Consider the following 57,671-nt stretch of genomic DNA (forward strand, 5'->3'; position numbering starts at 1 on the left):
CACGCGCCAGCGCGCCGATCGCCGCGATCTCACCGGGCGTGTAGAGGGTGCCGAGTTCGGTGCTCTGGGTGATGGAGACGACCTTGGGCTGGGCATGGTGCTGATCGCCGAAGCCCCATGCGTACCGGTCGAGCAACTCCGGCGTCAGCTTGCCGTCCGGAGTGGGCACCGGAATCACTTTCAGCCCGGCCACCTTCTCGGGTGCGCCGCACTCGTCCAGGTGGATGTGCGCGGACTCCGGGCAGATCACGGCGCTCCACCGGTCGCACATCGCCTGCAACCCGACCACATTCGCGCCGCTGCCGTTGAAGACCGGATAGACCTCGGCACGCTCGCCGAAATGCCCTTTGATCAGCTCGCGTAGCCGGGCGGTGTGGACGTCCGCGCCGTAGGCCGGCTGGTGGCCCTCGTTGGCAGCGGCGAGCGCCGCCATGATCTCCGGGTGCACGGAGGCGTTGTTGTCGCTGGCGAATCCGCGGAGCGGCTCGCCCTCGTGGTCGGGCTCGGGAGAGCTGTCGCTCACCGGTCCTCCTCGGTCGACACGGGTAGGCCTGTAGTTCGCTCGAAATGCCGGACGGGACGACACTACGCGTGCCGTCCCGTCCGGTGTTCCGTGTTATCGGGCTGTCGAGCGGAAGCCACGCAACCGCAGGCTGTTGCTGACCACGAAGACCGAGGAGAACGCCATCGCGGCGCCCGCGAGCATCGGGTTCAGCAATCCCGCCATGGCCAGCGGGATCGCGGCCACGTTGTAGGCGAAGGCCCAGAACAGGTTGCCTTTGATCGTCGTGAGGGTGCGGCGGGACAGGCGGATCGCGTCCGCCGCCGCCCGCAGGTCGCCGCGGACCAAGGTCAGATCGCCCGCCTCGATGGCCACGTCGGTGCCGGTGCCCATGGCCAGGCCCAGGTCGGCCTGGGCCAGTGCCGCGGCGTCGTTCACACCGTCGCCGACCATCGCGACCACTTTGCCCTCGGCCTGCAACCGCTTGACGGTGTCGACCTTGTCCTGCGGCAGCACCTCCGCGATCACCTCATCGATGCCGACTTGCGCGGCGATCGCGTCGGCGGCGGCCCGGTTGTCGCCGGTCAGCATGATCGGGGTGAGCCCGAGGGCGCGCAGCTGGGAAATCGCCTCGGCCGAGGTGGGTTTCACCGCGTCGGCCACCACGAGCACGCCGCGCGCCTCGCCGTCCCAGCCGACCGCGACGGCGGTCTTTCCTTCGGCTTCGGCCGCGCGCATCGCCCGGGTCAGGTCGTCGTCGAGATGCTGTGACCAGTCGGCGAGCAGCCGCGCGCGGCCGACGACCACCGCGTGCCCGTCTATCGTGCCCTGCACGCCCAGGCCCTCGACGTTCGCGAAATCCTCGACCGGCTTCAGCTCACCCACCCGCTCGCGGGCGCCCTTGGCGATGGCCTGGGCGATCGGGTGCTCGGAGGAATCCTCCAGCGCCCCGGCCAGTTCCAGAATCCGTTCGACCTGCTCACCCTCGGCCGCGACGACATCGAGCAGCGTCATCTTGCCCGCGGTGACGGTGCCGGTCTTGTCCAGCACGATCGTGTCCACCCGCCGGGTCGACTCCAGCACCTCGGGACCCTTGATCAGGATGCCCAGCTGCGCGCCGCGTCCCGTGCCGACCATCAGCGCGGTCGGCGTGGCCAGTCCGAGCGCGCACGGGCAGGCGATGATCAGCACCGCCACCGCGGCGGTGAACGCCGCGGCCACCGAACCGCCGGTGCCGAGCCAGAATCCGAGCGTCGCGACCGACAGCGCGATGACGATCGGCACGAAGATCCCGGAGATCCGGTCGGCCAGCCGTTGCGCCTGCGCCTTACCGGTCTGCGCGTCCTCGACGAGCTTCGCCATCTGCGCCAGCTGAGTGTCGGAACCGATCCTGGTGGCGCGCACCACGATCCGGCCGCCCACGTTGACGGTCGCGCCGACCACGGCGTCGTCCGTGCCGACCTCCACCGGCACCGACTCACCGGTGAGCATCGAGGCGTCGACGGCCGAGGAACCTTCCACCACGACGCCGTCGGTGGCGATCTTCTCGCCCGGCCGCACCACGAACCGGTCGCCGACCGTCAGCTGCTCCACCGGAATGCGCAGCTCGGTTCCGTTGCGCAGAACCGAGACCTCCTTGGCCCCCAGCTCGAGCAGGGCACGCAGCGCCGCACCCGCCCGCCGTTTGGCGCGCGCCTCGAAGAAGCGTCCGGCCAGGATGAACGTGGTGACACCCGCCGCGGCCTCCAGGTAGATGCTGCCGGTGCCGTCCATCCGGGAGATCGTGAACTCGAACGGGTGCGTCATGCCCGGCCTGCCCGCGGTGCCCCAGAACAAGGCGTACAGCGACCAGCCCAGTGCGGCCAGCGTTCCCATCGAGATCAGGGTGTCCATGGTCGCGGCGCCGTGGCGCAGATTGGTCCACGCCGCGCGGTGGAACGGCAGCGCGCCCCACACCACGACCGGCGCGGCCAAGGTCAGTGACAGCCACTGCCAGTTGGTGAACTGCAAGGCCGGGATCATCGCCATGGCGATCACCGGCACCGACAGCGCCACGGAGATCAGCAGTCGGGTGCGCAGGCTCGCCGCGGGATCTTCCTCGGCGGCGATTTCTTGTGGCTTCGGGGGCGCGGGCAGGGCGGCGGTGTAGCCCGCTTGTTCGACGGTGGCGATCAGGTCGTCGGGCGAGACGTCACCGGTGACGTCCACCCGGGCCTTCTCTGTGGCGTAGTTCACGGTCGCGGTGACGCCGTCGAGCTTGTTGAGCTTCTTCTCGATCCGGGCGGCGCAGGACGCGCAGGTCATTCCACCGATCACGAGTTCGACCTGCCCGGAGGGCTGCGGTTGTGTCGCGGTGGTCATCGTGGGTGCTCCGTTCTGTGCGGCGGTCGGCGGGTCAGTGCACGTGGCCGTCCGGCGCCTGCTGCTGACCAGTGTGTTCGTTGTGGCTCGAGGCGTCTACGGCGGGGGTACCCGGCGCGACGGCCAAGGTGAATTCGGCGGTGCGGACCACGCCCTCGTGCTGGAAGTCGAGGAACAGGCGGTAGTCGCCCGCGCTCGGCGCCGTGACGGCGAAGGTGATGCCGGGTCCGGCCGCGGTCACGCCGTCGCCGGGGTGGCCTTCCGGATGGACGTGCAGATAGCCCAGGTCGGCGGCGCGCAGGGCCACCAGATGCCCGTAAGCGCCGAGGTAGGGCTGTAGGTCGGTCACCGGCTTGCCCGCGCGGCTCACCGACAGCGTCACCTTGGAAGCCCGGCCGGGAACTACGGTGCCGTCCAGCGTGACGGTGTAGTCGCCGACGTTGGTGGTGGAGATCGCAGCGGGCAGCTGCTGTGGGTCGTAGATGCCCGCCACCAGCAGGTCCGCGCCGAGTGTCAGGTTCTCGCCGCCCTGCGGAGTGAAGTCGGCGAACACGCGATAGTCACCGGCGCGGCTGAGGTCGAGTGGGACGCTCCAGGTCCCGTCGGCGCCGAGCACCGGGTGGACGTGCTGGAAGGCGGCCATATCGCGGCGCACGACGATCAGGTGCAGATCCTTCTCGTGGCTGCGCACGTAGCGGGTGACGGGCTTTCCGGCCCGGTCGAGGATGGTGAAGCGCAGCGGTACGTTCGCCGCGGCGGTGGCTCGGGTGGTGTCCAGCCGCAAGGTGTAGCCGCGGTCGGTCGCCATCATTCCTCCAGGTAGTGCGTGGTCCTCGCCTTGGGCGGCGCCGTGTGCGTTCGAGTCGTGGGCGGCGGGTTCGGTGGGCTCCGGCCCGATGGTCGCACCGGCCGCGAGTGCGATCCCGAAGACCGCGGCGAGGCCGAGGGTGAAACCGCCGAATTTGATGGTCGCGTTCATCGGAGTGCTCCGTCCGTCAGCCTGCGACCGCGTAGCCGGCGCGAACCACCGCCGCGGCGAGTTCGGCGCGTTCGATCGGGGTCGCGCTATCGACGGTCACCAGCCCGTCGGCGAGGTCGACGGCCACCGACTCGACGCCGGAGATGCGGCCGATCTCGGTGCGGACCGATGCGGCGCAGCCGCCGCAGGTCATGCCGGTGACGGTCACGGTGGTGGTGCTCATGGTCGGTGTCCTCCTGCTGGTTCGTCTGCTTCTCGAGTTCTACCCTACCCCCCTAGGGTATCTACATGTCAAGTCCGGAGCAGACGAAAGCCCGGCCCGCGACGAGTCGCGGACCGGGCTGTGTGGGTCGGGATCAGCGGTAGGTCACCAGCGCGACGGCGGGTGCCGAGACCACTTGCACATCGGCCGAGTCCGACACCTTGACGTGCAGGAATCCGCCCTCGATCGCGATGTGGACGTCATCGACGGTGCGTGCGGCCCGGCCCTCACGGTCCACCAGGGAGTAACCCTCGACCAGGACAACCTTGCTCGCGGGCCGCCATTTCGCTTCCATTGCCGTGCCTTTCGTCGGTGCCGCGGGCGGGAAGTCGAGTTCCGGCTCGGCGACATGGTTGAAGTAGTTGGACAAGACGTTCAGTGCGACATGGCCGACGATCTCGCTCAGTTCGGCGTCGCTGACGCCACGGGCGCGCGCCGAGGCGAGCGCGGCGTCGTCGAGCCGGCCGCGGGAGCGGAGGACGTCACGGGCGACGCGCAGGATCGCGTCGGCGTGCGGGTCGTCGGCGCGCGCCGCGCGGGTGTCGACGATCGCCTGCTCGGTGAAACCCATCCGGTCGGCGCGCATGGTGTGCGCGGCGGTGCAGTAGTCGCAGCCGTTCTCGCTGGCGACCAGAAGGGCGAGTTGCTCGCGCACCCGGGCGGAGAGCTTTCCCTTGGTCAGCGCGTCGCGCAGGTTCAGGTATCCGCGCAGGGTGGCGGGGCTGTTCGCCATGGCGGCGTAGAGATTCGGGACCCGGCCCAACTGGCGCTGTACCTCGGCGAGCAGATCGGCCTGCTCGGCGTCGGCGGAGTCGGTGGACACAAGGGGCAGGCGGGACATCGAAGCCTCCAGCTCGTACAAGATGGTACCGATCGGTGCCGAATCGAGACGGTACCGGTTGTTTCCGTATTGGTCAAGTCGGATGGTACTGATCAGTTCCGTTCTGCTACCGTGGCGTTATGCCAACCCAGGCCAAGCAACGTTTGCTCACCACGGCGGAAGAACTGTTCTATGCCGAAGGCATTCGTGCCGTAGGCATCGATCGCCTGCTCCAGGAGTCCGGCGTCGGCCGGGCTTCCTTCTATCGCCACTTCGCGAGCAAGGACGACTTGGTCGTCGCTGTGCTGGAGGATCGCGACCGCCGGTGGCTGGACTGGCTGCGCGAATCGGTCGAACAGACCGTCGACCCCGACGCCCGCCCGCTCGCGGTCTTCGACGCTCTGGCCGAACGGTTCGCCCGCAACGACTTTCGCGGCTGCGCGTTCATCAACACCATGGTCGAGGTGGCCGATCGCGAGAGTGCTGCCCATCAGGTCGCCGATCGGCACAAGCGCCGCGTGATCGAGTACCTGAACGAACTGCTCACCGAAGCGGGGCGATCCGACGCTGAGGTGCTGGCCGCCGAACTCGCGCTGCTGGTCGACGGAGCGATCGTCACCGCGGTCCGTGAGGGAACTCCGGAGGCGGCCCATCGTGCGCGCACGATCGCGGAGCGTTTGCTCGCGACGCGGTGAGAGTTAACGTACTACCGCCGATTTGCATGCGGGGTCTACTCGCTCGCGGTGATCGGGCCCGTGGCGTGTAGCCGCTTCTTGGCTACGGACCTGTTTGCTTCATGAACTCGTCGCGAGACGGTCGGCGTTGTGACGAAGCGCCACCCGGATCGCTGAGCGGCGCCCGGGGTAGTCATCGCGGACCCGTCGCTGTCGGCGTCGTGGCGACTGCGGCCGTTGGGCGAGCTCACCGGCGTGCCACCCGGTGGAGTCGTCGCCGGACCGCCTTGGTCGCAGCGGTCCGAATGCCCGGTGCGGGTAGTGCGGTCGTGGGTATGCGCGCCGGGTGCCGCCCCGGCTGACTTATCGCGGGGCGGCACCTGCTTGGATCAGGCGGAGTGCAGATTACGTGCCGTGGGTGAGGTCTCGGTCGTGGCCGGGTCGGGGTAGGTGCCGAAGAGGCGGTCGGCGGTACCGGAACTGGTGACCGTGAACCAGTAGTGCTCGTTCTTGTAGTGGTGGTGGCGATGGTTGCGCCAAACCGCCCGGTAGAGCGAACCTTTCGGCTTGTAATCGGTGTGGATCAGGTAGTGCGTCCACTCGTAGCCCAGGCCGAGCAGGGTGATGGTGATCAGAAAGGTCAGGCCGAGGCCCCAACCGGGGAAGGCGAAGGCCGCCAGCGCGATCAACACCACGACCAGCACCGCCAGCGTTTTCGTCGGGATGAAGATCAGCGGGATGTCGCGCGGATCCACGTGATGCTCCCGGTGCTTGCGGGCCAGTTCGCTATCGAGTGCGATCGGGCCGAGCCGCCGTGGCCGCCAATGCAACACCGTGACGTGCACAATCCACTCGAACACCGGGAACACCGCCAGCATCACGGCGGGGACCAGCAGATCGGTGAGCTGCCAATCGCCGACGACGACGCGAGCGATCAGCGCGCCCACCAGCGTGGTCCCGATCATCCACGGCGAGGGGTGCCGGAGGAATTCTTCGAATGCCTGGCCGAGGGTGAGTCCGCGCCGCAGCGCCCGCTCATCCCTGCGTACCCGCGCCCGTGCGTCCGTGTCGATCGAAGCGTGTTCGGATGCTTTCGGTTCGGTCATGATCGTTCCTAGCTGTGCGTGACCGGCGGTCCGCCGAGGACCTCGATCAGGGCGGTGGTCGCCGGCTCGAGCAGCGCCCGAGCAGTGCCGGCGGCCTTCTGCGGCCGGCCCGCGGCGATGGCGGCGGCCAGTTCGCGGTATGCCTCGACGTTGCCCACCTCGGCGGACATGATCGGGGCCAGCGCCGCGAGCGCCGGTTCATATGCGGCGCGCAACATGTTGAACATCAGCCGGAACACGATCGAGTCGGCCGCGTCCACGACGTGATCCCAGAACTCCATCGCATGCCGTTGCTGTGCGATCGGATCCTGTTCGGCGGCAAGCGCTTCGAGGGAAGACTCCAGCAGGGGACGAACCTCGCCCGCGCCGATCGCGCCGACCCGGCGCGCGGCCAGCTCCGCCACCTTCGGCCCGTTGTGCAGGCGGACCTCCAGAATGCTGCGTGCGACCGCGGGGTCCAGTTCCCCGGCCTGCACCAGCAGCCTGGGCAGAACCTCGAGCCCCGCGCCGCGCCGATAGTCCAGCACGGTCGTCGCGTCTCCCTGGCGCACCGACACCAGCCCGGCCGCGGCCAGCCGCTGCAAGGCTTCCCGCACCGCGGGCCGGGACACCCCGAGCGCCTCCGCCAACTGCCGCTCACTGGGCAAGGTCGCCCCGGGCGCCAGCTCACCGCTGAGCACGTCCGCGGCGATCTGCTCGAACACGTCCGCCGACACCGATCGCTTGACCACAGGTTGCAACGCCATGCGTCTACTGTGCGCCTAAGTGGTCAGGAGGTCAAGTGGTCAGACCAATTTCGCCTGGAGGGGCTGGCGTTGGCCGATGAATGGGCGGTGCGCAAGTGTTGGACGGCGGTCGGTTCGCCGTCTGATCCGTGGCCGCGTGACCATGACAGTGCGAAACCCCTGACCTCTTGTGGGCTCAGGGGTTTCGCACGAGCGTGGTCGCGGGAGTCTGTTGTCACCGATGGGTCGGCGGGGCGGTGAGGGTGGGGCGGACCTTGGTGAGCATCAGGTCGAGGAACTGGTCGGGGTGGCGGAAGGAGGCGAAGTGGCTGGCGCCTTCGATCAGCGCGAAGTGCTTGACCGGCGCGGTGACATCGTCGAAGAACCGCTTGGCCGGTTCGGGCGGGGTGAGGGCGTCTTGGTCGCCCTGGAAGATGAACAGTGGGATATCGAATGCGGTGCCCTCGGTCCATTCGTCGATCGTCACGGCCTCGGGTGCAAATCGCTCGGAGAAGGTCATGCCTTTGAAGTAGGTGCGCAGTTCGCCGAGCGTGTGCAGCGGTGAGAACCACAGCGAGCGGATCACCACGGTCTTTATGGTGTCGTAGGTGAGCGGATCGGTGGTGACGACGAGCCTGTTGTACTCCGCCAACTGCTCGGCGGACCACGCTGACTTGTCGGCACCCATGTCGGTGACCGTGGCCAGCTCTTTACGTTTTCCGGCCTGCTGCAGCCGGCTCACCAATGCGTTGTATGCCGAATGGTTGTGCCCGCCGGCGTTGATGTTCTGGTCGGCGCCGACGTAACCGCTGTACAGCTGAGGGTGGTTGCGGGCCAGGCGCAGCCCGACAACGGTGCCGAAGGAGTTTGCGACCAGCAGGACCTTCTCGACGCCGAGCCGGGCCCGGACATGCTCGGTGACCTCGAGGGCGTCGCGGTACCACCGCTCCAGGCTCATCTCACCCTGTCCGTCCGGGGCGGTGCGGCCGAAAGTCTTGCCTGCGCCGCGCATATCCCACCGCACGATGGTGAAGTGTTTCTCCCAGCCGCGGGTGCGTGGGGCGAAGACGAGGTTGGAAGCGCCGGGGCCGCCGTGGACTTCGACGATAACCGGATTGCGCAGGTCGTCGCCGCGGATCGAGATCCACTGGTCGATACCGCCGATGCGGATGAAGCCGGACTCGTCGATGCCGTTCGTCGTGGTGATGCGCAGCCGCTTGGCGTTGGCCGCACGCCTGAGCTGCCGGTGGCCGAGCAGCCCGGCAACGGGCGCGGCAGCGGCAGCGACGATGGCGGCGAGGACGATGGTCGTAAGCATTGTTATCTCCCTAAACTGTTTATGCCGTCAGCAGCTGGGTTTAAGGTATATACAATTGGACGTGGGTGTCAACCCATCCGCCGGTAACCACCAGAAAGGACTGTCATGGCCAGGACAGACGCTGCCCGAGAAGGTAAGGAAAAGGCACGTGACCTGCGGGCGAGCGTGGCATTGCTGTGGGGGGAGCAGGAGCGGCGCACCCGTGGGCCCAAGCCCAAGCTCTCGCCCCGCGGCATCGCGGAGGTCGCGGTGGCACTCGCCGATGCCGAGGGCTTGGACGCCGTGTCGATGAATAAGGTCGCCGCCGAGTTCGGCGTCTCGGCGATGGCGCTCTACCGCTATGTGCCCGGTAAAACCGAACTCGTTGAGCTGATGGTCGAAGCTGTACTGACCGATTGTCCCGATCTGTCGGTCGCCGGCAGCGGATGGCGGCTCCGGCTCTCGCAGTGGGCCCGCCGGTCATCGGAGGTGTACCAGAACCATCCCTGGTTACTCGCCGCGACCGCGATGCGTCGTCAGCGCATGGGGCCGGCCCAACTCGCTTGGCTGGACGCCGCACTGGCGGTTCTGGAGCCGACCGGCCTGACCGCCGCCCAGCGGCATCAGGTCTTTCTCCTGATCGTCGCTCTGGTACGCAACCACGCCCAGCAGATGGCCGACTTCGATGAGAGCCACGACGAGGAATGGAACCGCCTCACCGGCGAACTACTCGACCGCCACGCCGACCGTTTCCCCGCCCTGACCAAAGCCATCGCCGAGGGCGCGTTCGCGCCGGAGGCTGTTGCCGACCCGCTCGGATTCGGCCTCGAGCGCATACTCGACGGCGTCCAGATGCTCATCGACCACGGCGGGAAGTGACATCGCTCCTGCCGCCGCCCCGTCCGAGACAACGGTGTCGTGAATGGCCTCGCCGTCGGCGAGTCGGCCGATGTGGCGGTGTTCGAGTCCGACCCCGGTCTGTGCCGGGCCGAGATCCCTCAATTCGCAAGGTAGATCCGAACACTCCGGGCCGCAGGTCAGCCGCTGCGCAATCCGAAAAGTTCACGCGGAACGGACACTGATGGACGTCGATGCGCGCCTGGCGCATGGGCACTTTCGCGAGGTGGCGTGTGGTTTCACGGAGCGGACGGCCGCGCGCGAGTGCTCGGCGCTGCGGTGCTCTTGGCCGACGATTCAGGTGGGGTCGGAGCCCTGCACGGCGGAGAGCCAGATCGTGCAGGCGGCGGCAATGGTGGTGGCGGCCAGGAAGACCGAGAAGCCGCCACCGTCGAGGTAGACCCACAGGAGGGCGGCGATGGGGGCGGCGACGGTGGATTGGGAGTCGAGCAGGAGGCGGCGCCGCAGGCGGGTGGCCTTCGCGATGTGGGCGGGTGCGCCGGGGTCGGGGCGGCTGGGGTTATCGATGAGACGGCCGGGCGGTTCGACGTCGCGCATGCGGCCGGACGGGTAGAGGCGTCGTCCCGCGACGTGAATCGTGCGGTCGGTGAACTCCCCTTCGGTTTCGGTGAGAGTGACCAGCGCGGGATCGAAGTACACCGGAACCCACCGCGGGCGACCTGTGCCGCCCACCTCCAACCACGAGCGGCCGACCAAGCGATGCTGCTGACGGATGCGGGCAACCCGAACGGTCGGCGCGGTGGAGGGAGGACGGAATCGGAGTATGCCGAAGGCGAGGGCGAGCCGATATCCGGTGTACCCGCAGACGCCGAGCGCGACGGCCGCGATCGCCGCCACCTGATCCAGAGTGCCGAACGGCGCCCAAGCGGCACAGACCGCGAGGGCGCCGATCGTCACGGTGATCGGATAGGCCAGCGGATGGCCCCGTCCGGAACTCACTTCAGGAAACCGACCTTGGTGTAGTCGCGCGAGGCGAGGCCGAACGCACCGTAGTTCGCCAGGTCGGTCCGGGCGGCATAGGTGCCCGCCGCCTGGTGCAGCGGGACGGAGTAACCCTCTTCGAAGATCATCCGATCGCATTGGTTGGCCAGCTGAATGGCCTTGTCGGGGTCCAGTTCGGCGACGGTCTGGTCGATCAGCGCGTTGAGTTCAGGAGTGCCGATGCGCGCCTTGTTGCTCTGCAGGTTGGCGGGATCGTAGTAGTAGATCTGCCGCAAACCGCTGAGCGGCAGAACGCTACCGCCCCAGCTGAACTGGGCCAAGTCGAAATTGCCCGGGTCGATGACATTGGTGAACAGGCCGGTGCCCGGCACCGTCTGGATGATCAGCTTCACCCCGACTCTCGCGAGATTCTGCTGCACGATCTGCGCGGTCTGCACCCACTGGTCCTGCTGGTACATCACGTCGCGGAGTTCGAGCTTACGGCCGTCCTTCTCGCGGACATCGCCGTTGAGCTTCCAGCCGAGCGCGTCCAGCATCCGGGCGGCCTCGTCCGGGTCGTAGGTGATCGGCGCGGCATTGTCCTGGTAGCCCTTCTGCCCCGCCACGAAGACGTGATTGTTCAGTGGCTTGGGATCATCCACGACGCCGTGCTGGGAGGCGGTGACCACTCCCTGCCGATCGATCGCCTTCGAGATGGCGATCCGCAACTGTGGGTCCGCGAGCAGGGAACCGGGTGCCCCATTGAATGTGATGTGGGACCAGGTCGATTCCGGCGTGCGGCGGATGACCACGTTCGCGGCATTGCGCGCCGCGCTGACGTTCTCGATGCCGGACATGTAGGCGATGTCGAGTTCGTTGTTCTGGATCGCGGGCAGCCAGGCCGAGTGGTCCAGCACGCTGAAGGTGACGGAATCCAGCTTCGGCGTCTCGCCCCACCATCGGGGATTGCGCCCCAGCACGATGCGATTCTGGCTGCGATCGACGGAGGTGATCACGAAGGGCCCGGCGCTGAGCGGCAGCTCGTTCTTGGCCGCGTTGGTGAAGGTGTCGGGCGTCGCCGTGACCGACTTCGGGTACAGCGGGTTGAACAGCCCTTGCCATTCGCCGTACGGCTGGTCGAAGGTCACCACGGCCTGCCGGTCATCGGCGCCGCGCTCGACCTTGCCCACCCGTTCGAAACCGCCGGTGGCCGAGACGAGGAACGCGTTGTCCTTGCCGCTCAGTGCATTCGCCTGAGACCGGAGATCTTCCCAGGTGATCGGCGAGCCGTCGGACCACACGGCCTTCGGATTGATGGTGTACTCCACCTGCTGCGGATCGGTGCCGATCAACTTGATGTCGGTGAAGAAGTCGTGCGCGATGCTCAACTGTCCTGCCGCATCGCTGACGAAAGTGGTGGGCATCGTCGCTTCGACCAGGTAGAAGACGGTCTCCGTTCCGCCGTCCACATGCAAGTAGTTGAAGTTCTCCGGGAGGTTGGTGAGTGCCAGCCGCAGGTTCCCGCCGTCGCGCAGTTCGCTCGGGTCCCTCGGATTGATGTCGTTGGTGGTGCCGATCGTGCTGCTGCCCGCGGTGACACCATTGTCGCCGCCGCATCCCGTGAGCGTCAGCCCTACGACGACCAGCGACAAAGCCAGCCGGGCACACGCAGAGGTAATCCGCATGGTGATCCTTCCTGCTCGTTGCGTCCTACGGACCGGCTCACTTCACGAAGCCCACCCGGAGGTAATCCGTGGAAGCCAGCCCGAAAGCTCCGTAGTTGGCCAGGCCCTCCCGGACGGCCACGTTGCCGGGCGATTGCGCGATGGGCACCGAGTGGCCGAGGTCGAAGATCATCCGGTCGGCCTTGTTCGCCAGCTCGATCGCCCGCTCGGGGTCGAGTTCGGAGATGGTCTGCTCGATCAAATCGTTCAGTTCGGGCGACCCGATCCGGCCCTTGTTGCTGAGCGTGTTCGCCGGATCGTAGGCGTAGATCTGGGGCAGCGCGCCGAGCGGGAAAATGCTTCGTGACCAGCTGAACTGAGCGATGTCGAAGTTGCCGGGGTCGATGACATCGGTGAACAGGCCGTTGCCGGGGTAGGTCTGGATCAGCAGTTTCACCCCGATCCGCGCGAGATTCTGCTGCATGATCTGAGCCAATTGCACCGAGGTGTCCTGCTGGAACATCACGTCGCGGATCACCAGCTGGCGTCCGTCCTTCTCGCGGACGTCACCGTTGAGTTTCCAGCCCAGTTCGTCCAGCATCCGGGCCGCCTCGTCCGGGTTGTAGGCGATCGCCGCGGAGTTGTCCTGGTAGCCCTTTTGTCCGTCCAGGTAGATGTGGTTGTTCAGCGGCTTGGGGTTCTCCACGATCCCGTTCTGCAGCGCGGTGACGATGCCTTGACGATCGATGCCCTTCGCGATCGCCACGCGCAACTTCGGATCCGCGAGGATCGACCCAGGGGCGCCGTTGAACGTGATGTGCGAGTTGTACGGACGCGAGGCACGCCGCACGATGATGCCCGGTGAGTTGGTCGCGGACTTGACCTCCTCGATGCCCGAGACATCGATGGCGTCGAGTTCGTTGTTCTGCAAGGCGTTGAGGCGGGCCGAATAGTCGAGCACGCTGTAGGTGACAGTGTCGAGCTTCGGCGTCTCGCCCCACCATTTCGGATTGCGGCTGAGCACTATTCGTTGTCGTGCCCGGTCGACGGTGGTGATCACGAACGGTCCCGCCGACTTGGCGAGCCCGTTGCGGTCGCGCTCGTTGAACGCCTGCGGCGTAGCGGTCGATTCCTTCGGCATCAGCTGACTGAACAAGCCCCGCCACTCCGCGTAGTGCTGCGCGAAGGTGACGATTGCCTGACGGTCGTCGACGCCGCGCTCGACCTTGGCCAGCCGGCTGTAGCCCTGGGTCGCGGAGACCCGGTACTCCGTGTTGCGGCCGCTCAGCGCCTCTGCCTGGGACCGCAAATCTTCCCAGGTGATCGGGCTGCCGTCGGACCAGACCGCCTTGGGGTTGATGGTGTAGACCACCCGCTGCGGGTTGGTCTCGGTCAGCGTGATGTCGGTGAAGAAGTTGTGGTCGATCGACAACTCTCCGGCGGCATCGGACGTGATCGGCCCGGGCAACGTCCAGTCGACCACCTCGGCGACGTCACCGTCGGCGTCGACATGGTGCGAATTGAACGTCGGGGGGAAATTGGTGATGGCGAGACGCAGGTTGCCGCCGTCGCGCAATTCGCTCGGCTCGCGGGGATTGATGTCGTTGGTCGATCCGATCGCGTTGGAACCCGACTTCACTTCGCTGCCGCCCGCGCCACAGCCGACCAGCAGTGCGAGCGCCGTGCCGACAGTGAGCGCCCGAACCATCACGTTGCGTGCCTGCCTTCGGCGATTGCGGGTGGGCTGTGCTGGTCTCATTTCACAAATCCGATCTTGGTGTAGTCGTACGACGCCAGGCCCGGGGAGCCGATATTGGCGAGGTCCGCGCGGGCTCCGAAACTGCCGTCGGACTGGGTCAGCGGCAGGGAATGTCCTTCCTCGAATACCTTCCGGTCGACCTCGTTGGCCAGTTCGATCGCCTTCTTCGGGTCCAGTTCGGTCAGCGTGCGCTCGATCAGGGCATTGAGTTCGGGAGAACCGATGCGGCCGTAGTTGCCCTGCAGGTCGTTCGGGTCGTAGTAGTAGATCTGCCGGATCGAGCTCATCGCGAAGGCGTCACCGGAGAAGATGAACTGTGCGGCGTCGAAATCACCGGGAATGATGACGTCGGTGAAATAACCTGCCCCGGGCTTGGTGTCGATGGTGAGCCGCACGCCGATCCGGGCCAGATTTTGCTGGATGATCTGCGCGATCTGCACCCACAGTGGGTCGTTGTACATCACGTCGCGGATTTCCAGCTTGCGGCCGTCCTTTTCGCGGACGTCACCGTTGAGCTTCCAGCCGGCCGCGTCGAGTTCCCGTGCCGCCTGGTCGGGGTCGTAGGCCACCGGGGCCGAATTGTCCTGGTATCCGTCCTGTCCCTGCAGGAAGATATGGTTGTTCAAGGGCTTCGGACTCTCGACCAGACCGTTCTGGGTCGCCGTCGCGATGCCCTGCCGGTCGATGGCCTTCGCGATCGCCGCGCGCACGCGCGCGTCCGCGAGAATGGAGCCGGGCGCGCCGTTGAACGTGATGTGCCGCCAGCGATTACCGGGCGCACGGCGAATCACCAGCCCATTGGTATTGCGGACCGTCTTGACCTCGTCGATCGAGGTCAGCCGGACGAGATCCAGTTCGTTGTTCTGCAAGGCGGCCGCCCAGGCCGCCTGATCCAGCACGCTGTAGGTGATGGTGTCCAGCTTCGGTGCCTCGCCCCACCATTTCGGATTACGGCTGAGCACGATCCGGCCCTGGACGCGGTCGGTGGATCGGACGACGAACGGACCCGCGCTGAGGCCGAGCCGGTCCACGAGTCCCTTGTTGAACGATTCGGGATTCGCCGTCACCGACTTCGGGAAAAGCGAGGAGTTGCCCGCGAACTGTCCGCGCCATTCGCCGTAGGGATGGTTGAAGGTGAGGACCGCCTGCCGGTCGTCCACTCCGCGCTCGACCTTCTCGACGAACTCGAAGCCGTTGGTGATCGCGATCAAGAAGCGCTTGTCGCGGCCGCTGAGCGCGTGCGCTTCCGCGGCGATGTCCTCCCAGGTGATCGGCGTCCCGTCGGACCAGACCGCTGCGGGATTGATGGTGTAGGTGACCTGTTGTGGATTGGTGCCCGTCAGCGCGACATCGGTGAAGAAGTCCTTGTTCACGGTGAGGTTGCCCGCCGCGTCGACGTCGAAAGCGCGCGGCATGAGCGGGCGCTCGATATCGGCGATCTCGCCGTCGTTCCCGTCATTGGACAGGGTGTTCCAGTTCGCCGGGAAGCTGGTGACCGCCAGCCGTAGGTTGCCGCCTTCGCGCACTTCGTCGCGGTTCTTCGGGTTGATGTCGCTGGTGGTGCCGAGCGCGTCGGACAGGCCCGCGGCCGATTCGTCGGCGCCGGCCGCGCAGCCCGCGGCGATCAGTGCGATCGCCGCCAAGCCCGCGGTCCACCGCATTCGGTCGAAACGGATCCGCATCGCGCCCTCCTACCTATCTGCTGACTGCCGGCACCGGCACCGCGTCGATCAGCGCCCGCGTGTACTCGTGTTGCGGGGCGGCGAAAATCTGCTCCGCCGGGCCGTACTCCACGATCTTCCCGCGATACATGACCGCGATGTCGTGGGCCAGGTTTCGCACCACGGACAGATCGTGTGAGACGAACAGATAGGAGAGGCCGCGCTCGGTCTGCAGGTCGCGTAGCAGGTTCAGCACACCCGCTTGGATCGAGACGTCCAGCGAGGAGACCGGTTCGTCCAGCACCAGCAGCTCCGGGTCCAGCGCGAGTGCGCGGGCGATGCTGATGCGCTGTTTCTGGCCGCCGGAGAAGTCGCCGGGGTAACGGTCGGAGTGTTCCGGGCGCAGACCCACCTTTTCGAGCAGTTCCGGTACCCGGCGGGCGATCTCGGCGCGCGGCCGCCCGTCGATGCGCAACGGCTCGGCGAGGGCGTCGAAGATCGGCAGGCGGGGGTCGAGGGAGGCGGTGGGGTCCTGGAAGACGATCTGCATCTTGCGGCGGATCTCCCGTTTGCGCGCCTTGCTCAGGGATCCGACGTCGTTGCCCATGATCTCGATTGCGCCCGATTGCGGCGGGACCAGATCGAGGATCTGGGTGAGCGTGGTCGATTTGCCGGAGCCGGACTCACCGACCAGCGCCAAGGTGCGCCCGCCGCGGACCTCGAAGCTGATGCCGTCGACCGCCCTGATCTCCCCCTTGCGGCGGCGCAGCACCACACCGGAGGTGATCGGGAAGACCTTCACCAGGTCCGAAACCCGCAAAACGACGTCCGACTCCACCTGCGCTTCGGCCTCCGGCTCGGCGATCTCGCGCCGATAGGCGTCGAACAGCTCGTCGGTGCCGACCTCGGCGGTGCGGATGCAGGCGGCGGTATGACCCGGTTCGACTGCCTCCAGCGGCGGTTCCGCCGCCCGGCATTCGCCGATCGACACCGGGCAGCGCGGTGCGAACGAGCAGCCCGGCGGCAGCGCGTGCATGGCGGGCGGGGCGCCGACGATCGGGATCAGCGGTCGCCGCGGCGGACCGTCCATGCGCGGGATCGAGCCGAGCAGGCCAACGGTGTACGGCATCCGCGGCGCGTTGAACAGGGCGCTCGCGGTGGCGGTTTCGACGATCTTGCCCGCGTACATGACGGCGACCCGATCGGCCAGGGTCGCGGCGATGCCCATGTCGTGGGTGATCATGATGACGCCCGCGCCGGTGATGTCGCGCGCTTTGCGCAGCAGATTGAGGATCTGCTTCTGCACCGTCACGTCCAGCGCGGTGGTCGGCTCGTCGCAGATGATCAGCGCCGGATCGTTCGCGATCGCCATCGCGATGACGACGCGCTGGCGCTGGCCACCGGAGAACTCGTGCGGAAACGCCTTGGCCCGCACTTCCGGGTCCGGGATACCGACCAGGTCGAGCAGCTCCAAGGCGCGCTTCGCGGCATCGCCTCTGCTCGCCTTGCCGTGCGCCAGCAGGGCTTCGGCGATCTGATCGCCCACCCGGTAGACCGGCGTGAGCGCCGAGAGCGGGTCCTGGAACACCATGCTGATGGAACTGCCGCGCAGCTTGGACAGTTCGCGATCGCCCAGCCCGAGCAATTCGCGTCCGCGGAACCGGATGGAACCGGTGATCCGCGCCTGCTCCGGCAGCAACCCCATCACCGCCAGCGAGGACACCGACTTGCCCGAACCGGATTCACCGACGATGGCGAGCACTTCGCCGTCGGAGACCGTGTAGTCGACGCCGCGCACCGCGTCGATGCGGCCCTCCTCGCTGGGGAAGGACACCCGCAGATCGGTGATCTCCAGCAGTGGCGCGGTGGAGGTCGTCGTCGTCATGCCTTCGCCTTCTTCTTCGACCGAGCCCGCTTCGCGCCGGGATCGAACGCGTCGCGCAGTCCGTCACCGACGAGGTTGGCGCACAGCACGGTGATGATCAGCAGACCACCTGCGAACAGGAACAGCCAGGGATAAGTCAACGCTGATTTGGTCCCCGCGGCGATCAGCGAGCCGAGCGACACGTCCGGCGGCTGCACGCCGAAACCGAGGAAGCTCAGCCCCGTTTCGGCCATGATCGCCGAGCCGACGGTGAGGGTGGTGTCGATGATCAGGATCGAGGCGATGTTCGGGATGACGTGGCTGAGGATCACCGTGCGGGTGGGCGCGCCCATGTACCGCGCGGCCCGGACGAATTCGCGATCACGCAGGCTCAGCGTCAGGCCGCGCACGATCCGCGCCGAGATCATCCAGCCGAAGCAGGACAGCAGGAGGATCAGCAGCAGGATGGAACCGCTGCCCTTGGTGCGCGGCGCGAACAGCGCGATGATGATGAAGCTCGGGACCACCAGCAGCAGGTCGACCAGCCACATGATCGCCCGGTCGGTCCAGCCGCCGAGCAGTCCGGCCAGTGAACCGGCGGTGGCGGCGATCGTGGTGGACAACAGCGCCACGCACAGGCCGATGACCAGGGACTTCTGCAGTCCGCGCAGGGTCTGCGCGAGGACGTCCTGACCGATCTGGGTGGTGCCGAACGGATGTTCCGGGCTCGGCGGTTTGAGCAGGGCGGTGTAGTCCAGCTGCTGGTAGTCGTAGGGCAGGAAGGGCGGCAGCGCGAAACTGACGACGAACAGCGTGATGAGGACGATGCCGCCCGCGACGGCGGGTTTGTTGCGCAGGAAGCGCCGCAGGACCAGCTTGCGCCGCCCGGTCGCGGCGACCTCGGGCGCGCCTTGGACGATGATCTCGGCTTCGGTCATCCCACACGCACCCTTGGATCGAGAATCGCGTACACGATGTCGGACAGCAGACCCGACACCAGCACGACCAGGCCGGCGAACGCGGTGACCGTCACCACGACGTACAGATCCTGGGCGTTGATCGAGTCGACCAGCCACTCGCCGACGCCGTGCCAGCCGAAGATCTTCTCGGTGAACGTCGCGCCGGTGATCAGGGCGCCGAGACTGTAGGCGAACAGCGTGGCCATCGGGATCAGCGCCGTGCGCAGGCCGTGCTTGTACAGCGCCTTGCTTCGAGTGAGCCCCTTGGCGCGGGCGGTGCGGATGAAATCGCTCTGCAGCACGTCGAGCATCGCGTTGCGCTGGTAGCGGCTGTAGCCCGCCATCGCACCGAGGGCCAGCGCGGTGGTGGGAAGGATCAGGTGCTGGATGCGGTCGAGCAGTTGCGGCCCGAATCCTTCGATCTTGTTCGCCGACGTCTCGCCGGTGTAGAGGAAGATCTGCGATCCGGTGAGCGAGTTTACTTCCAGCGCACCGTATTTCAGCAGCGTCGCGAGCAGGAATACCGGCGTGCTCAAGATCAGTAGCGACACCACGGTGGTGAAGTAGTCGCTGAACTTGTATTGCCGGATCGCCCCCGCCGCGCCGATCAGCACGCCGAGCACCGTGCCGACCAGGGAGCCGACGATCAGCAGCCGCAGACTCACCGCGACCCGCCGCGGCAGCTCCTCGCTGACCGGTTGACCGGCCAGCGTCGTGCCGAAGTCACCGTGCGGAATGCCCTTCAGCCAGGTGATGTAGCGCTCCGGGATCGGGTCGTTGAGGTGCAGCTCCTCGGCCTTGGCGTCGATCACTGCCTGTGGCGGGCGCGGATTGCGTTGTTCGAGACTGTCCAGCGGCCGGAACGTCAGGGACGCCAAACTGAACGTCAGGAACGAAGCCAGCAGCAACAGCACGACATAGTTGAGCGCGCGTCGTAGCAGGAAGCCGGTCATCAGTCCTCTGGTCTTTCGGCTGGACGGGCCAGCGTCGGTATTAGCCCCCGATCATAAGGACGTGGTTCGCGGCGCGCGTGCCACACGACATCCGGGCATGTCCGGGGCACAGCCGAGCACGGTGGCCGGGCGCGGGCCGGAGGTTGTCCGGCAGGATGGAATGGGTGACGCCCCTGCACCTCCCCAAACCGAAGATGGTCGCCACCGATGTGGACGGCACGCTCATCGATCACGACGAGCGGGTGACCGCGCGGACGAAGGCGGCGGTGGGCGCCCTGATCGCCGACGGTGTGCCGTTCGTGCTGGCCACGGGCCGTCCACCACGCTGGATCGACCCGGTGGTGCAGGGGCTCGGGTACGCGCCGCTGTGCGTGTGCGGCAACGGCGCGGTGATCTACGACAGCGCCGCCGACCGGGTGCTGGTCAGCATGACGTTGGACGTGCCGACGCTCGCCTGGCTCGCCGACGTCGCCGAACGTGCCTTGCCGGGCTGCGGCCTCGCGGCCGAACGCGTCGGCGAGAGCGCGCACGACGCGGTGACGCCCCAGTTCGTCAGCTCGCCCCAGTACGAGCACGCCTGGCTCAATCCTGACGACACCTCGGTCGCCCGGGAGGAGGTCATCGACGCGCCCGCCATCAAGATGCTGATCCGGCTGCCGGGTGCGCGCAGCTCGGACATGCGCACGGTGCTCGCGCCGCTGATCGGCGAACGCGCCGACATCACCTACTCGACCGAGCACGGGCTCATCGAACTGTCCGCGCCCGGCATCACCAAGGCCGCGGGGCTGGCGGTGGTCGCCCAGCGGCTCGGCGTGGACGAATCGACCATCGTCGCGTTCGGCGACATGCCCAACGATGTCCCCATGCTGACCATGGCCGGCCACGGTGTCGCGATGCGCAACGCCCACCCCGAAGCCCTCGCCGCGGCCGACGAAATCGCCGAATCGAACACCGACGACGGAGTCGCGCGCGTCCTCGAGCGCTGGTGGGTGTGAGCTGTGTTTGTTTTTCCAGCGCCTGCGGCGCTGGGTGTTCGCGGCCCCTTATGGCTCGCGTCCGAACGACCGCCGCTTGCTCCTTCGTCGCCTACGCGGCGGCCGCTCGGACGCGAGCCGGGCCGCGAACGGCGGATGCTCGGTCTCGCTTCGCTCGGAAGACGTGGTTGAGGTTGGCTGGGCGCGCTGGTCTCCGACCTGGGGAAACGGTGCGCGCAGGGAACGCGGGGAAACGGTGCGCGCGGTTCGGGTCCGAGGGGGCCGACGGGGTGTTCGGGGCCATCTGGTGGCCGATTGGTTTGCCGGGGTCGAGTGACCGCGGCTTCGGCATGTCCGACCCACACGGCCATGGGTATGTGCCTGAAACGACTCGGAGCCCGCGCGGGGCGCGAGCTCCGAGAGGGGCAACTTGTCCGGGATCAATCCTCGGTGGTGGCGTCAGCCCTAAGGTGATTGCGGTGGAGCGGGGAACGCGGCTTCGGCTGGGGCCGGGCCGTGTGGCGGGTGTACGGCGGGGTGCTGTGGGGGTAGCTGTGGCGGACTGGTCGATGCCGGTGCGTCTGCCGGGGCCTGGGCGAGTGAGGTTCGTGCCGCGGGTGCCGGGCCGATCGACGGTGTGGGTGTAGCCAGGGCGGGGGTGCCGTTCTGGATCGGAGCGCTACCCGGAGCTGTGATGGCCGGAGCTCCGTTGGCCGGTGTGGGTGTAGCCGGGGCGGGGGTGCCGTTCTGGATCGGAGCGCTACCCGGAGCTGTGACGGCCGGAGCTCCGTTGGCCGGTGTGGGTGTAGCCGGGGCGGGGGTGCCGTTCTGGATCGGAGCGCTACCCGGAGCCGTGGTGGCCGGAGCTCCATTCGCCGGTGCGGCCGGAGCCGGGGGTTGGTGCGGGAGCGGGGCGCTCACCTGCGCCGCGACCGGGTTCCGGCTTACTTCCTCCTGGTAGGTGTCGTTGTAGGTCTTCCATATCGTCGTGACGATGCCGGTGAGCTGGTTGAGGATCAGCGAGCCGTGCTCGAAGTCGGCGCGCAGGCCGTCGGAGACCGGGTGAGCGTTGCGCAGGGGGAGTCCGAGCGCGCCCGTGTCGGCGCCGAGTTGCAGGAAGCGGTCCAGGATGGTGCCGAGCACCTCGACGACCTGTCCGTCCGCGGCGGTGTAGACGTAGCCGTTGGCGAACTTCGCGTACTGCCTGCCCTGCGCGGCGGGCAGCACGTCCGACCGCGCGGCGCCGAGCGGGCCGTTAGGTCCACCGGACTGCGACCAGTGCCTGGCGATGATGTTGTCCTGCACCATGTTCAGCAGCTTGGTGGTCAGCGCGGCGAGGCCCGCGACCTCGGATTCGCCGGGCGGAGCGCCCTGGCTGTCGTGCGTGCCGGAGGCGCCTGGCGTGCCTGCGGCGATGTCGCGGATCCGGTCCATCAGCGCGTACGCGGCGTCGCCGGGGCAGGTGGTGTTGCCGACGTCGCGATGTGCGAAGACGACCGGCAACCGCACCGCCTCACCCTCGGCGTACGAGGTGAAGGAGGTGCCCTCGGAGTACATCGTGGTGGAGCCTTTGGGATCGAGTCCGGCGATCTTGGTGCGCCAGCCGACGAAAGCGCCGATCGCCTGGATCGCCTCCTGTGTCGGTTGCTCGGACTCGTAGTTGCCCATCAGCGCGACGCCCGAGGTGTTCTCGTTGAACCCGCCCGCGTGCGCGCCCTGCACCGGGCGGTCGAGGCCGCCGAAGCGTCCCTCGAAGACCTGCCCGTACTTGTCGACGAGCGCGTTGTAGCCGATGTCGCACCAGCCCAACGTCTTCGCGTGATAGGTGTAGATCGCGCGGACGATGCCCGCCGACTCGGACTTGCTGTAGTCGTTGCGGCCCGCGGTGTGGTGCACCGTGACGCCGCCGAGGTGGTCGTCGTAGGTCGGCTGGTCGCAGCGGATGGATTCGTCGGCGCCCCATTGGGCGCGGGTGATCACGCTCGGTCCGCCGCCGGGCAGCGCGGCGGCGACGCTGTGCAGGTCGCCGTCGGCGGTGGCCCGACCGGGATCGATCAGCACGGCGGTCAGGTCCGCGGACTGCTGGGCCGGGTCGTCGGAACGCGCGGCGGGGTGCGGAGCCGGGTCGCCCGGTCGCGACTGGTCGTCCGCGATGGGTCCGGGCTGCGCCACCGGCTGGATCGTCGGAGCTGCTTGCTTACGGGTGACCAGGACCTGCACGGCGTTCGTGTTGCCGACGTAGATCGGTTCCGTGCCGTCGGTCGGGCCGGGACCGGAGTGATCGGTGCGGTAGGTGTCCACCGCCTCGGTGTCGTACCAGGGCCCCCAGGTGCCGTCGGGCTGGCGGGCACGGATCGTGGCCGTGGTGTCCGCCAGTCGGCGCGCGGTGAGTGCGACCATGCTGAACGGGGTGTCGCTGGAGAGTTCCTTCACCTGCGCCCCCACCTGGCTCATCAGTTCGGGGGTCACCGCACCGGGAGACAACGCGGGGGTGTCGGGAGTGGTGCCGGGCTGGAGCCGGGCGGGATCGGCGATGAAGCGCACACTGCTCGTTGGCGCCCCGGAAATCGGCTGACCAGGGGAATTCGCGCTTTCGGACGTTTGACTCGGAGTGAATTCCGAACCGGAGGTTTGAACGGAATTCGAGCTGGGTAGTCGCATTCCTTCCGGCGGCTGCGCGCCCGGTGGCAGCGGCCCGTCCGGAATCGGAATGCCCGCGGCGCTCGGCAGCATGCGCAGGTCGGAAAGATGCAGATCAGGCAGGCTCAATCCGGTGAGTTCGCGCAGCGGCAACACGATATCGGGCGCGCGCGTGAGTGCGACCTCGGCGAGTCCGGCCGCGACGGCGGGCGGCTCGCTGTTGGTGGCGGTGCGGTAGTCGTTCGAATCGCTGAGCATGAGCGTGCCGAGCGGGGCAGCTACCGCGAGGGTGGTGACAACCGGTAGCACGTAGGAGCGTTTCGGTTTGCGGTACCGCACGAGCGTCTCCAATCAGGTCGTACCAGTGATCATGTGTGATTAAGGGTCACTTCCTGATGTATCAATGGTCACAATAGCCACATTTGTCACATGGCTAAACCTCTGGTTGAGGATTATGTGATTGCCTGAATGTAGCTCGATGATTGCTGGCGCGTCTGGAAAACGTGCGGAAAAGGTGGGGATCTACCGGATCTGTTAACCGTGGGAGTGAGCGGATGCATCGTAATACGCGTATGCGGAGATCAGAAAAATGCAGGTAAAGGCGATATCGACGAGCCAGGAGCTGGCCAGGCGGCCGCATCGGCGCGTGATCGGCCTCCTGGTGCGCACTTCCCTGTTGCTCATCGGATCCGGAGTGATCGCTGGAGCCCTCGCCGCGCTTCCGGCCCGGCCGGTCGACGCGCTGTATCGCCCGCTGGCCGGACCCGGGCACGGCCGCGGCTTGAGCCAGGTCGGCGCGTTCGAAAGCGCCCGAGCGGGGTGGGGGGCCGACCGCATTCTCGCGCACTACTATCCCGGCGCGACGCTCGGCGCCGTCGCGCCTACCCCGGTCCGGGTCCGCCTCACGGCACAGGACGGCTCCTCGCTCGACGCCTTCGCCGCCACCGGCCTGCGAGTGGCGGGCCGAGAGTTGCCGCCAGGCCAGGCCGCGCACCTCACGCCGCTGCCCGATGGCGGCGCGAATGTGGTGGTGACGGTCGGCTGCGACGGTGAGGTGCTGTGGCGGGCGCCGACCGACGACCCCTGGATTCATCCCATCGACGCACGTCCGAATCGCCCTGTAGCGGAACATCTCACGGTGTGCGGTGGTCTGTCGTACCGCGGCGCCCTCGGCGTCGCCCTCGAGGATGGCGCGGCCCGCACCATCAACCAGGTGGATGTCGAGGACTATCTACTCGGCGTGGTCCCGGCCGAGGTGCCACCCGACTGGGCGGACAAGGGAGCGGCCGAGGCGCTGCGTGCCCAGGCGATCGCGGCCCGCTCGTATGCCCTTGCCGAGCAGCGTTATCCGTACGCGCAGACGTGCGACACGACGGCCTGCCAGGAGTATCCCGGTACCGCGCGGGAGGACCCGCGGACGGCGGCCGCCGTCGCGGCCACGGCGGGCGCGGTACTGGTGCGCGAAGGCCGGATCCTGCGGACGGAGTACTCCGCCGCACCGGGCGGTGGGGAACCGGCGGATATCAACACCATGGACGTCGGGCCTGCGCCCGGGGAACTGCTCACCACCGCTCCGGCCGGCGATCCACGGACGCAGGCGGCGGTCACCGAGTCGGCGGCGGAGGTCACCGAGTCGGCGATCGATGCCGAGTACCGCCGTATCGGCGGTGCGAACAGTTCCCTCGGTGCGCCGGTCGGACCGCAGATGATCCTGCCGCAGCGTGCGGGGATCTACCGGATGTACACCAACGGCATGATCATCGTGACGCCCACGCTGGGCGCGCAGGTGGTGGACTATTCGCGCATGTTGCAGGTGGTGCCGGAAGTCGCTGGGGCGCAGCAGGTCCCGCCCAGCGCGCCTGGTGCCGCGCTTCGGTCCGAAGCGGGCGGTATGGCTCAGCCCGGCGCCGTCACGCCTGACGGTGGGGCACCAGCCATCGGTTCTCCGCCATCGGCCGGTGTGATGCCCCTCGGTCCGCCTGCGGAGACCGTGGGCATGCCTCCGGTCACTGGATCTCGGCCCGCTTGACCGCTGGCCTCTGCCGCGCCCTCTCGATGACGGGGTGCCGGTCCGGACGTCGTCGTGGTGTCCGGGCGGCTGCTCACTCCGGCGGCGTATCGCCGAGCGACTCGGCCAGTGTGCGCAGAAATCCGGCCAATTGCTCGCGGGAGGCGGCGTCGAGCGCCGCCAGCAGCCGCTGTTCGTTCGCCATGTGCTTGGGCAGCAGGTCGTCGATGAGGGTGCGGCCCTGCTCGGTGAGGTGGATCCGGACGGCCCTGCGATCCTCCGCGCACGGTTTGCGCACGACCAGTCCTTTGGTCTCCAGTCGGTCGATCCGGTTGGTGATGGCGCCGGAGGTCACCATGGCGACTTGGAGCAACGCGCCCGCGGTGAGTCCGTCTTCGGCGCCGGAGCGGCGCAGCGTCGCCAGCACGTCGAATTCCCAGAACTCCATGCCGAACTCGCCGAAGAACCGCTTCAGGTCCTGGTCGACCAGTCGCGCCAGGCGTTGGATCCGGCCCACGACGTGCATCGGCGAGACGTCGACGTCCGGGCGCTCGCGCTGCCACTGACGCCCGAACAGGTCCACCGCGTCGGACATGAGTCTCCTCTCTACAGGAATAATCTCAACGTTCATCTACTTGACGCTGAGGCAACTCGACGGGTAAGTATTTCAACGTTGAGATTATCAATGAGGAGTCAAGTATGACGACACGCACCGCGGGGCCCGCCGAGGCTTCGGTCGCGGCCACCCTGGCGCTCACCTCGCTCACCCCGATCGTCTGGGGTTCCACCTACGCCGTCACCACCGAGTTCCTGCCGCCGGACCGCCCGTTGTTCACCGCGCTCATGCGCGCCCTACCCGCTGGACTCGCGCTGCTCGCGATCACGCGAGTTCTCCCCCGCGGCCGGTGGATCGGCCGGGTGGCGGTGCTCGGCGCGCTCAATATCGGTGCGTTCTTCCCGCTGCTGTTCCTGGCCGCCTACCGGCTGCCAGGGGGCGTCGCGGGCGTGCTCGGCGCGGTCGCACCGGTGTTCGCGCTCGCCTTCGCGACCGTGGCTCTGAGCGAGAATCCCGGTGCGCGCAAGTTGTTCGCAGGGGTGGTCGGCGTCTTCGGCGTGGCGCTGGTCGTGCTGCGGGCCGACGCGCAACTCGACGTCGTCGGGGTGGTCGCGGGGTTGGCGGGCGCGGCGTCGATGGCGATGGGCACCGTTCTGACCAAGAAGTGGGGTCGACCGGACGGCGTCGGCCCGCTGACGCTCACCGGCTGGCAGCTGACCGCCGGTGGTCTCTTCATCGCTCCGCTCGCGCTGCTGGTGGAAGGCGCCCCGCCCGCGCTGGACGCGGAAGCGGTCGGCGGCTATCTGTACCTCGGCGTGATCGGGACCGCGGTGGCGTACTGGCTCTGGTTCCGCGGCATAGCGCGAGTGCCCGCCACCTCGGTGGCCTTCCTCGGATTGCTCAGCCCGGTGTCGGCCGCGGTGATCGGATGGGTCGTGCTCGGGCAAGCGCTCACCACGCTCCAGATGGCCGGCATGGCGATCGCGCTGGGCAGCACGCTGCTCGGCCAAGCGGTCGGCGCGCCGAAGGAACCGGTTCAGCCCGCGCCCGTTCCGGCTGGCGACTCCAGCGTTGCGCTGGGCACCGAAACCTCGCCGGAGAAGGTCTTGACTTTGACGTAACGTCAACTTGCAAGCTGGTTGCACCGACGAGAGCACGAGGGAAGACGGGTCGTGGGCGGCAAGGAGTGGTCCATCCAGGATCTGGCGAAGGCGGCCGGTACCACCAGTCGTACGCTGCGCCATTACGGGCAGTTGGGGCTGTTGCCGCCCAGCCGGATCGGAGCCAACGGCTACCGGTACTACGACCAGCACTCCCTCGTGCGGTTGCAACGCATCCTGCTGCTGCGTGACCTCGGCCTCGGCCTTCCGGTCATCGCCGAAGTCCTTGCCGGAGAGCAGGAAACCGCCGCCGCGTTGCGTACGCACCTGGAACTGCTCCGGCAGGAACAGGATCGGATCCGGCGGCAGATCGAGTCGGTGCGAACCACGCTGCACAAGACGGAAAGAGGTGAACAACTCGTGGCAGCAGAAGTTTTCGACGGCTTCGACCACACGAAGTACAAGGACGAGGTGATCGAACGCTGGGGCAAGGACGCCTACGAGAGCGGTGACCGCTGGTGGCGCTCGATGTCCGACGCGGACAAGAAGAACTTCCAGCAAACCCATCTCGACATCGCCGCCGACTACGGCCGAGCGCACGCCGACGGACTCGCGCCCGACGCCGACGAGGTGCAGGCCATCGTCCAGCGCCACTACGACTGGATCGGCATCGGCTGGCAGGGTCGCCCGGTGGTGCGAGAGGCGTTCGTCAACCTCGGCGAGATGTACGTCGCCGACCCGCGTTTCGCGGCGAACTACGACGTGCACGGCGCGGGCACCGCCGAGTTCGTGCGCGACGCGATGAAGGTCTACGCCGAGCAGCGGCTGTAGAGCACAACTCTCCGGCGGCCGGTACGCATGTGCGCGTACCGGCCGCCGGATCAACTTTCGTCGTCGCGGCCGAGCGCGTGCATCAATTGGTGCTCCGTGATCGGAGGCACCGGAAGCGGGTGGGCGGCCTCCGCGCGCAGGCCGTCGAGTATCAGACCGAGGTGGCGCCGCCAGGCTTCGGGGGCGATGTGACTGGTCGCCTCGACGATTCTGGTGTGTGACCAGGTGATGAAGGCGATGTCCTCGAGTACCCAGTCGGCGCGCAGCGCGCCGGCCTCCTGCGCGCGGGTGATGATCCGGCGCATCAGGCCGTGGCCGTATTCCTGGGCCTGCGCGATGGCAGGACTGGGCGCGGCCCGCACGGCGAGTTCGCTGAGCAGCCGGTCGGCGGCCTGCAAAGCGCACACCTGCTCCACCAGGTAGACGAACGACTCCCACGGGTCATCGATGGCGAGCGCGTTCTCGGCGATACGGCTGCCCGCTTCGATCCGGTCCTCGACCGCGGCCGCGATGAGGTCGTCGCGGGTCGGGAAGCGGTTGTAGAGCGTGCCGATGGCCACCCCGGCGCGGGCGGCGATCTCTTTCAGCGGCGCGTCGAGACCGCGTTCCTCGAAGACGGCGCGGGCGGCGGTCACGAGCGCGTCCCGATTGCGCTGGGCATCGCTGCGTAACGGCTTGTCCACGGGCCGATCCTACAAATCGGGCAACACGCATATGTTGAGCATTGGTTCAACTTAATGCTAGCGTCACCGCATAACTTGAACCATGTCTCAACTTAACAGGAGTGGCAATGTCCAAGACCATCGCGATCTTCGGATACGGACCCGGCCTCGGCGTCGGCACAGCACGCCGATTCGGGCGCGAAGGCTTCCGGGTGGCCGTCATCGGCCGGGATCCCGAAAAGGCGCGGCGGCACGCGGAGGAGTTGACGGCCGAAGGCATCGAGGCCGCGGCCTTTCCCGCGGATGTCACCGTTGGCGCGCAGGTCACGGGGGTGATCGAGAAGATCGAGGCGACGTTCGGGCCGATCGACGCGGCCATGCACGGCGCGGCGGGCAACATGAGCGATCGCATCCCTGACACCCTGTCGGTGGACATCCCGTCCCTCGATGCGCCCATCGCGCTGAAGCTGCACTCGCCGATCATGGTGACGCGCGCGCTCGCGCCGAAGATGGTGGAGCGAGGCGAAGGCGCGCTGCTGTTCTCCTCGGGTTCGTCCGAGCACTACGTGGCGCCCTATCTGGCCAACTTCGGCATCGCCCTGGCCGCGCAGCGCGGTTACCTGCGCCAGCTCGAGGTGGAATTGCGGGGTACCGGCGTCTACGTCGGCTTGCTCAACATCGGCGTGCTGATCGACGGCAGCAAAGCCGCGCAGATCATCGATGAGAATCCGGAAGTGATCCCGGCGGGCCTGGAGATCGTCCGTATGAGCGGCGACGAACTCGGCGATCACTATTGGCGGCTGTACACCGAGCGGGACAAGGTGGAGCTCGACGTAGGTTTCCCGGTCTGAGACCCGTCCCGAGAAGATCACTCGAGCGCACACCGGCTCCGGCGGCCGGGAGCACCCGGAGCCGTGCGCGCTCATTGGGCCGCGGCAGTAAACAACCGGTCAGTTGCCAAAGAAGTCCATTTGGGCAAACATCCGGCGAAATACCGAGGTCAGGGAGGTGAAACCGGGTGCGGCGAGTGGTGTCGCTGAGCGCAGTTCCGACTCCACCCGGACGCGGCGGGGACTTCCGATACTCTGGGCTCCCGTGACCGTCGCATCGTCCCCGGGTACCTCCGTCCATTCCGCCTCACAGTTCGATCTGATCGTCGTCGGCTCCGGATTCTTCGGGCTGACCGTTGCCGAACGCGCCGCCTCCGTGCTGGGTAAACGGGTTCTGGTGATCGAACGGCGCCACCACATCGGTGGCAACGCCTACTCCGAGCCGGATCCGGAAACCGGGATCGAGATCCACAAGTACGGCGCGCACCTGTTCCACACGTCGAACAAGCGGGTGTGGGACTACGTCACCCAGTTCACCGAGTTCACCGGCTACCAGCACCGCGTCTTCGCGATGCACAAGGGACAGGCCTACCAGTTCCCGATGGGCCTCGGCCTGGTCTCCCAGTTCTTCGGCCGCTACTTCTCGCCGGAAGAGGCGCGCGCGCTGATCGCGGAGCAGGCCTCGGAGATCGAGACCAAGGACGCGCAGAACCTCGAGGAGAAGGCCATCTCGCTGATCGGCCGCCCGCTCTACGAGGCGTTCGTCCGCGACTACACCGCCAAACAGTGGCAGACCGACCCGAAGGAACTGCCCGCGGGCAACATCACCCGCCTCCCGGTCCGCTACACCTTCGACAACCGCTACTTCAACGACACCTACGAGGGCCTGCCCCGCGAGGGCTACACGAAGTGGCTGGAGAACATGGCCGCCTCCGACCTGATCGAGGTGCGCTTGAACACCGACTGGTTCGAAGTGCGCGAGCAGTTGCGCGCCGAAAGCCCGGACGCGCCGGTCGTCTACACCGGCCCGCTGGACCGCTACTTCGACTACAGCGAAGGCGAGCTGGGCTGGCGCACCATCGATTTCGAGACCGAGGTGCTGCCGCTCGGCGACTTCCAGGGCACCTCGGTGATGAACTACAACGACGCGGACGTTCCCTACACCCGCATCATCGAGCCGCGCCACTTCCACCCCGAGCGCGAGTACCCCACCGACAAGACGGTGATCATGCGGGAGTACTCCCGATTCGCGCAGACCGGCGACGAGCCGTACTACCCGATCAACACACCGGAGGACCGGGCGAAACTGCTGGCCTACCGGGAGCTGGCCAAGCAGGAGACCGCCACGGCGAAGGTCGTCTTCGGCGGCCGTCTCGGCACCTACCAGTACCTGGACATGCACATGGCGATCGGCAGCGCGCTGAGCACGTTCGACAACGTGCTGCACCCGCATCTGGCGGATGGTGCGCCGCTCGTGGACCAGGAGGCTTAGGAGCGGAATGACCTCCCAATCCATTTTGGAAGACATGACCACCGAGACCCGCGCCAAGTCGCTGTTGCAGCGCATCATCCTGCCGCGGCCGGGCGAGCCGCTGGACGTGCGCACGCTCTACGTCGAGGAGTCGCAGACCAACGCCAGGCGCGCGCACGCGACCACCCGCACGTCGCTGTCGATCGGCGCGGAGTCCGAGGTCTCCTTCTGCACGTACTTCAACGCCCTGCCCGCGAGCTACTGGCGGCGCTGGAGCATCCTGTCTTCGGTGGTGCTGCGGCTGGAACTGGCCGGTCACGGCCGGGTGGACGTGTACCGATCCAAGGCCGACGGCTCGCGAATCCACGTGCAGGGCAAGGAATTCGCGGTCGCGACCGGCGCCGACTCGGTGGTCGTCGAATTCGAGACCGACCTGGGCCCGTTCGAGGACGGCGGCTGGATCTGGTTCGACATCACCACCGACACGGCGGTCACGCTGCTGTCGGGCGGCTGGTACGCGCCGATCGAGGCGCCCGGAGAGGGCAGCATCGCGGTCGGCATGCCCACCTTCAACCGGCCCACCGACGCGGTGAAGACGCTCGCCGCACTCGGCTCCGACCCGCTGGTGCTGGAGAAGATCGCGGCCGTCATCATCCCGGACCAGGGCACGAAGAAGGTCGTCGACGAGCCCGGCTTCACGGAATCGGCGGCCGCGCTCGGGGATCGCCTTTCCATCCACGACCAGCCCAACCTCGGCGGGTCCGGCGGCTACAGCCGGGTCATGTACGAGGCACTGAAGACCACCGACGCCGAGTACATCGTCTACATGGACGACGACATCGAGATCGAGCCGGATTCCATCCTGCGCGCGCTGGCCTTCGCCCGCTTCGCGAAGTCGCCGGTGCTGGTCGGCGGCCAGATGCTCAACCTGCAGGAGCGCTCGCACCTGCACGTCATGGGCGAAGTGGTCGATCGCGGCATCTTCATGTGGACCGCGGCGCCGAACGTCGAGTACGACCACGATTTCTCGAAGTACCCGCTCAAGGACCGGGACAACTCGAAGCTGTTGCACCGGCGCATCGACGTCGACTTCAACGGTTGGTGGACCTGTGTCATCCCGCGGCGCGTCGCCGAGGAGCTCGGCCAGCCGCTTCCGCTGTTCCTGAAGTGGGACGACGCGGAGTACGGCTTGCGTGCTCGCGCGGCCGGGTACCCGACCGTCACGCTGCCCGGCGCGGCGGTGTGGCACATGGCCTGGAGCGACAAGGACGACGCCATCGACTGGCAGGCGTACTTCCACTTGCGCAATCGCCTGGTCGTCGCCTCGCTGCACCTGCCGGGCAACGGGCGCGGCATGGTCGTCAACACGATCAAGGCGACGCTGAAGCATTTGCTGTGCCTGGAGTACTCGACGGTCGCGATCCAGAACCTCGCCATCCGCGATTTCCTCGCAGGCCCGGAACGACTGTTCCAGCTACTGCCCAGCGCTCTGGGGGCGGTGCACGAGCTGCGCAAGCAGTATCCGGACGCGGTGATCCTGCCCTCGTCCACCGAACTGCCGCTGGCCAGCCACATCGGCGTCGGGGCGGTCGGTGAGCCGGCCAATCCGATCGCCAAGGTGGCTCGGCTGGCCAAGGGCGTGGTGCACAACTTCCGCTCCGCGCGCACCGAACACCACGAGACCCCGCAGCTGAACGTGCCGACGCTGGACGCGCGCTGGTTCCTGCTCTCGCAGGTCGACGGCGTCACCGTCACCACGGCCGACGGCCGCGGCGTCGTCTACCGCAAGCGCGACCCCCGCCAGGCGCTCGGCCTGTTCAAGGAAGCCATGCGCCTGCGCAAGGAGCTGGCCGCCCGTTTCCCGGAGATGCAGCAGCGCTACCGCGCCGCCCACCCGCAGCTGACCAGCACCGCGGCGTGGGAGAAGGTCTTCGGCATCGACACGAAGGATGAGCAGCAGTGAGTCTCGGAGCGAGCGCCGCCGACGACGCGGCGGTGCAGCCGCCGCTGCACAGCGCCAACGGTCACGGTGGCCCGGTGTCCGCGCACCCCGCGCCTGCCGGGCAGGCGCCGCCGGAGGTCGCGATCATCAACGCGGTGCAGGCCACCCTCGGTAGCAAGCCCGCCGTGGTGTCCGCCGCGCGTGGCCTGTCGCACTTCGGCGAGCACGCGCTCGGCTGGGTCGGCATCGCCGCCGCAGGCTGGCTGGTGGACAAGCCGCGGCGCAGACAATGGGCCGGGGTCGCGGTCGGCGCGGTCGGCGCGCACGCGGCCTCGATCGTCATCAAGCGCGTCGTTCGCCGTCCGCGCCCGAACGATCCGTCGGTGCAGGTCAACGTGGGGACGCCGAGCAAACTCAGTTTCCCGTCCTCGCATGCGACCTCGACGACGGCAGCGGCCGTGTTGCTCGGCAGATTGACCGGGCTACCCTTGCCTGCGGTGCTCGTCCCCCCGATGCTGCTTTCGCGGGTGGTCCTCGGGGTGCACTACCCCACCGACGTGCTCGCCGGTTCCGCGCTCGGCGCCGCGTCCGCCGCCGCCCTGCTCGCCGCCGAAAAGAGACTCGACAATGACCGCACAAGAAAGAGCCTTCGTTGACATGAGTGAAGAGCCGACCGGCGCCGACCTGGCCGAGGCGGTAGTCAAGGGCCCGCCCAAGACGCTGGCCGGCGGTCTGTTCAAGGCAGTCCGTCCGCGGCAGTGGGTCAAGAATGTATTGGTGCTCGCCGCTCCGCTGGCCGCGGGCACGGCGACCAACGTGGACGTGCTCGCGCACGTCGGCATCGCCTTCGTGGTGTTCTGCATGGCGGCATCGGGCATCTACCTGGTGAACGACGCGCTCGACGTGGAGGCCGACCGGGCGCATCCGACCAAGCGGTTCCGGCCGATCGCCGCGGGCGTCGTCCCGGTGAACCTGGCCTACCTGCTGTCGGCATTGCTGCTGGCCGGGTCGATCGCGGGCTCGTTCCTCGCCTCGTGGCATCTCGCCGTGGTGATGACGGTCTACATCGGCATCCAGCTGGCCTACTGCTTCGGACTCAAGCATCAAGCCGTGCTGGACATCTGCATCGTGTCCTCCGGCTTCCTGCTGCGCGCGGTCGCCGGTGGCGCGGCGGCCGACATCGAGCTGTCGCAGTGGTTCCTGTTGATCATGGCCTTCGGCTCGCTGTTCATGGCGGCGGGCAAGCGCTACGCGGAGCTGCAGATCGCGCTGGGCACCGGCGCCAAGATCCGCAAGTCGCTGGAGTACTACACGCCCACCTACCTGCGCTTCATCTGGACGCTGGCCGCGACGGCGGTGGTGGTTTTCTACGGGCTGTGGGCGTTCCAGCAGGACGGCATCAAGGACACCAACTGGTTCGCGATCTCGATGGTCCCGTTTACCATCGCAATCCTGCGTTACGCGGTCGACGTCGATGGGGGCGAGGCCGGGGAGCCGGAAGAGATCGCGCTGGGGGACCGCGTCCTGCAGTTCCTCGCAATCGCCTGGATCGGAGCGGTAGGTGTCGCTGTCTATCTCACCTGACGAGATGCTGGTGGCGGAGCGAACGGAATACGCGGCGGAGCGGTCGGCCGATGAGTCGTCCGGCTCCGCGTCGCGGTTCGCGCGTCTGTCCAAAGCCACGTTCGTCGGTGGGATCACGCTCACCGTTGTTCTTTTCGCGGTCGGGGGCTGGCAGCGGCGGTGGATCGCCGACGACGGTCTCATCGTGTTGCGCACGGTGCGCAACCTGCTGGCGGGCAACGGCCCCGTCTTCAACGAGGGCGAGCGCGTCGAAACCAACACCAGCACCGCGTGGACCTACCTGGTCTGGTTCTTCAGCTGGCTGACCCAGGCGCGGCTCGAGTACGTGGTGCTCGGCGTCGCGCTCACCGTCTCGCTGGCCGCGGTCGTGTTCGCCATGCTCGGCTCGGCGCGCCTGTGGGGCGGGACCCGCACCGGGCTGTTGCTGCCCGCGGGCGTGCTGGTCTACATCGCACTGCCCCCGGCCCGCGACTACGCCACCTCGGGTCTGGAAAGCGGCTTGGTGATCTGCTGGATCGGCCTGCTGTGGTGGCAGTTGATGCGCTGGAGCCAGGCCAAGTCGGTGCGCCTGCCCGGCCTGCTCGGCCTGGTCTTCCTCGCCGGGCTGGCCCCCCTGATCCGGCCCGAGATGACCTTGGTCGGCGCGCTCGCGCTGCTGATGATCTTCTGCGCGCCCATGCCCGAGAGCAGGCTGCGGCCGATCGTGCTGCGCGCGGTGATCGTCGCGGTGGCCGGACTGGTGCCGCTGGGCTACCAGATCTGGCGGATGGGCTACTACGGCCTGCCCTACCCGAACACCGCCGTCGCGAAGGACGCGGGCGGCGCCAAGTGGGGGCAGGGCTTCACCTACCTCTGGGACCTCGTCGGTCCGTACTTCCTGTGGGCGCCGCTGCTGGTATTGCTGATCGCCGGTGTGCTCGCCGCTCGCACGGGTGCGACTCGGAACGCGCGTGCCGAAAACGAAGACGCGCGTGGCTGGTCGATCGGCCGGATCCGGGAGTGGTTGCGCTCGCCGGGCGCTGTGGTCGCTTCGGTTCTGGCCAGCGGGTTCCTCCTGACCATCTACGCGCTTCGGGTCGGCGGCGACTTCATGCACGGCCGAATGCTGTTGCCCCAGCTGTTCCTGTTCCTGCTCCCGGTCGCGGTCATTCCGATCCGGGCGCCGCAGGGCGGTGTGCGCGCGGCCACCGCCGCCGACTGGTCCTACGCGGCGCTGGCGGTGGCATTCGTCGGCGTCGCGGGGTGGGCGCTGTTCGCGGCGAACACCACCGCGATCAAGACCGGCACCAAGATCACTTCGACCGGAATCGTCGACGAGCGCGTCTACTACGTGCTCAACACCGGGCACGACCACCCGATCCTGGCCGAGGACTACTTGGACTACCCGCGCATCCGCGCGATGGTCAACGACATCACCGGCACTCCGGACGGCGGTCTGCTGCTCAACTCGCCGTCGTTCATGTTCTGGTACATCGCTCCGCCGCCCCAGCCGATTCCGGACGGCGGCGCCGGGCACACGGTCTACTTCCTGAATCTCGGCATGACCAGCATGAACGTTCCGCTGGACGTGCCCGTGATCGATCCGATGGGTCTGGCCTACCCGTTGGCCGCGCACACCGACCGGCTCACCGACGGCCGGATCGGCCACGACAAGAGCCTGTACCCGGACTGGGTCGTCGTCGATACCGGCATGGTGGACAAGAAACCGTGGATGCCCTGGTACCTGGACGAGAAGTGGGTCGCCCAGGCGCGCACCGCGATGTCCTGCCCGGACACCCAGGCGTTGTTGATCTCCTACCGCGATCCGCTCACCTTCGAGCGTTTCCGGCACAACCTGCGCAACGCGTTGCGGTTCGCGAAGTACCGCATCGATCGCGTCCCGAAGTACGAGATCCAGCGGTGCGGACTGGTCGATCCCTTCCCGCAACCGGTCGCGCAGCGCTGATCCCGTGAATCACATTGGGCCCATCGGGCACGGTGGGCCCAATGGCCCCATTGTGCGAGGTAGATAAAGTGGCGTACGCCGCTTTATCTCTTTTTGGTAACGCCACCGTGTCGATACCGATATACGCTACGACCGTATGCCCGGCCTGGCGTCCACCGGTCGTGGGCATCGACGGGTTACCGTGTGGACGGCTTGCCGCTGTCGCTGTGCAAACGAAAGGTTCAAACTGATGCGAGGCGTGATCGGGCGTCGTCTTAATTCTCGAAGAGCGGGTTCCTGGCTCAAGCGGTCCATGCTGGTTTCGCTGGCAGTTCTGCTACCGCTCGGGGTGTCGGTGGCAGGCCCTGCCGCCCCGGCGTCCGCCGCGTTCAATCCGGATGGCATGGATTTCTGGGTCGACTCCGAAATGGGGCCGATCAAGTCGCGTATCTTCCGCGCCGCCGATGGCAACACCGGCCGCGTGGTGTACGCGCTGGACGGCATGCGGGCGCGCAACGACCTCAGTGGCTGGGAGATCGATACCGAGGTCGCGCGCGAGCTGACCAAGTGGAACATCAACGTGGTCATGCCGGTCGGCGGCCAGTCCAGCTTCTATGCCGACTGGAACGGCCCGAGCGACTTCTTCGGCCTCGGCAGCGCGGGCTCGTCCTCCACCGGTTCGGCGAACTCCGGCTCCGGCCTGCTGACCGGTTCCGCTGGCGGACCGGGCAAGACCAGCACTTACAAGTGGGAAACCTTCCTCACCAACAACCTTCGCTGGGCGCTGCGCGACCGCCTCGGGTTCAACCCGAACGGCAACGGCATCTTCGGTCTCTCCATGGGCGGCAGCGCCGCCCTCACTCTGGCGGCCTACCACCCCGACCAGTTCCGTTACGCCGGTTCGTACTCCGGGTACCTGAACATCTCCGCGCCGGGTATGCGTGAGGCGCTGCGCGTGGCGATGCTGGACGCAGGCGGCTACAACATCGACGCGATGGCGCCGCCGTGGGGCCCGCAGTGGCTGCGGATGGACCCGTTCGTGTTCGCGCCGCGACTGAAGGCGAACAACACTCGCCTGTGGGTCTCCGCCGGTAGTGGTCTGCCCAGCGGGGCGGACGGCATCAGCTTCAACACGCTCAACGCGATGGGTCTGGAAACGCTGGCCCTGGCCAACACCCGCGCCTTCCAGGTTCGCATGCTCACCCTGGGCGCGAACAATGTCACCTACGACTTCCCGGCCGTGGGTGTGCACAACTGGAACTACTGGGCCGATGAGGTCTATCGGATGATCCCGGATCTGTCCGCGAACATCGGGTAGTAGCCCGGCCATAGCGAGGAAAGGCCGTTTCGCGCCATCGGCGCGGAGCGGCCTTTTCGGCGTTTACCCGGTCGTCCGCGGGTACTTCGGCAACGAATACGAAGAGAAAACGGCTTCGGTAGTTGTGGTCTGGATCACCATCCAGCAACATGAAGGCATTCGTTTCCAATTGATACCCGAACAGCATGCACCAAGGTCGATTCGTCCGGTTTCTTGGTGGGCGTCTCGTCTTGGTGTCCGACGAGGGGCCGGTTGGGATTGCTAATAGTTTGCCAGACCGGGCCGCCTGAGGGAAAGGTCGATGTGATGCGTAGTGCGCGCGGGAAGCGCTGGCCCCAGAGGCCCCGAGTAGCCGGTTCGTGGTTGCGGCGGTCCGCCCTCGGCATCGCCGCGGCGATGCTGCTGCCGCTCGGGGCGACCGTCGCGGGCGTGGGCGCCACGGCGTCGGCGGCGTTCGACCCCGCGGCCTTCGATTTCTGGGTCGATTCCGGCATGGGTCCGATCAAGACCCGGATCCTGCGTGCCGCCGACGGCAACACCAATCGCGTCGCCTATGTGCTGGACGGCATGCGGGCGCCGGAGACGCTGAACGGCTGGGAGATCGAGACCAACATCCCGCAAGTCCTGGCGAGCCAGAACATCAACGTGGTCATGCCGGTCGGTGGCATGTCGAGCTTCTATGCCGACTGGATCGCGCCGAGCGAGTTCTTCGGCGTCCCGGCGGGCGCGGGCTCCAGCACCGGTTCCGGCGGGCTGGACGGGTTCGCGGGCGGGCCCGGCAAGAGCTACCGGTATCAGTGGGAGACCTTCCTGACCAACAACCTGCGCTGGGCGCTGCGCGATCGGCTGGGGTTCAACCCCAACCGCAACGGCGCCTTCGGCTTGTCGATGGGCGGTAGCGCGGCGCTCACCCTGGCGGCCTACCACCCGGACCAGTTCAGCTTCGCGGGGTCGTTCTCCGGCTATTTGAACAACTCGGCGCCGGGTATGCGGGAGGCCATCCGCGCCGCCATGCTGGACGCGGGCGGCTACAACGTCGACGCGATGGCGCCGCCGTGGAGCCCGCAGTGGCTGCGGATGGACCCCTTCGTGTTCGCGCCCAACCTGATCCGCAACGGCACCCGCCTGTGGATCGCCGCGGCCAGCGGACTGCCCTCGGCCGGCGACCCGCCGAGCTTCGGCACCCTCAACGGCATGGGGCTGGAAAGCCTGGCGCTGGCGAACACTCGCGCGTTCCAGGTCCGGATGGCGACCTTGGGTGGCGGCAACGCCGTCTACTCCTTCCCGCCGTTCGGTATTCACGCCTGGAACAACTGGGCTGACGAGGCCATGCGAATGATCCCGGATATGTCGGCGAACATCGGCTGAATCTTTTGGCGGCGCCTGCGGCGCCGCGTGTTCGCGGCCCCCTATGGCTCGCGTCAGAGCGGACGAGACTCGCGCCTGCGGCGCATGCGCTTCGTCCACTCTGGCGCGAGCCGGGCCGCGAACGGCGCTCGTAAGACTCGCACCCGGGGGGTCAGTGTGTGGGAAACTTGCGCTTTCTGGTGTGCGGGGGGATTGGCGGGGGCATTTGTTCGCGGTTTGTGCAGTTGTCTTCCTGGCCGTTGGGGGCTGCGTAGTGGCCGTTTTGAACAGGGAGGCGTTCTCGGGGCCGCCAGCTTGGGGGAGTGGGGGTAGGTAGTAGGGGGTTATGCGGGGGCGGCGCGGGGGAAGTCCGGGCATCCGACCCAATGTTTGCTGCATGATCGCTGTAGTGTGGTCAACGGTGCTCGGGGCTGTTTGCCCGAAGTTGCATCTGTGGCTATCACGGCAGATCTCGGTTCCGATCACGGTTCGGTCACTGGTCTGGGTGGCCTCTGCCTCGTTGCTCGGAGGCGCCGAGGGCCTGCGGGGAGGCCGCTGGAGGTGTCGGGATTGCGAAGATCTCGGGTCGGTGACAGTTCCCGCCAGGAGCGCGAATATCTTGCGTTCCAACACGACATCACCGCGAGAACGCGATAAGGTCACCGCACCATTACCTTGCGTGAACGGATGGATTTCGGCCAGTGGAAAGCCCCGGATCTTGCTAAAGCGGGGGGCGTCGAATATCGTCCAGCGAGCGCAAGTGTGACCAGATCGTTGTAGCGCCGTCATGGGTATCGGATTGTCGGGACCATGTCCGTGACGCGCGTCTCGTTGGCAACACGGGTGCCGCTTCGCCCCTCGGGCGGCGAGTGGCACCACAACAGCAGAAAGAGAGCAGGATTCATGCGTTTCGGCAGGGCGGCCGCGCCGAAGAGAACACAGTCGGGACGGCGAGGCGCGGCTCGCGGTTGGCGTAATCGAATTCTGGCTGTCGGTGCCGCCGCGCTGGCGCTACCGATCGCCGCAGGCCTGGCAACCCCGACTCTCGCCGCAGCGGCGCCGTCGGTGCACACGCCGGTGTTGCGGGCGCCCGCGGGCGGCTTCGAGGACCTGATGGTCCCGTCCAGCATGGGCCCGATCAAGGTGCAGGTGCAGTGGGCCGCACGCGGCGGCAACGCGGCGCTGTACCTGCTCGACGGTCTGCGCGCCCGCGACGACCGCAACGCCTGGACGTTCGAGACCAACGCGCTGCAGCAGTTCGGCAACGACAACATCACTCTGGTGATGCCGGTCGGTGGCCAGTCCAGCTTCTACACCGACTGGTACGCGCCGTCGAACACCAACGGCCAGAAGACCACCTACAAGTGGGAGACCTTCCTCACCAAGGAGCTGCCCGCCTTCCTGGAGGGCTACGGCGTCTCGCGCACCAACAACGCGGTCGTCGGCCTGTCCATGGGCGGTAGCGCGGCGCTGGCTCTCGCGGCCTACCACCGCGACCAGTTCAAGTTCGCCGCCTCCTACTCGGGCTACCTGAACATCTCCGCGCCGGGTATGCGTGAGGCGATCCGCATCGCGATGTTGGACGCGGGCCGCTACAACGTCGACGCGATGGCCGCGCCGTGGAGCTCGCAGTGGCTGCGGATGGACCCGTTCGTCTTCGCGCCGCAGCTGCGCGGCCTGCCGATGTACATCTCGGCCGCCAGCGGCCTGCCGGGTCAGTACGACCAGCCGAACTCGGCGGTCGGCGTGTTCAACACCGGCAACGGGATGGCGCTGGAGGCCCTGTCGCTGGTGAACACCCGCGCGTTCCAGGCCCGCCTGAACTCGCTGGGTATCCCGGCCCGCTTCGACTTCCCGGCCGCGGGCACCCACTCCTGGAAGTACTGGGAGGGCGAGCTGTTCGCCTCGCGCAACATGATCCTGGACGCCACCGGCGCCTGGTGATCTGATCCACCTCGTCGCATTCAGGCCGCACCGATTCGGTGCGGCCTGAATTGCGTTCGGGGGCAGCTATGATCGCGTGACAGCGAACATTGTTTGCTGTGCAGCGCGTGTCTCCCGTAAACGTCGCTATAACGGGAGTACAAAGCTTTTGTGGCAGGGATTACACGCGGTAGCTGTGGCATACGCGGGCGTCTCGTCGCGCGTTCGGCACGCGAGCGGCTCATGCTGGTCGCCGCCACGATGGTGATCCCGCTAGCCGCGAGCGTGTCCGTCGAGGCTCCCGCCGTCGCGGAGCCAGCGGCGGCCGTGGCCGCGCCCGCGCTGGAGAAGGTGCAGTGGCTCAGCGACCGTCGCGTCGCGCTGTGGGTGACCTCGCCGTCCATGGGAGTGCCGATCCAGGTCCAGTTGCTGCTGGCCAGAGACTGGAACGCCCACCCGGAGGCCAGATTCCCCGTCCTGTTCCTGCTCGACGGTCTGCGCGCGACCGACGACGAGAGCGGCTGGACGAAGGAGGCGGGGGCGGTCGATTTCTTCGCCGACAAGAACGTCACCGTGGTGCTGCCGGTGGGTGGGCAGGCCAGCTTCTACGCCGACTGGCTCCAGCCGGACAACGGCCGTACCTACAAGTGGGAGACTTTTCTCACCAAGGAGCTTCCGCCGCTGCTGGAGAGTCATTGGCGTGCGACACCCGTGCGGGGCGTGGAAGGCCTCTCGATGGGTGGCACGGCCGCGATGTTCCTCGCCGCCCGCAATCCGGGCTTCGTACGGCACGCCGCGTCGTATTCGGGCTTCCTGACCACGACGACGCTGGGCATGCCGCAGGCCATCGAGTTCGCCATGCGGGATGCGGGCGGCTTCGACTCCGCCGCCATGTGGGGCAGGCAGACGGACCCGGAGTGGGAGGCGCACGACCCGTACGTGCTGGCCGACAAGCTGCGAGGAGTCAGTCTCTACGTCTCCAGCGGCAGCGGCGCGATCGGTCCCTATGACCACGCCCTCGGCATTCCTGGGGTGAGCACCAACATCGCGGGCATGGGATTGGAGATCCTCTCCCGGCTCACTTCGCAGAACTTCGTGACCAAGCTGTCCAAGCTGGCCATTCCCGCGCAGGTGAACTATCGCCCGTCCGGCACCCATTCCTGGCCGTACTGGGACTTCGAGATGCGTCAGTCCTGGACCCAGGCCGCGTCCGCGCTCGGTGTCGATCAGGGCAAGCCCGCCTGTCAGCCGGGCGGCGCGATCGGCCCGGTAGCAGCCGCGGCGGGCTGGCTCGGTGACTGCCTCACCGGGGAGTACGCCGTGGCAGGAGGCACCGCGCAGGACTTCAAGGGCGGCCGGGTGTTCTTCACGCCGGACAGTGGCGCTTACCCGGTCGGCGGCGTATTCGGGCCCGGTTACCAGGCGGCGGGAGGACCTACCGGACCGCTCGGGCTGCCGACGGGCGAGGAACGCGCGCTGGAGGACGGCCGCGGCCGGTTCCAGGCCTTCCAGCACGGCGCGCTGTACTGGACGCCGCAGACCGGAGCTCAAATGGTGCGTGGCGCAATTTACGACGAGTGGGGCAAGCAGGGGTTCGAACGCGGTCCCGCCGGTTACCCGACAGCGCCGGAGGCCAAGACACCGAGTCGCGACGGCGCCGTGCAAGCCTTCGAGAACGGTCCGTTCTACTACAGCCAGGCCACCGGCGTGCACCGCGTCCAAGGCCTGATCCTCGGCAAGTACGCCCAGCTGGGCTTCGAGAACAGTCCGCTCGGCTTCCCGGTCGCCGAAGAGCAGACGGTGAAGGACGCGGGCCGCTTCAGCCGATTCGAAGGCGGGACCATCTACTGGAGCCCGATGTCCGGCGCTTGGGCGGTCCGCAACGGCCCGATACTGGATGCTTGGCGCGACGCCGGCTACGAGAACGGCAAACTCGGCTTCCCCACCGGCGACGAGTTCCCCATCTCGGACGGCGTGCAGCAGAACTTCCAGGGAGGTTTCATCACGCTGCGCGACGGCAAACCGGAACTGCACGCGCTTTGAGTGCGACCGGTGCACGGCAGCCCGCGCGCTCTCACCCGACCTGCCCGACCCGCGCCACGTGTTAGCGGATGCGCCTGCGGTCAGGTCGTGCGCGGCTTCCGGATCGACCGCACGAATGGGTTGCCGGTCCCGGCTCGGTCAGCGCAGCGCACACAGTGTTCGCTCCGCTGTCGTCGGCGGGTGGACCATCACCCGCCTTGCGACCTGTGTCGGCCGCATCGGCAGCTGCCGCGAGTGCGCCACCTGGTTCGGTTCGGCCAGTTCGGCGGCTACGGCGTCGCCCGCCCGGCCAGATGGAAGTTGTGCGTCGGGCCTTGGCCAAGTGCCGGGAAGCATGCATCGGTTGGTGAGCTGACATGTATACGAGCACGTCGGCGCAGCTCCCGGTTTCGAGCGAAGCGAGACCGAGCATGCGCCGTTCGCGGCCCGGCTCGCGTCCGAGCGGCCGCCGCGTCCGCGACGAAGTCGCCAGCGGCGGTCGCTCGGACGCGAGCCATAAAGGGGCCGCGAACACGCAGCGCCGCAGGCGCTGCAAATCGGACCCAGCTAGCCTGGTGGGCGACCCGACCCCGCTCAGTGACAGATCGAGGACAAGAATTCATGCATCGGACCCGTGGAAAGGTATTCGGCGTGGTTGTGGCGATTGCCGCAACCGGCCTGCTCGCCGCGTGCGGCGACAATGATTCGACCGCGACGAGCACGCCATCGCCTACCCGCACCACGACGGCAGCGGCGGCGACCACGTCGCCGGTCGCTTCGACACCCGCCGAAACCGGCCAGCCCGCTCCCGCGCCGGAGCAGCCCACCACGACGGTGGCGCCCGAGCGTCCGCAGCCGGTGCCGACCGAAGCCGTCCCGCCCGCGGACACCTCGAAGCTCACCGACAAGGACAAGAAGTTCCTGGATGAGCTGGCCAAGCAGGGTGTCACCCCGTCAAGCCCGGACATCGCGCTGAGCATCGGCGCGTACGTCTGCCAGGGCACCGCCGCGGGCGCGTCCGATCAGGATCTGATGACCTTCGTCAACGCCATGGCAGGTTCGGATCCGTCCTTCGACCCGGCGAAGATGCCGGTGGAGAAGGCCGGGCAGATCTACATCTCCACCGCTCGCGCCACGTACTGCCAGTGAGTTCGCGCGTCCGTTCGACCTCCCGCCGGTCCAAGCCGGCGGGATGCCTGCTCGTGATCGGCGGCATCCTGCTGATCATCCTGGTGGTCCTGCTGCTGTGGTACCTGCTAGCAGGGCGTTTGCGCCCGCCCGGCCCCGGGCCGAAACCGCCGGAACGCCCGACGTCGCAGCCCGCGAGCTGTCCGGATGTGCAGATGATCTCGGTGCCCGGCACGTGGGAGTCGAACAGCGCCGACGATCCGCACAATCCGACCGCCAACCCGGTGTCGCTGATGCTCAACGTCTCCGGCCCGATCACCCAGCGGTTCCCGAGCGAGCGGGTGGACGTGTACACCGTTCCGTACGTCGCGCAGTTCTCCAATCCGATCGCGATCCCGCCGGACGGCCAGCAGTCGTACAACAACAGCCGATCCGAGGGCACCCAGCGGATGGTCGACGCCATGGCCGCGCGGCACCAGGAGTGCCCGCTGACCACCTACGTGCTCGCGGGGTTCTCCCAGGGCGCGGTGATCGCGGGTGACGTCGCCGCGCAGATCGGTGCGGGCGCGGGCCCGGTGCCCGCCGATCTGGTGCTGGGCGTGACGTTGATCGCCGACGGACGCCGTACCGGCGACAACGGCCCGGGCCAGGCGATCCAGATCGGCACCCCGCCGCCGGGTGTGGGTGCCGAAGTCGCGCTGAAGGGGTTGAACGTGCCCGGCATCACGATGACCGGTCCGCGTCAAGGGGGCTTCGGCACGCTGGCCGGTCGCACCTACACCATGTGCGCGCCCGGCGATCTGATCTGCGACGCACCCCGGGAGGCGCTGAGTCCGTGGAACATCCTGGGCAGCGTGAACACGCTGGTCCGGGCCGCGGGAAACCCGGTGCACACCCTCTACAACAGTTTCGTCGTCGACGGCGACGGCAACACCGCGACGCAGTGGACGGCGAACTGGGCGGCCGGACTCATCGAGACAGCGCCGCATCCGGCTCATTCGTGAAAATTCACAGGCCGTGAGATACCCCGCACCCGATTGGCGTGACAAGCGCAACTCGAGTTGGGTAGCACGCTGTAAAGTGCGCTGGTGATCGCGACGCCGGGCACCACCCCAGCGCGGACCCGAAGCGGGCGTCGCGCCCGTATTTTCCTTACAGCCAGGAGCATGAGTTCATGACAGAAGCCGCCGCACCGGCCACCACGGCGAGCCGTGACGCGGATGCTGCGTTGTCCGCGCTGGGCACTCCGTTGCGCCCGTTCCGCTTCGCGGCGGCCGGGGAAGGAAACAAGCAGGAGGGCGGCGCGCGGAAGTTCGTGCAGACCGCTCAGCAGGCCGAGGAGTACGGCTTCGACACCTTCGTGGTGCCCGACCACCTCGGTGAGCAGATCGGGCCGATCGCCGCGCTCGGCGCGCTGACCCAGGCCACCGAGAAGATCCGGCTCGGCACGTCGGTGCTGGCGAACGGTTTCCGCCACCCCGTCGTGCTGGCCAAGGATCTGGCGACCATCGACGTGCTGTCCAAGGGCAGGCTCGAGGTCGGCGTCGGCGCGGGCTGGATCAAGGAGGAGTTCGAGAACGCGGGCATCCCGTACGAGTCGCCCGGTGTCCGACTGGAGAAGTTGGACGAGTCGTTGACCATTCTCGACGTGCTGCTGCGCGGCCAGGAGTGCACCTTCGAGGGCAAGCACTACCAGGTCCGCGGCGTCAAGGGGACCCCACGGCCGCGGCAGGGCCCACGCCCCCCGATCTGCACCGGCGGCGGCGGTCCGAAGATGCTGCGGCTGGCCGCCAAGCACGCCGACATCGTCTCCGTCGTTCCCGTGACCACCAAGAACGGCAAGGGCCTGCTCTCCGGTATCACCATCGAGAAGGCCGTGGAAAAGGTGAATCTGATCAAGGAGGCCGCCGGTGACCGGTTCGCCGACATCGAGCTGAACTGGGCCATCACCGCCATCGTGATCACCGACGATCGCGAGAAGACCGCGGAGATGGCGCTGTCGGCGTTGGACCGGGGACTGCACCCGAACCTGGAGGTCGATGTGCAGCTGTCCGTCGAGGACATCCTCAACTCGCCCTACGTGGCGATCGGAACATTCGAGGAGATCGCCGAGCAGATCCGCCGTGTGCGGCAGCTCACCTCGATGTCCTATGTCGGTGTATTCCCCACCCAGATGGACGCGTTCGCCCCCGTTATTCCCCTGCTGCGGGACGAGTGAGCCGGTCTTCTCTGTAACATGACTCTGGTTTGAGTACATCTAGCCGATAAGCGGTCACCGCGCAGACCGCACAAAATCTGCAGGCTGGCTCTGCACTTGGAGCACCCGCGGGCGAAAGCGAGTCGGGGCCTCACAGGTAAAAGCGGCGATCTCGCCGTCTTGCTGCGTGTGCCTCGGAGGAGAAGAAGGAATGGAAGAGACTTTCGACGACTACCTGGACGAAACCGGGAACATCCGCATTCCCGAGGATCACACCCTGGTTGATCACGTCGAGAAGCACACCCGGAACGACGCGAACACCCTGGCGTATCGCTACATCGACTACTCGCGCGAGCGCGACGGTGAGGCGCAGGAGTTGACGTGGCGTGAGTTCGGTATTCGGCTGCGCGCGGTGGCCGCTCGACTGCAGCAGGTGACCAACCCGGGTGACCGGGTCGCGATCCTCGCGCCGCAGGGCTTGGATTACGTGATCTCCTTCTTCGCCGCGATCTACGCGGGCACCATCTCGGTCCCGCTGTTCGACCCGGACGAGCCGGGCCACACCGATCGCCTGCACGCGGTGCTCGGCGACTGTGAGCCCTCGGCCATCCTGACCGCGAGCTCCTCCGCGGCCGGGGTCCGGCAGTTCTTCCGCTCGCTGCCCGCCGCCCAGCGCCCGCGCATCATCGCGGTGGACGCGATTCCCGACAGCGTCGGCGAGAGCTGGGTGCGCCCGGACATCGCGATCGACGACATCGCCTACCTGCAGTACACCTCGGGGTCCACCCGGGTGCCCGCGGGTGTGGAGATCACGCACCGCGCGGTGGGCACCAACCTGCTGCAGATGGTCGACGCGATCAACCTGGACTGGAACTCACGCGGCGTCACCTGGCTGCCGCTGTTCCACGACATGGGCCTGCTGACGGTGATCCTGCCCGCGGTGGGCGGCAAGTACATCACCATCATGTCGCCGAGCGCGTTCGTGCGCCGCCCCTACCGGTGGATCAAGGAGCTGGCCGCGGTTTCCGACGGCGCCGGAACCTTCGCCGCCGCACCGAACTTCGCCTTCGAGCACGCCGCGGCGCGCGGTCTGCCGAAGAACGGCGAGTCGCTGGATCTGTCGAACGTCATCGGCCTGATCAACGGCAGTGAGCCGGTGACCACCTCGTCGATGAAGAAGTTCAACGAGGCGTTCGCCCCCTACGGGCTGCCCAAGACCGCCATCAAGCCCTGCTACGGCATGGCCGAGGCCACGCTGTTCGTCTCCGCCACCAAGGCCGAGGACGAGGCCAAGGTCACCTACGTCGACCGCAGGGAACTCAACGCGGGCCGCATGGTGAAGGTCGACCCCGGTCACGAGAACGCGATCGCGCAGGTGTCCTGCGGCTACATCGCGCTCTCGCAGTGGGCGACGATCATCGATCCGGAGTCGGTGGAGTCGGGCGGCGGTCGCGAGGTGCCCGACGGGCACGTCGGCGAGATCTGGCTGCACGGCAACAACATGGGCATCGGCTACTGGGGCCGTCCCGACGAGACGGCGGCGACGTTCCAGAACAAGGTCACCGAGCGCCTGTCCGAAGGCAGCCACGCCGAGGGCACCGAGCCGGACGCGAACTGGATGCGCACCGGCGACTACGGCGTGTACTTCGAGGGCGAGCTCTACATCACCGGCCGGGTCAAGGACCTGGTGATCGTGGACGGTCGCAACCACTACCCGCAGGATCTCGAGTTCTCCGCGCAGGAGGCCAGCACCGCGCTGCGTCCCGGCTTCGTGGCGGCGTTCTCGGTGCCCGCCAACCAGCTCCCGGCCGAGGTGTTCGAGCAGGGCAGCCACTCCGGCCTGCAGTTCGACGCAGACGACGCGTCCGAGCAGCTGGTCATCGTGGGTGAGCGCGGTCCCGGTGCGGGCAAGGCCGATCCGCTGCCGATCGCCGACGCGGTGCGCGCGGCGATCTCCCAGCGCCACGGCGTGACCGTTCGAGACGTGCTGCTGGTGCCAGCGGGATCGATCCCGCGCACCTCCAGCGGCAAGATCGCCCGCCGCGCCTGCCGGGCGGCCTATCTGGAGGGAACGCTGCGGGGTGGTTACACCCAGCAGGCTTTCCCCGATGCACCGGAAGAGTAATTGCCAGGGGCGGCCTCGGACCGACCATCGACGCTCGGCGCCGAGCTTCTCGAGCGCCGAGCATCAAACACGGTACGCCCGGTACGCAGACAGGTAGCTTGAGGAATTGATGGCTGACAACGAGGGCACGCCCACCCAGACGACCGACGCCCCACCCGTGGAGACCGTCGCCGACGCGGCGGCCCCGGCCGAGTCCGCGAAGGGCGGCGCGCAGACCGACATGTCGGTGGCGGAGCTGCGTGAGTGGCTGCGGCGCTGGGTCTCCGAGGCGACCGGGCAACCGATCGAGCAGATCACCGTGGACCGGCCGATGGAGGAGTTCGGGCTCGCCTCGCGGGACGCCATCGCCCTCGGCGGGGACATCGAGGAACTGACCGGCGTGATGCTGAACGCGACGATCGTGTACCAGCATCCGACCATCGCCTCGCTGGCCGAGCGGATCATCAACGGCGAGCCGGAGCTGCCCGCGGAGTCGTCCGACGACGCCTTCTACACGGCGGGCTACGCGCCGGGTGAGGCACACGACATCGCGATCGTGGGTCTGTCGACGCGGCTGCCCGGTGCGGGCGACACTCCGGAGTCGACGTGGGAATTTCTCATCGGACGCGGTGACGGCATCCGGGAGCGGCCCGAAGGGCGCTGGTCGGAGTTCCTGGCCGAGCCGCAGTTGGCGGAAGCGGTCGAGAACGCCAACACCAGGGGTGGCTATCTCGATCAGGACGTCGTCAAGGGTTTCGACGCCGAGTTCTTCGCCATGTCGCCGGTCGAGGTCGAGCGGGTCGATCCGCAGCAGCGCCTGATGATGGAGCTGACCTGGGAGGCGTTGGAGCACGCCAGGATTCCGGCCAGCGAACTCAAGGGCGAGCCGGTCGGCGTGTTCATCGGCTCGTCGGGCAACGACTTCATGCTGCTCGCGGCGCTCGGCCTCGGCAGCGAGCGCGATCCGAACGTGCCGGTATCGGCCGAGGCCTACGCGATCATGGGCAGCGTCACGTCCATCATCCCCAACCGGGTTTCCTACTTCTTCGACTTCCGCGGTCCGTCGGTGGCCGTCGACACCGCCTGCTCCTCGACCCTGGTCGCGGTGCACGAGGCGGTGCAGGCGCTGCGCAGCGGTGACGCCGACCTGGCGCTCGCCGGTGGCGTGAACATGTTGCTCGCGCCGATGGCCACGCTCGGTTTCGACGCCAATGGCGGCGTCGCCAAGGACGGGCACATCAAGGCATTCTCCAGCGACGCCGACGGCATGGTCCGCTCCGAGGGCGGCGGTCTGGTGGTGCTGAAGCGGCTCGCCGACGCGGAACGCGACGGCGACACGATCTACGCCGTGATCAAGGGCTCCGCGGTCAACAACGACGGGCGGTCCAACGGTCTGCTCGCCCCGAATCCCGACGCGCAGGCAGAAGTGCTGCGTCGCGCCTACCGGGACGCGGGCATCGCGCCGTCGGCGGTGGATTACATCGAGGCGCACGGAACCGGCACCCTGATCGGCGACCCGATCGAGGCCGACGCGCTCGGCCGGGTGGTCGGCCGGGGACGTGCGGCCGACAAGCCCGCGTTGCTCGGTTCGGCCAAGACCAACTTCGGTCACCTGGAATCCGGCGCCGGTGCGGCGAGCCTGGCGAAGGTGATCATGTCGTTGCACCACAACGTCATTCCGCCGAACATCAACTACGCCGGACCGAACCCGTACATCCCGTGGGATCAGGCGCACCTGAAGATCGTCGACGAGCCCACCGAGTTCCCCCGCTACAGCGGCAAGGCGACCATCGGCATCTCCGGTTTCGGATTCGGCGGCACCAACGCGCACGTCGTCGTCCAGGAGTACGTACCGACCGCGACCGAGACCGAGGCTCCGTTCTCCGAACTCGAGGCCCGGCTGGACGAGGACGCGGTGGCGGAGAGCGCCGACGCGGAGACGGAATCCGCGGCAGGCGACGCCGTGGCCGAGGCGGCCGAAGCCGACGCGGAATGGACCGCCGAGCGCACCGAGCCGCTGCCCCAGATCCTGCCCGTGTCGGGTTATCTGCCTTCGCGGCGTCGTCGTGCCGCCGCCGAGCTGGCCGACTGGCTGGAATCCGAGGCGGGCGCGCAGACTCCGCTCGCCGATGTGGCGCGGTCGCTGGCCAAGCGCAGCCACTGGCGTTCGCGCGGCGTGGTGCTGGCGAAGACGCACGAAGAGGCGATCGCCGGACTGCGCGCCATCGCGGCGGGCAAGCCGGGGACCGGCGTCTTCACCGCCGACGCGCCCGCGGCCATGGGCCCGATGTGGGTGCTGGCCGGTTTCGGCGCGCAGCACCGCAAGATGGGCAAGCAGCTCTACCTGGAGAACTCGATCTTCGCGAAGGCCGTCGACGAGGTCGACGAGCTGGTGCAGGACGAGGCCGGATATTCGGTGCGCGAACTGTTCCTCGACGACAGCCAGGACTACAACGTCGGCACCTCGCAGGTCGGCATCTTCACCATCCAGGTCGGCCTGGCGGCGCTGCTGCGCGCGCACGGCGCGGAACCCGATGCGGTGGTGGGTCATTCCATGGGCGAGGTCGCCGGCGCGTACATCGCCGGTGGTCTCTCGCTCGAGGACGCGGTGCGCGTGATCTGCGCTCGCTCCCGCCTTATGGGCGAGGGCGAGCAGATGATCAGCGACGACGATGTGCGCAACATGGCGCTCATCGAGTACAGCGCCGAGGACGTCGCGAACCTGCTGCCGGAATACCCGGACGTCGAGGTCGCGGTGTACGCCGCGCCGACGAACACGGTGATCGGCGGTCCGCAGGACCAGGTCGCGGCGATCGTCGCCCGGGTGGAGGCGGCGGGCAAGTTCGCCCGGGTGCTGCAGACCCGCGGTGCGGGCCACACCTCGCAGATGGATCCGCTGCTCGGCGAGCTGGCCGCGGAGCTGGCCGGTATCGAGCCGACCAAGCTGAAGACCGGCCTGTACTCGACGGTGCACAAGGAAGAGTTCTTCCGCTCCGGTCACGACCCGATCCACGACGAGGACTACTGGGTCAAGAACATGCGCCACAGCGTGTACTTCACCAACGCGGTGAAGCTCGCCGTGGACGCGGGGCACACGACCTTCCTGGAGCTGGCGCCGAATTCCGTCGCGCTGATGCAGGTGCTGGGCACCACCTTCGCCGCGGGCGTGCACGACGCGCAGCTCATCCCCACGCTCAAGCGCAAAGAAGACGAGTCCGCCGGTGTGATCGCCGCGCTCGCCCAGCTCTATGTCCACGGGCACAAGGTGGATCTGTTCTCGCTGCTCGGTGCAGGCGAGTACGCCGACGTTCCGCGTACCACGTTCGTGCGCAAGGAGTACTGGCCGAAGGTCCAGCTGTCCTCGGGCGGCAACGGCCGGGTTCCCGGTGCGCACGTGGCGCTGCCGGACGGCAGGCACGTCTGGGAGGTCCAGGCCTCCTCGGTGACCGATCTCGCCGGACTCGTGCGCGCCGCGGCGGCGCAGGTGCTCAGCGACGTGTCGCTGGGCGCGTCCATCCCGCACGCGCCGATCCCGGCCGCGGGCACGCTCACCACCACGCTCACCCCGCATCCCGGCGGCGCCTCGGTGCAGGTGCATGCCAAGGAGGGCAGCGCCTTCCGCCTGGTGTTCGACGCCGTGGTCACCTCCGGTGCTCCGCTGCCGGAACCTGTTGCGATCGAAACGGTCCCGGTGCCCGCCGCGCAGCCCCAGGGCGACGCCGACATCGAGGTCGTGGAAACCTTCGGCGACCGGTGGGATCCGAACGGCACGCAGACCGTCGAGGAGCGGCTCGCGCTGATCGTCGCGGAGTCCATGGGTTACGCGGTCGAGGATCTTCCAATGGAGATCCCGCTGATGGAACTCGGTCTGGACTCGCTGATGGCGATGCGCATCAAGAACCGGGTCGAGTACGAGTTCGACATCCCGCAGTTGCAGGTACAGGCTGTGCGGGACGCGAGCCTGCACGAGGTCGGCAAGGTGCTGCGGTACGCGATCGAGCACCGCGACGAGGTGCAGGCGATGGCGGATCAGCAGGCCGCAGACAAGGCCGCGGGCGGTACCGGCGAGCTGGCCGTCGACTCCGATTTCATCGCCACGGCCCGCGCGGCGCTGGCCACCGGGGCCGACCCGGTCGCGGCGGCCACCGGCAAGACGACCGACGCGCCCGAGGCAGCACCGGCTGACGCGCCGACGGATTCCGTTACGCCGGAAAGCGCTGTGCCCGAAGCCGTGGCGCCCGCCCCCCAGCCTGCTGCCGCGCCCGCAGCCGTGTTCGGCGGCGCTGCCAAGCAGCCCGCCGACGAGGACGACGTCCCGCCGCGCGACGCCGCCGAGCGCCTGACCTTCGCCACCTGGGCGGTGGTCACCGGTAAGTCGGCCGGAGGTATCTTCAACACGCTGCCGATCCTCGACGAGGACACCGCGGAGAAGCTGGCCGCGCGCCTGACCGAGCGGGTCAAGGCCGAGGTCACCGTGGACGACGTGCTCGATTGCGAGACCATCGAGCAGCTCTCCGACATCGTTCGCAACCTGCAGGACAGCGGCGCGGATGTGGACGGTTTCGTGCGTCCGCTTCGGGCTCGCGCGGAGGGCTCGAACGCGGTTCCGGTATTCGTGTTCCATCCGTCCGGTGGAAACACGCTGGTGTACGAGCCTCTGCTGAAGCGTCTGCCCGCCGACACGCCGATGTACGGCTTGGAACGGGTCGACGGTTCCATCGAGGAACGAGCCCGCCAATACCTGCCCGAGCTGCGCAAGCTCCAGGGTGACGGGCCGTTCGTGCTGTACGGCTGGTCGCTGGGCGCGGTGCTGGCAATGCAGACCGCGCAACTGCTGCGGGCCGAGGGCGCGGACGTGCGCGTGGTCGGCCTGATCGATCTGGCCATTCCGACGCAGGGCGAGGACAACAGCCCCGAGGAGCGGGTGCGGCGGATCGAGCGCTACCAAACCTTCGCCAAGAAGACTTACGGCGTCGACGGCGAATTGGACCGCGAGCAGTTGGAGACACTGGCCGCGGCATCCGACGAAGAGCAGTTCAAGATGATCAGCGACCTGATCAAGATCAGCGGCACGAAGATTCCCGGCGGTGTGCTCGAACACCAGCGCACCTCATGGATCGAGAGCCGCGAGCTCGCCAAAACCCAACCGTCCCACTACGAAGGCAATGTGGTGCTGTACCTCGCCGATCGCTACCACGACGGGATGATCGAGCTGGAGCCGCGCTTCGCCGACCGGCTGCCCAATGGCGGCTGGAACGAATACATCCCGAATTTGGAGGTCGTCCACATCGCGGGCGACCACCTGCAGATCATCGACGAACCGCGGATCGGCAAGATCGGAGCCGACCTGACCGCGAAGCTCGCCGCGATCGAGGCGAAAGGGGCCAAGTGAGCACTACTGCCGAGAAACTCGCCGACCTGCGCAAGCGCCTGGATTTAGCGCAGGAGCCGGCGGGTGAAGCGGGCGTGGCCAAGCGGGCGAAGAAGGGTATTCCCAGCGCCCGCGACCGGATCAACATGCTGCTCGATCCGGGAACCTTCGTGGAAATCGGCGCGCTGGTCCGCAAACCGGGCGACTCCGCCGCGCTCTACGGCGACGGCGTCGTCACCGGGCACGGTTTGGTCGAAGGCAGGCCCGTGGCGGTGTTCTCGCACGACCAGACCGTCTACGGCGGTTCGGTCGGCGAGATGTTCGGCCGCAAGGTGGCCGGGATCCTGGAGTACGCCGCCAAGGTGGGGTGCCCGGTGGTCGGCATCAACGACTCCGGCGGCGCGCGCGTGCAGGAGGCGGTGACCTCACTGGCCTGGTACGCCGAGCTGGGGCGGCGGCAGGAGCCGCTGTCCGGGCTGGTCCCGCAGATCTCGATGATCCTCGGCAAATGCGCCGGTGGCGCCGTCTACGCCCCGATCAACACCGACGTGGTGGTGGCGACCGAAGAGGCGTACATGTTCGTCACCGGGCCGAAGGTGATCCGTGAGGTCACCGGCGAGGACGTGAGTCTCGAGGAACTCGGCGGCGCGCGCAGCCAGGCGGAGTACGGCAACATCCACCACGTGGCCAAGGACGAATCGGCCGCGTTCGAGTGGGTGCGCGACTACCTGAGCTACCTGCCGACCAGCTGCCAGGAGCTGGCGCCGATCGTGAATCCCGGCTTGGAGCCGGAGATCACCGACACCGACCTGGAGCTGAACTCGATCGTCCCGGACTCCGACAACTCCGGGTACGACATGCACGAGATCCTGCTGCGCATCTTCGACGACGGCGCGTTCCACGAATTCGGCGCTTCGGCGGGGCGCAACGTCATCACCGGCTTCGCCCGCGTGGACGGTCGCAGCGTCGGCGTGGTGGCCAACCAGCCGATGGTGTACGCGGGCGCGCTGGACGCCCGCGCCTCGGACAAGGCGGCGCATTTCGTGCGTCTGTGCGACGCGTTCGAGATCCCGCTGGTGTTCGTCGTGGACACGCCCGGGTTCCTGCCCGGTGTGGAACAGGAGAAGATCGGCGTCATCAAGCGCGGTGGACGGTTCCTGTTCTCCTACGTGGAGGCGTCGGTGCCGAAGGTCACCGTGGTGATCCGCAAGTCCTATGGCGGCGGTTACGCCGTGATGGGCTCCAAGCAGCTGGGCGCCGACGTGAACCTGGCCTGGCCGACGGCGCGGATCGCGGTCATGGGCGCCGAGAGCGCGGTCAGCTTGATCGGAGCCAAGCAGATCGACGCCGCGCCCGAGGACCAGCGGGCGGCGATTCGCCAGCAGATGATCGATTTCTACAACGCCACCGTGGCGACGCCGTGGGTGGCCGCCGAACGCGGATACGTCGACGCGGTCATCGAGCCTTCGACGACCCGACTGGAAATCCGTCGTGCGCTACAGCTGTTGCGGGACAAGTCCGTTGCCCGCAATCCGCGCAAGCATCACCTGCTGCCGCTGTAGCAACCGGTACACGATCGGGCCGCACCCCTTGGGGCGCGGCCCGATTCGCGTCTGGCGTCTCGAATGATCAGCTGACGGTGACGGATTCGATGACGACGTCGTCGACCGGCACGTCCTGATGCATGCCCGCCGAGGAGGTGCGGACACCCGCGATCTTGTCGACCACGTCGGCGCCCTCGGTCACCTCGCCGAAGACGGCGTAGCCCCAACCCGCCGCGGTGGGAGCGGAGTGGTTGAGGAAGTCGTTGTCGGAGACATTGATGAAGAACTGCGCGGTGGCCGAGTGCGGGTCGTTGGTGCGCGCCATCGCGACGGTGTACTTGTTGTTCTTCAGGCCGTTGTTCGCTTCGTTCTGGATCGGGGCTTTGGTGCCCTTCTGACGCAACCCGGGCTCGAACCCGCCGCCCTGGATCATGAAGCCGGGGATGACGCGGTGGAAGATGGTGCCGTTGTAGTGGCCCGCGTTCGCGTAGTCCACGAAATTGCGCACCGTGTTCGGCGCTTTCTGATCGTCCAGCTCGAGCACGATCGATCCGTAGTTCGTCGAGATATTCACCTTGGTCATACACCCACCTTTCCATCCTTTCGTAGACCGTTGCGTGATACGGGTACTTTTCCGGTAGCGTCCGATACCGACGAACTGGTTTCGTGAGCACATGGGTAACTCGCCGGGTACGCCCAGAACCTGAGTCGCACCTGACGTAGGACCTGAACGCAAATGGCGCGACGCCCCACTAGCACGGCCTAAAGACCCGGAGAGGCGGGGGAGCCAGCTAGCATTGCCAACCGTGCCCGACGCCGCAACCGCTGTACTCACGAAACCTCCCGCCGCCCCGGTGGTGACCCCGAACGATTTCCGGACCGCCCGGCTCATCGCGCTGGTGGCCGGAGTGCTCGGCGCGTTGTTCGCGCTGGCGACGCCGTTCCTGCCGGTCACGCAGACGACCGCGGTGCTGAACTGGCCGCAGGGCGGGACGCTCGGCAACGTGCAGGCGCCGCTGATGTCGCAGGTCCCGATCGACCTGAAGGCGACGATCCCGTGCGAGACGATCGCCCAGCTACCCGAGCGCGGTGGCATGCTGCTGGCCACCGCGCCGCCGCAGGGCGACCGGGCCGCGTTGGAGGCGCTGTTCGTGCGGGTGTCGGAGACCTCGGTGGACGTGGTCGACCGCAACGCGGTGGTGGTGTCGGCCGACCGCAGCCGCATGGGCGAGTGCACGTCGTTGAGTATCGCCTCGGACAGCGACAGCACCTACGGCGTGTTCAACGGGCTCACCAGGCAGGTGGAGCGTCCGATCGAGGGCGGGGCGGCCGGGGCGAACGAGTCGGTCACCGTGCCGGTGGAGGGGCAGCTCGGCGGCGATCTGCGGCCCCAGGTGGTCGGGGTGTTCTCCGATCTGAAGGGCGCGGCGCCGACCGGTTTGTCGTTCACCATGACGGTGGACACCCGCTTCTCCTCCAGCCCGACCGCGATCAAGCTGGTCGCGATGATCGCGGCGGTGCTGTGCACGCTGATCGCCCTGGCGGCGCTGGCCCGGCTCGACAGCAGTGACGGGCGTGGGCACCGCCGGTTCCTGCCCGCGAACTGGCTGAAGCCGACCTGGGCGGACGGCGCGGTGGTCGGCACGCTGCTGCTGTGGCATTTCGCGGGCGCGAACACCTCCGACGACGGCTACATCCTCAGCATGGTGCGGGTGGCCCCGCACGCGGGGTACATGGCCAACTACTTCCGCTGGTACGGCGTGCCGGAGGCGCCGTTCGGCTGGTACTACTACGTGATCCAGGTCTTCTCGGAGATCTCCACCGCCAGTGCCTGGGTGCGGTTGCCCGCGCTGGCCTGCGCGATCCTGTGCTGGCTGGTGATCAGCCGCGAGGTGGTGCCCCGGCTGGGTCGCGGGGTGCGCACCAGCAAGGTGGCGCTGTGGACCGGCGGGCTGGTGTTCCTGGCGTTCTGGCTGCCGTTCGACAACGGCCTGCGCTCCGAGCCGATCGTCGCGCTCGGTGCGCTGCTGACCTGGGTGTCGATCGAGCGGGCCATCGCGACCGGGCGGCTGCTGCCCGCCGCGGTGGCCGTCCTGGTGGCGGCGTTCACTCTCGCCGCCGCGCCGACGGGCCTGATGTGCGTCGCCGCGCTGCTGGCCGGTATCCGTCCGATGCTGCGCATCGTCGTGCGCAAGCACCGGCAGTTCGCCGCGCTCGGCGCCGGTCGGTGGGGCTCGACGCTGCCGCTGCTCGCACCGATCGCCGCGGCGGGCGTGCTCGTGCTGACGGCCGTCTACACCGACCAGACCTTCGCGGGCATCCAGGAGGCCAACCGGGTGCGTCAGGTGACCGGGCCGAACCTGGCCTGGTACGAGGACTACCTGCGCTACTACTACCTGTTCGTGGAGACCGTCGACGGCTCATTGTCGCGGCGCTTCGCCTTCCTGGTGATGCTGCTGTGCCTGTTCACCACCATGCTGGTGCTGCTGCGCCGCAGGCGGGTGCCGGGTATCTCCAGCGGTCCGACCTGGCGGTTGATGGGCGTGGTCTTCGGGACGATCTTCTTCATGATGTTCAACCCGACCAAGTGGACCCACCACTTCGGCGCGTACGCGGGCATCGCGGGTTCGCTGGCGGCGGTCACCGCGGTCGCGGTCTCGGCGAGCGCCCTGCGAGCCCGCAAGAACCGGGCCATCTTCCTGGCCGGGTTGCTGTTCGTGCTCGCGATCGCGTTCTCCGGCATCAACGGCTACTGGTACGTGTCCAGCTT

Annotated in this window: 42 protein-coding genes (2 of these 42 cut by a window edge); 23 read left to right on the forward strand and 19 right to left on the reverse strand. The window is 67.7% G+C overall.

Going from position 1 to position 57,671, the window contains the following annotated elements; translation table 11 throughout:
* From AB0L97_RS23015 to AB0L97_RS23035, 5 genes are all read right to left on the reverse strand, one after another.
* A protein-coding gene (locus AB0L97_RS23015) for a low specificity L-threonine aldolase (protein ID WP_364432830.1) crosses the window boundary here: on the reverse strand, window positions 1–523 show its beginning. It extends 584 nt beyond the left edge of the window; only the first 523 of its 1,107 coding nucleotides appear in the window; the start codon lies at window positions 521–523; the stop codon falls past the left edge of the window.
* Window positions 524–616: 93 nt separating this feature from the next.
* A complete protein-coding gene (locus tag AB0L97_RS23020) occupies window positions 617–2,863 on the reverse strand; it encodes a heavy metal translocating P-type ATPase (RefSeq protein WP_364432833.1) in 2,247 nt (748 codons plus the stop codon).
* A gap of 34 nt (window positions 2,864–2,897) precedes the next feature.
* The gene (locus AB0L97_RS23025) at window positions 2,898–3,842 is read right to left on the reverse strand and encodes a hypothetical protein (protein ID WP_364432836.1); all 945 of its coding nucleotides are present in this window, start codon (window positions 3,840–3,842) and stop codon (window positions 2,898–2,900) included.
* A 16-nt stretch (window positions 3,843–3,858) separates the two neighbouring features.
* Window positions 3,859–4,065: a heavy metal-associated domain-containing protein gene (locus tag AB0L97_RS23030; protein ID WP_356963323.1), complete on the reverse strand. Its 207-nt coding sequence runs from the start codon at window positions 4,063–4,065 to the stop codon at window positions 3,859–3,861.
* Between the two features lie 133 nt (window positions 4,066–4,198).
* The gene (locus AB0L97_RS23035) at window positions 4,199–4,945 is read right to left on the reverse strand and encodes a carboxymuconolactone decarboxylase family protein (RefSeq protein WP_364432840.1); all 747 of its coding nucleotides are present in this window, start codon (window positions 4,943–4,945) and stop codon (window positions 4,199–4,201) included.
* 119 nt (window positions 4,946–5,064) lie between these two features.
* Here AB0L97_RS23035 and AB0L97_RS23040 point away from each other — a divergent pair, with 119 nt between their 5' ends.
* The gene (locus AB0L97_RS23040) at window positions 5,065–5,619 is read left to right on the forward strand and encodes a TetR family transcriptional regulator (protein WP_364432843.1); all 555 of its coding nucleotides are present in this window, start codon (window positions 5,065–5,067) and stop codon (window positions 5,617–5,619) included.
* Between the two features lie 368 nt (window positions 5,620–5,987).
* Here AB0L97_RS23040 and AB0L97_RS23045 read toward each other — a convergent pair whose 3' ends face one another.
* The 3 genes from AB0L97_RS23045 to AB0L97_RS23055 all read right to left on the reverse strand — a co-directional run bounded on the left by AB0L97_RS23045 (window position 5,988) and on the right by AB0L97_RS23055 (window position 8,747).
* Window positions 5,988–6,704: a sterol desaturase family protein gene (locus AB0L97_RS23045; RefSeq protein WP_364432846.1), complete on the reverse strand. Its 717-nt coding sequence runs from the start codon at window positions 6,702–6,704 to the stop codon at window positions 5,988–5,990.
* An 8-nt stretch (window positions 6,705–6,712) separates the two neighbouring features.
* A complete protein-coding gene (locus AB0L97_RS23050; RefSeq protein WP_364432849.1) occupies window positions 6,713–7,450 on the reverse strand; it encodes a GntR family transcriptional regulator in 738 nt (245 codons plus the stop codon).
* 214 nt (window positions 7,451–7,664) lie between these two features.
* Window positions 7,665–8,747, reverse strand: coding sequence for an alpha/beta hydrolase (locus AB0L97_RS23055; RefSeq protein ID WP_364432852.1), 1,083 nt, complete (start codon window positions 8,745–8,747; stop codon window positions 7,665–7,667).
* Between the two features lie 105 nt (window positions 8,748–8,852).
* Here AB0L97_RS23055 and AB0L97_RS23060 point away from each other — a divergent pair, with 105 nt between their 5' ends.
* A complete protein-coding gene (locus AB0L97_RS23060) occupies window positions 8,853–9,605 on the forward strand; it encodes a TetR/AcrR family transcriptional regulator (protein WP_364432855.1) in 753 nt (250 codons plus the stop codon).
* Between the two features lie 315 nt (window positions 9,606–9,920).
* On the opposite strand, the gene AB0L97_RS23065 is transcribed toward AB0L97_RS23060, so the two are convergent.
* The 7 genes from AB0L97_RS23065 to AB0L97_RS23095 are packed head-to-tail and all read right to left on the reverse strand — an operon-like array spanning window position 9,921 to window position 19,425.
* Window positions 9,921–10,583: a hypothetical protein gene (locus tag AB0L97_RS23065; protein ID WP_364432858.1), complete on the reverse strand. Its 663-nt coding sequence runs from the start codon at window positions 10,581–10,583 to the stop codon at window positions 9,921–9,923.
* Entirely contained in the window at window positions 10,580–12,250 is a 1,671-nt protein-coding gene (locus AB0L97_RS23070; protein ID WP_364432861.1) for an ABC transporter family substrate-binding protein, read from the reverse strand. The genes AB0L97_RS23065 and AB0L97_RS23070 overlap by 4 nt, the downstream gene beginning before the upstream one ends.
* A gap of 37 nt (window positions 12,251–12,287) precedes the next feature.
* A complete protein-coding gene (locus AB0L97_RS23075; protein WP_364432990.1) occupies window positions 12,288–13,937 on the reverse strand; it encodes an ABC transporter family substrate-binding protein in 1,650 nt (549 codons plus the stop codon).
* A gap of 47 nt (window positions 13,938–13,984) precedes the next feature.
* The gene (locus tag AB0L97_RS23080) at window positions 13,985–15,670 is read right to left on the reverse strand and encodes an ABC transporter family substrate-binding protein (RefSeq protein WP_364432864.1); all 1,686 of its coding nucleotides are present in this window, start codon (window positions 15,668–15,670) and stop codon (window positions 13,985–13,987) included.
* Window positions 15,671–15,683: 13 nt separating this feature from the next.
* Window positions 15,684–17,534 (reverse strand): ABC transporter ATP-binding protein, encoded by a 1,851-nt coding sequence (locus AB0L97_RS23085; protein ID WP_364432867.1) that lies wholly within the window; start codon window positions 17,532–17,534, stop codon window positions 15,684–15,686.
* Window positions 17,531–18,451 carry an ABC transporter permease gene (locus AB0L97_RS23090; RefSeq protein WP_355073166.1) on the reverse strand — a complete coding sequence of 307 codons (921 nt, stop codon included), beginning with the start codon at window positions 18,449–18,451 and terminating at the stop codon, window positions 17,531–17,533. Before AB0L97_RS23090 ends, AB0L97_RS23085 begins: the two co-directional genes overlap by 4 nt.
* Window positions 18,448–19,425 (reverse strand): ABC transporter permease, encoded by a 978-nt coding sequence (locus AB0L97_RS23095; RefSeq protein WP_355073164.1) that lies wholly within the window; start codon window positions 19,423–19,425, stop codon window positions 18,448–18,450. Before AB0L97_RS23095 ends, AB0L97_RS23090 begins: the two co-directional genes overlap by 4 nt.
* A gap of 155 nt (window positions 19,426–19,580) precedes the next feature.
* Between AB0L97_RS23095 and AB0L97_RS23100 the strand changes: the two genes are divergently transcribed.
* Entirely contained in the window at window positions 19,581–20,420 is an 840-nt protein-coding gene (locus AB0L97_RS23100; protein ID WP_355073162.1) for an HAD family hydrolase, read from the forward strand.
* A 444-nt stretch (window positions 20,421–20,864) separates the two neighbouring features.
* Here AB0L97_RS23100 and AB0L97_RS23105 read toward each other — a convergent pair whose 3' ends face one another.
* The gene (locus AB0L97_RS23105) at window positions 20,865–23,378 is read right to left on the reverse strand and encodes an N-acetylmuramoyl-L-alanine amidase (RefSeq protein WP_364432872.1); all 2,514 of its coding nucleotides are present in this window, start codon (window positions 23,376–23,378) and stop codon (window positions 20,865–20,867) included.
* A 250-nt stretch (window positions 23,379–23,628) separates the two neighbouring features.
* Here AB0L97_RS23105 and AB0L97_RS23110 point away from each other — a divergent pair, with 250 nt between their 5' ends.
* Complete coding sequence (locus AB0L97_RS23110; RefSeq protein ID WP_364432875.1) at window positions 23,629–25,068, forward strand: SpoIID/LytB domain-containing protein; 1,440 nt, start codon at window positions 23,629–23,631, stop codon at window positions 25,066–25,068.
* A 73-nt stretch (window positions 25,069–25,141) separates the two neighbouring features.
* On the opposite strand, the gene AB0L97_RS23115 is transcribed toward AB0L97_RS23110, so the two are convergent.
* Window positions 25,142–25,642, reverse strand: a complete 501-nt coding sequence (locus AB0L97_RS23115; RefSeq protein ID WP_364432878.1) for a MarR family transcriptional regulator — start codon at window positions 25,640–25,642, stop codon at window positions 25,142–25,144.
* Between the two features lie 104 nt (window positions 25,643–25,746).
* On the opposite strand from AB0L97_RS23115, the gene AB0L97_RS23120 reads away from it, so the two are divergent.
* Complete coding sequence (locus AB0L97_RS23120; RefSeq protein ID WP_355073154.1) at window positions 25,747–26,724, forward strand: EamA family transporter; 978 nt, start codon at window positions 25,747–25,749, stop codon at window positions 26,722–26,724.
* Window positions 26,725–26,775: 51 nt separating this feature from the next.
* Window positions 26,776–27,534, forward strand: a complete 759-nt coding sequence (locus tag AB0L97_RS23125; protein WP_364432882.1) for a MerR family transcriptional regulator — start codon at window positions 26,776–26,778, stop codon at window positions 27,532–27,534.
* 50 nt (window positions 27,535–27,584) lie between these two features.
* Here AB0L97_RS23125 and AB0L97_RS23130 read toward each other — a convergent pair whose 3' ends face one another.
* Window positions 27,585–28,217, reverse strand: coding sequence for a helix-turn-helix domain-containing protein (locus tag AB0L97_RS23130; RefSeq protein ID WP_355073149.1), 633 nt, complete (start codon window positions 28,215–28,217; stop codon window positions 27,585–27,587).
* Window positions 28,218–28,324: 107 nt separating this feature from the next.
* On the opposite strand from AB0L97_RS23130, the gene AB0L97_RS23135 reads away from it, so the two are divergent.
* From AB0L97_RS23135 to AB0L97_RS23210, 16 genes are all read left to right on the forward strand, one after another.
* Window positions 28,325–29,047 (forward strand): SDR family oxidoreductase, encoded by a 723-nt coding sequence (locus tag AB0L97_RS23135; RefSeq protein WP_364432887.1) that lies wholly within the window; start codon window positions 28,325–28,327, stop codon window positions 29,045–29,047.
* 244 nt (window positions 29,048–29,291) lie between these two features.
* Window positions 29,292–30,518, forward strand: coding sequence for a UDP-galactopyranose mutase (glf, locus tag AB0L97_RS23140; RefSeq protein WP_356963340.1), 1,227 nt, complete (start codon window positions 29,292–29,294; stop codon window positions 30,516–30,518).
* 7 nt (window positions 30,519–30,525) lie between these two features.
* Window positions 30,526–32,460 (forward strand): glycosyltransferase, encoded by a 1,935-nt coding sequence (locus AB0L97_RS23145; RefSeq protein ID WP_356963503.1) that lies wholly within the window; start codon window positions 30,526–30,528, stop codon window positions 32,458–32,460.
* A gap of 74 nt (window positions 32,461–32,534) precedes the next feature.
* The gene (locus AB0L97_RS23150; RefSeq protein WP_355073744.1) at window positions 32,535–33,095 is read left to right on the forward strand and encodes a phosphatase PAP2 family protein; all 561 of its coding nucleotides are present in this window, start codon (window positions 32,535–32,537) and stop codon (window positions 33,093–33,095) included.
* Window position 33,096: 1 nt separating this feature from the next.
* Complete coding sequence (locus AB0L97_RS23155) at window positions 33,097–34,023, forward strand: decaprenyl-phosphate phosphoribosyltransferase (protein WP_355073143.1); 927 nt, start codon at window positions 33,097–33,099, stop codon at window positions 34,021–34,023.
* Between the two features lie 4 nt (window positions 34,024–34,027).
* Entirely contained in the window at window positions 34,028–35,968 is a 1,941-nt protein-coding gene (gene zomB, locus AB0L97_RS23160) for a flagellar motor control protein ZomB (RefSeq protein WP_364432994.1), read from the forward strand.
* Between the two features lie 229 nt (window positions 35,969–36,197).
* Window positions 36,198–37,265 (forward strand): alpha/beta hydrolase family protein, encoded by a 1,068-nt coding sequence (locus tag AB0L97_RS23165; protein WP_355073141.1) that lies wholly within the window; start codon window positions 36,198–36,200, stop codon window positions 37,263–37,265.
* A 306-nt stretch (window positions 37,266–37,571) separates the two neighbouring features.
* Window positions 37,572–38,633: an alpha/beta hydrolase family protein gene (locus AB0L97_RS23170; protein ID WP_364432894.1), complete on the forward strand. Its 1,062-nt coding sequence runs from the start codon at window positions 37,572–37,574 to the stop codon at window positions 38,631–38,633.
* An 882-nt stretch (window positions 38,634–39,515) separates the two neighbouring features.
* Window positions 39,516–40,556 carry an alpha/beta hydrolase family protein gene (locus tag AB0L97_RS23175; protein ID WP_364432897.1) on the forward strand — a complete coding sequence of 347 codons (1,041 nt, stop codon included), beginning with the start codon at window positions 39,516–39,518 and terminating at the stop codon, window positions 40,554–40,556.
* A 222-nt stretch (window positions 40,557–40,778) separates the two neighbouring features.
* Window positions 40,779–42,578, forward strand: coding sequence for an alpha/beta hydrolase-fold protein (locus AB0L97_RS23180; RefSeq protein WP_364432997.1), 1,800 nt, complete (start codon window positions 40,779–40,781; stop codon window positions 42,576–42,578).
* Window positions 42,579–43,208: 630 nt separating this feature from the next.
* Window positions 43,209–43,706, forward strand: a complete 498-nt coding sequence (locus AB0L97_RS23185) for a DUF732 domain-containing protein (RefSeq protein ID WP_355073133.1) — start codon at window positions 43,209–43,211, stop codon at window positions 43,704–43,706.
* The gene (locus AB0L97_RS23190) at window positions 43,703–44,689 is read left to right on the forward strand and encodes a cutinase family protein (RefSeq protein ID WP_355073131.1); all 987 of its coding nucleotides are present in this window, start codon (window positions 43,703–43,705) and stop codon (window positions 44,687–44,689) included. Before AB0L97_RS23185 ends, AB0L97_RS23190 begins: the two co-directional genes overlap by 4 nt.
* A gap of 170 nt (window positions 44,690–44,859) precedes the next feature.
* Window positions 44,860–45,903, forward strand: a complete 1,044-nt coding sequence (locus tag AB0L97_RS23195) for an LLM class F420-dependent oxidoreductase (protein ID WP_356963344.1) — start codon at window positions 44,860–44,862, stop codon at window positions 45,901–45,903.
* A gap of 190 nt (window positions 45,904–46,093) precedes the next feature.
* The gene (fadD32, locus tag AB0L97_RS23200) at window positions 46,094–48,007 is read left to right on the forward strand and encodes a long-chain-fatty-acid--AMP ligase FadD32 (RefSeq protein WP_355073128.1); all 1,914 of its coding nucleotides are present in this window, start codon (window positions 46,094–46,096) and stop codon (window positions 48,005–48,007) included.
* A gap of 109 nt (window positions 48,008–48,116) precedes the next feature.
* Complete coding sequence (pks13, locus tag AB0L97_RS23205) at window positions 48,117–53,378, forward strand: polyketide synthase Pks13 (RefSeq protein WP_364432904.1); 5,262 nt, start codon at window positions 48,117–48,119, stop codon at window positions 53,376–53,378.
* Window positions 53,375–54,919, forward strand: a complete 1,545-nt coding sequence (locus tag AB0L97_RS23210) for an acyl-CoA carboxylase subunit beta (protein ID WP_355073124.1) — start codon at window positions 53,375–53,377, stop codon at window positions 54,917–54,919. The genes pks13 and AB0L97_RS23210 overlap by 4 nt, the downstream gene beginning before the upstream one ends.
* 67 nt (window positions 54,920–54,986) lie before the next feature.
* Here the strand turns inward: AB0L97_RS23210 and AB0L97_RS23215 are convergent, their stop codons facing one another.
* A complete protein-coding gene (locus AB0L97_RS23215) occupies window positions 54,987–55,484 on the reverse strand; it encodes a peptidylprolyl isomerase (RefSeq protein WP_355073122.1) in 498 nt (165 codons plus the stop codon).
* A 271-nt stretch (window positions 55,485–55,755) separates the two neighbouring features.
* On the opposite strand from AB0L97_RS23215, the gene AB0L97_RS23220 reads away from it, so the two are divergent.
* A protein-coding gene (locus tag AB0L97_RS23220; protein ID WP_364433000.1) for an arabinosyltransferase domain-containing protein crosses the window boundary here: on the forward strand, window positions 55,756–57,671 show its 5' portion. 1,402 nt of this gene lie beyond the right edge of the window; only the first 1,916 of its 3,318 coding nucleotides appear in the window; it begins with the start codon at window positions 55,756–55,758; its stop codon lies off the right edge, out of view.

Source organism: Nocardia sp. NPDC051911 (assembly GCF_040681035.1).
Taxonomy (GTDB): Bacteria; Actinomycetota; Actinomycetes; order Mycobacteriales; family Mycobacteriaceae; genus Nocardia; species Nocardia sichangensis.

Bases quoted from the DNA above. Each gene is read 5' to 3' on its own strand.
- AB0L97_RS23180 (WP_364432997.1), top strand. From the start codon at position 40,779: ATGCTGGTCGCCGCCACGATGGTGATCCCGCTAGCCGCGAGCGTGTCC.
- AB0L97_RS23095 (WP_355073164.1), bottom strand. From the start codon at position 19,425: ATGACCGGCTTCCTGCTACGACGCGCGCTCAACTATGTCGTGCTGTTG.
- pks13 (WP_364432904.1), top strand. From the start codon at position 48,117: ATGGCTGACAACGAGGGCACGCCCACCCAGACGACCGACGCCCCACCC.
- AB0L97_RS23040 (WP_364432843.1), top strand. From the start codon at position 5,065: ATGCCAACCCAGGCCAAGCAACGTTTGCTCACCACGGCGGAAGAACTG.
- AB0L97_RS23100 (WP_355073162.1), top strand. From the start codon at position 19,581: ATGGAATGGGTGACGCCCCTGCACCTCCCCAAACCGAAGATGGTCGCC.
- AB0L97_RS23145 (WP_356963503.1), top strand. From the start codon at position 30,526: ATGACCTCCCAATCCATTTTGGAAGACATGACCACCGAGACCCGCGCC.
- AB0L97_RS23080 (WP_364432864.1), bottom strand. From the start codon at position 15,670: ATGCGGATCCGTTTCGACCGAATGCGGTGGACCGCGGGCTTGGCGGCG.
- AB0L97_RS23055 (WP_364432852.1), bottom strand. From the start codon at position 8,747: ATGCTTACGACCATCGTCCTCGCCGCCATCGTCGCTGCCGCTGCCGCG.
- AB0L97_RS23175 (WP_364432897.1), top strand. From the start codon at position 39,516: ATGCGTTTCGGCAGGGCGGCCGCGCCGAAGAGAACACAGTCGGGACGG.
- AB0L97_RS23170 (WP_364432894.1), top strand. From the start codon at position 37,572: ATGCGTAGTGCGCGCGGGAAGCGCTGGCCCCAGAGGCCCCGAGTAGCC.
- AB0L97_RS23075 (WP_364432990.1), bottom strand. From the start codon at position 13,937: ATGGTTCGGGCGCTCACTGTCGGCACGGCGCTCGCACTGCTGGTCGGC.
- AB0L97_RS23135 (WP_364432887.1), top strand. From the start codon at position 28,325: ATGTCCAAGACCATCGCGATCTTCGGATACGGACCCGGCCTCGGCGTC.
- AB0L97_RS23165 (WP_355073141.1), top strand. From the start codon at position 36,198: ATGCGAGGCGTGATCGGGCGTCGTCTTAATTCTCGAAGAGCGGGTTCC.
- zomB (WP_364432994.1), top strand. From the start codon at position 34,028: ATGCTGGTGGCGGAGCGAACGGAATACGCGGCGGAGCGGTCGGCCGAT.
- AB0L97_RS23045 (WP_364432846.1), bottom strand. From the start codon at position 6,704: ATGACCGAACCGAAAGCATCCGAACACGCTTCGATCGACACGGACGCA.
- AB0L97_RS23070 (WP_364432861.1), bottom strand. From the start codon at position 12,250: ATGCGGATTACCTCTGCGTGTGCCCGGCTGGCTTTGTCGCTGGTCGTC.
- AB0L97_RS23035 (WP_364432840.1), bottom strand. From the start codon at position 4,945: ATGTCCCGCCTGCCCCTTGTGTCCACCGACTCCGCCGACGCCGAGCAG.
- AB0L97_RS23090 (WP_355073166.1), bottom strand. From the start codon at position 18,451: ATGACCGAAGCCGAGATCATCGTCCAAGGCGCGCCCGAGGTCGCCGCG.
- AB0L97_RS23085 (WP_364432867.1), bottom strand. From the start codon at position 17,534: ATGACGACGACGACCTCCACCGCGCCACTGCTGGAGATCACCGATCTG.
- AB0L97_RS23155 (WP_355073143.1), top strand. From the start codon at position 33,097: ATGAGTGAAGAGCCGACCGGCGCCGACCTGGCCGAGGCGGTAGTCAAG.
- AB0L97_RS23195 (WP_356963344.1), top strand. From the start codon at position 44,860: ATGACAGAAGCCGCCGCACCGGCCACCACGGCGAGCCGTGACGCGGAT.
- AB0L97_RS23030 (WP_356963323.1), bottom strand. From the start codon at position 4,065: ATGAGCACCACCACCGTGACCGTCACCGGCATGACCTGCGGCGGCTGC.
- AB0L97_RS23120 (WP_355073154.1), top strand. From the start codon at position 25,747: ATGACGACACGCACCGCGGGGCCCGCCGAGGCTTCGGTCGCGGCCACC.
- AB0L97_RS23025 (WP_364432836.1), bottom strand. From the start codon at position 3,842: ATGAACGCGACCATCAAATTCGGCGGTTTCACCCTCGGCCTCGCCGCG.
- AB0L97_RS23115 (WP_364432878.1), bottom strand. From the start codon at position 25,642: ATGTCCGACGCGGTGGACCTGTTCGGGCGTCAGTGGCAGCGCGAGCGC.
- AB0L97_RS23215 (WP_355073122.1), bottom strand. From the start codon at position 55,484: ATGACCAAGGTGAATATCTCGACGAACTACGGATCGATCGTGCTCGAG.
- fadD32 (WP_355073128.1), top strand. From the start codon at position 46,094: ATGGAAGAGACTTTCGACGACTACCTGGACGAAACCGGGAACATCCGC.
- AB0L97_RS23050 (WP_364432849.1), bottom strand. From the start codon at position 7,450: ATGGCGTTGCAACCTGTGGTCAAGCGATCGGTGTCGGCGGACGTGTTC.
- AB0L97_RS23060 (WP_364432855.1), top strand. From the start codon at position 8,853: ATGGCCAGGACAGACGCTGCCCGAGAAGGTAAGGAAAAGGCACGTGAC.
- AB0L97_RS23110 (WP_364432875.1), top strand. From the start codon at position 23,629: ATGCAGGTAAAGGCGATATCGACGAGCCAGGAGCTGGCCAGGCGGCCG.
- AB0L97_RS23020 (WP_364432833.1), bottom strand. From the start codon at position 2,863: ATGACCACCGCGACACAACCGCAGCCCTCCGGGCAGGTCGAACTCGTG.